The following is a 54,785-nucleotide window of genomic DNA, read 5'->3' on the forward strand; positions in this document are numbered from 1 at the left end:
TGTAATGCGGTAACCAACCCGCGGATATCAGCGTGATCCACCGTCGAGACTTACTGCTACGTCGCMCTCCAGGAAATTGGGGAACAACATGCAACTGTGAAACTGAATCAAACCAATCTCGATTGACACGGGGGAGTCATATCAGCTAGCGGGCTAGAGCGCTAGAGCGTGGGCCCGTACCTGTATCAGCGCCTGGCCTTGCGCGGCCCAGCCTTGGGCGGGTTGCCCGCGCCGCCGTCTTCCGGCGCGTCGTGCAAGTGCTCGATGATGGCCGCCACGCGGTCGCCGAGGTATTTATTGGCCGACCGTTCCATGGCCCGCATCATCTCCGCTTCCACCGCCACCATGGCCAGCGGGCGGATGCGCCAGAGGATATCCACCAGCCGCGGCACGTCCTGCGGCGGTGGCAGCTTGCCTTCGCCGAAGCGGTCCAGTTCGCGCACCACCATGGCCACGATCCGGTCCGATACGGCTTCAAAGTGCCCGCGTGCGTGCTCGACGATGGACAGCACATCTTCCAGCGGAAATCCCGCGCGCGCGATCTCGGCGCCGGCGGCCAGCGTGCGCGGGCTGCGCGCGAGGTAGCCCATGCCGTCCGCCTCCAGCAGGCCGAGCGCGATGGCCTTGGCCAGCGMCGGGCGCGATATCGCGCGGCCGAACAGCTTGRCCAGCGCCAGGTAGGAATAGTGGCGCGGCACTTCGTCGGTCCACGGGCTGCCGATGGCGGATTCCAGCCCGAGGATGGAGCGCAGGTCATGCCCTTGCACGATGGCCTTGAGCAGTTCCTGGATATTGTTCAGCGTGTAGCCGCGCGCCAGCAGGTGGTTGATCAGCCGTAGCAGGCCCAGGTGCGTCTGGGTGTAGATGCCCACCCGGCCGCGCCGCTCGGGCGGATCGATCAGGCCGCGGTCCTGGTAGGAGCGCACGTTGCGCACCGTGGTGCCGGCCGCCCGCGCGAGTTCGTCGATGGTGTATTCCGGCGGCGTGCCGTTGCCGGCGCCGGCGGCATCGTGGGCGGCGGACGCGGATGACGAGGAGGAGGTGGGCGCAGCGCTGCGCTTGAAGAAGGCCATGGCAAAAATTCTACCCGAGTCGTGCGGCTGCCGTGTGTCGTATGCCGGGCGCTGCGCGCCGGGGCACGCACCGCTACAGCTACAATATTCGCAGCGCCGCTCTTCGCGACGGCGGCATTTGCCCGGATCGTCCCCATTCAACTTCTGCGCGCGCCCTGGCGCGAGTCCTTATGCATATCCGCTGGCTGGAGGATTTTGTGTGCCTGGCCCAGGCCGGCAGCCTGGCGCGCGCGGCGGAGCTGCGCAATGTCACGCCGCCCGCGTTCGGGCGCCGCATGCAGGCGCTGGAAGTCTGGGCGGGCGCGCCGCTGATCGATCGCAGCGTGTTCCCGGTGCGCCTCACCGATGAGGGGCGGCAGTTCCTGGAGGCCGCGCAGAGCGCGCTGCGCACGCTGGACGATACGCGCATGTCGCTGCGCGCGGCGCATCGGGCCGATGCCAGCACCGTGGTGATCGTCACCGGCAAGACGCTGGCGCGCTCGATGGTGCCGGCGTGGCTGGCCGGCCTGCGCCATGCGCTGCGCAACGACAAGGCGGCTGCGGGCTTTCGCACGCGGCTTTCCACCTTTCCCACGCACGACGCGCTGGCGATCTTCACCGAAGGCGACGCGGATTTCCTGCTTTGCTACAACTCGCCGGAGCAGCCGGTGACGCTGGACAGCGCGCGCTACCAGTACCACTTCGTGGGGGAGGAACGCCTCGTTTGCGTGAGCGCGGCGGCGGATGGCGGCGGCCCACAGTACAAGTTGCTCGCACGCGGGCAGCGCGCCCCGGTGCCGATGATTGCCTACGCGCCGACGCTGACCCTGGGCCGCATGGTCAACGGCGAGATCGCCCGGCGCGGGCTGGCCAGCCGGCTCGACGTGATCGCGGTCAGCGACTTCGCCGAATCCGTGCATGAAATGGTGCGCCAGCGCATGGGCCTGGCGTGGCTGCCCGCGCGGCTGATCGCCGATGACCTGCACGCCGGTCGCCTGGTGCGCGCCGGGCTGGAGGTGGGCGGCGAAACGGACCTCGTGATGCAGATCCTGCTGTATCGCCCGCGCGCACCCATGCGGGCGCTGGGCGAGGCCTTCTGGCATGCGGCGGTGGCGGGCTAGCTGTTCGGCGCCACGCGCCGGGCCCGCCTTGGTGCGGGCAGCGGCCTGATCCCGGTCCCCGATCCCCCACCCTTGCCAAAACGGCAAGCGCCATTGCCAAAGCCGCACGTTGCTGCGGCCGCACGCTCTCTAAGATCGCCGCATGCCTGCATACCTTGCCTGTCTGCATACGGCGCAAATCTAAAAACGGAGAGACCTGCCATGAACAAACTGCTGCGTGCGGCTGCTGCCGCATCCTTCTGCCTGCTTGCCGGCGGCGCCAGCGCCTCGGGCTGGCCGACCAAGCCGATTTCCCTGGTGGTGGGCTATACCGCGGGCGGCAGCGTCGACCTGGTGGCGCGCACCATCGCGCCGGAACTGGGCAAGCGCCTGGGCCAGAGCGTGGTGATCGAGAACCTGGGCGGCGCGGGCGGCACCATCGGCGCGTCCAAGGTGGTCAAGGCCGACGCCGACGGCTACACGCTGCTGATGGGCTCGGGCAGCGAGGTCTCGATCGCGCGCCTGACCAACCCCGCCGTGCGCTACGACGGCGAGCGCGACCTGGCGCCGATCACCTTCGTCGGCACCCAGCCGATGGTGCTGGTGGGCAAGTCGGCGCTGCCGGCCAAGAACGCCGACGAGCTGATCGCGCTGGCCAAGGCGCAGCCGGGCAAGCTGGCCTATGCGTCATCCGGCGTGGGCACGCCGCTGAACCTGGCCGGCGAGCTGATCAAGCAGCAAGGCAAGGTCAACATCACCCATGTGCCCTATAAGGGTGCGTCCGCCATGTCCACCGACCTGCTCGGCGGCCAGATCGACCTCGCCGTGATGGTGCTGTCGTCGGCGCTGCCGCATATCCAGGCTGGCCGGGTCAAGGCCTACGGCGTGACCGAAGGGCACCGCGCCCAAGTGGCGCCCAACGTGCCCGCGCTGGCGGAAAGCAGCGCGCTCAAGGGCGTGGACATGGGTGTGTGGTTTGGCCTGATGGCGCCGGCCAATACGCCGCGCGCCGTGGTCGATCGCCTGAACACCGAGATGCAGGCTGTGCTGGCCATGCCTGACGTGAAGAAGAAGCTGGCCGAGGCCGGCGTGGAAGTGGCGCCGGGCGGCCCGGGCCAGTTTGCCAGCTTTATCAAGCGCGAGACGGTGAAGTACAAGAGCATCGTCCAGACTGCTGGCATTCACGAATAAGGGGACGGCGGCAGGCGTACCATTTGCTTGTCGCAAGTGGCGGTGCCGGCGGTTGCCGCCCGCCTCCCCTCGCTTCCCTAGCTTCCTTCGCTACTTTCCCTGTTCAGTCGCTATCACTGGCAATCTTGCTGACCTGAAAACATGACGATCACTGCCCCCAGCTTCGACGCTTACCCGGTTGAAGTCGCATTCCCCGATATCTCCGCCTACGCCGCCGGCAACGCCGGCGTGCCCTACGTCCACACCTTCGACAGCGGCGTGCCCGGCCCGCACGTGATGGTCAACGCGCTCACCCACGGCAACGAGGTGTGCGGCGCCATCACCGTCAAGGCGCTGCTGGACCTGGGCCTGCGCCCGCGCCGCGGCCGCCTGACGCTGGCCTTTGCCAACGTCGACGCGTACCACAGCTTCGATGCCGCCCGCCCGGATGCGTCGCGCTATGTCGACCAGGATTTCAACCGCGTATGGACGGCGGCCGTGCTGGACGACACCACCCGTGACTCGTCCGAGCTGCGCCGCGCGCGCGCCATGCGCCCGGTCATCGATACCGTGGACCTGCTGCTCGACCTGCACTCCATGCACGAGAAGAGCCTGCCGCTGATCGTGTCCGGCCCGCTCGACAAGGGCATCGCCCTGTCGCGCGCCGTGCGCGCGCCCGCCAATGTGATCGTGGACGAAGGCCATCCGGAAGGACGGCGCATGCGCGACTACGAAGGCTTTGGCGATCCCGCCAGCGCCAGGAACGCGCTGCTGATCGAATGCGGCCAGCACTGGGAAACCGCCGCCGTGGGCGTGGCCCAGGACAGCACCGCGCGCTTCCTGCTCCATGCCGGCGTGATCGACGCGGGCGACGTGCCTGCAGGCTGGCTCCTGCCCGTGGCGCCGCAGCGGGTGGTACGCGTGACCGAGCCCGTGGTCGCCAGCAGCATGGATTTCCGCTTTGCCGGCCCATACACCGGGCTGGAAACCTTCGCCGAAGCCGGCACCGTGATCGGCTGGCGCGACGGCGAGCCGGTGGTCACGCCGTATCCGGATTGCGTGCTGGTGATGCCGTCGCTGCGGCAACTGCGCCCGGGCGTGACCGTGGTGCGGCTGGGGCAACTGGTAGGCTGACCGGCTGATCGAAGGGCGCGTTTGCGCACCTAGAAAGAGACTGGTGCAGCACTTATCGCTGTAATGGGTACGCCGTCGTCAAGCCGGCGGCGTTGTTCAGGCCGGTGTAGCTGGCGATTGCGGCGCGGCCGGCGCACCTGGCGTGCCGGCCGTGGACGGCTTTGGCCGCATGCCGGGCAGCAATTGCTCGAACAGCTCGTCGATCTTCATCTCGGGCGGGACCAGGTTGCTCAGGTTGATGCCGCCGGCGCTGCGCAGGGCGTCGTAGTTCGCCTTGCCGGCGCGCTCACCATTGATATAGACGATGATCTCCGCCGTACTCAGGAAATCGCGCCAGTAGGTCTGGCGTTGCATGTAGACCGTGGCGGTATAGGGGCACGACGCCACCGACGAGCCGGGCGACAGCATCTTGAACTCAAAGCCGCGCTGCTGCACCGAGTCGCGGATGAATTCCGCATAGGCATTGCCGCCGCTGCCCGGGTTGGCGATCACGCAAAACAGCGTGCCGTCGGCAGGCTGCATGGAGGCGATACGGTCGCCGCGGTCGACCGGGACGACGGCCTGGTACGTGGCGCAGCCGGTGACCAGCAAGCCTAGGCTGGCGGCTAGCAATGCTTTTTTCATGATGTTCCTGGAATCGCTGGTGCAAGAGTGCCGAACCGGGTTGTCGGCAAGCGCGCCCGCCAACTTTAGGCCATTGCGGCGGCGGCAATCGTTGGAACAGAGCGGGTAAACCGGTCCTGTGCCGCTCCTGTGCCGGTCCAGCGCCGGTTCTGCTGCTCGCCCGAGGTTAGCCTCAGAGCACAACGGCCTGGCGGCAGCGTAGCGCCATCACCTGCGCCTCGAAGGCGCGGGCGGCGCGCTGCGTGAGCTGGTCGCGGCAGCCGCGCGGGCGGCCACGATCCACGGCGAGGTGACCGAGCCCGGCCACCTGCCACTCGCGGCGCGTGATGGCGAGGATGTTGGCGAGAGCCTGGGCTTGCGGGGCAGGCAACGTGCCCCGGGAGAGATCTTCCATCATGATATTCAGCGTGGCTTTCGCTCCAGGGGAGCTTCGGGCCATGTCCCGTCGTTGACGTTTATTCGTATCGTGATGGAACGATATGCAACGCCGGAACGCGCCACTATCGATAGCGCACCGATCCTGTTGTGGGATGTGTCCTACAGGCCGCCGGTGTGGCGATTGGCACGCAGCCTTGGCCCGACCGGCGGCCTCAAGCCTTTGCCGCCCCCCCGCTGGCCATCGTGCCCACCACCATCAGGCAGATCGCGGCAAGGAACACCCCCACCAGCAGGATCTGCAGGCGCCCCACCGGGCGGCCCTTCAGGAAGGCGTTGCTAATGAACGGTGGCGAGACCAGGCCCACCACGGTGACGATCAGGATGGTCAGGGCGAGTACGGAAAGCAGGGTTTGCATGCTGGATATTGATCTGGGTAAATCTGGGTAAATCCGGGTAAGTCAGTGCTCGCGCTCAGTTGGCGCCGCCACGCACAAGGCAATCCTCAAGGACAGGCGAGCCTTCCACCTGGCCCGCGCCGGTGCATTCCACGGCCACCTTCTGTCCGCGCCGGACCATGGTGCCGCGCGCTTCCACCTCGCACGTGCGCCCGGCGGGGCCGCAGATCTGGATCGGCAGGAGCTTGGCGCGCACCACCAGGGTCGGGCTATTGGAGCGGATATCCAGGAAGACCGTGTCGTTTCCCTCGCGCCGCACACCGCTGGCCACGCCCTCCACGATGAAATACTTGCCCAGGTAGCGGTCGTTGGCCGCGCCCGCGTTCTCCTGGTAATCGTCGACCAGGGTGTCCGCCTGGTATTGCGGCAGGATGTCGGTGGAGCGGTTCGGGTCGATGCTGATCGGGTCCAGCGTGCCGTTCTTGGGCACCCCGCGCGCGCCGGCGTTGGGCTCCGGCACCGCCGCGGACGCTGCCGTGACCGGCTCGGGGGCCGGCTCTTCCTGCTGCGCTTCATGGTTGCCGGTGAGCCACAACATGCCAAGGACGGCAAGGGCGACAACGCCGATAAGGATTTGCTGGGTACGGTTCAACATCCGGGTTTTCCTGCAATAGAAATGGGCCATTGCGCCGGCAGGCACCGGCCGCGCGCATCGAGCGCGCGCGCTGCGTGCCGGCACGCTCGGCTCGGCTGCCAGCCCGCCTGTGGCAAGGCCTGGCGGTGCCAGGCCGGGCGCTCGGGCGGGGCTTGCCAAAAAAGTTGCCCACAGCTTTGCCCACAGGGTTGTTCGGTCTTCTCCACAGACTTGTCCACAGCCTGGGCGGGGTGCCGTGTGGGGATCCGGGCGGGCATGCGCATGGACTTCATGGCGGCGGTGTGACGTAAGGCTGGCTTGCTACGGGGCTGCCGGAGCTGCGCCGCATCAAGCCCCAACCGGCAAGCCGCGATCAGTGAAGGTTCCGCAGCCCGGTTTCGTCGTCGTCTTCGTCCTCGTCTTCCCAGTCTTCATGCTCGACCGGGGTGTCCGGCGCCATGTCGAACACCATCGAGTGGTGCTGCACGGTGAACCAGTCACGGAACTGCTGCAGCGTCAGCGTTTGCGGCCACAGGCTTTCGTCGAACCACYCCCCCAGCATGAATTCGAACAGGGCGCGCCAGCGCTGTTCCACCCACTGCAGCGCTTCCGCCATGGTCGAGACATCGTCCGGCACCAGGAACACACTCTGGTCCTCGCGCACATGCTCAAGGGTCAGCGTGGCTACCGGGTCGATATCCACGGCCATGATCCATTCGAAGAAAGGCTGCTGCGGCACCAATACGACGAGCGAGCGATTGAGGGTAAAGCGGGGATGATCGGTCATGGCAGGGGCTCGTTCGCTGAAACGGCCCATTGTAGCGGTTGGCCGTGCCCGCATGCGATTCATCGGTGGGCAAGCGGCCCGGCATTGCCAGGCCGCCGCCCGCCGCGGATCAGCACGCCTAGATGATGGGCCGTCCGCGCCTGGCGGGCTCGGTGCCAAATGTGTCCCGCGCTGGCAAGGCAGCGGATGGCGGGGGCGGCGCTGGTGTGGGAACCCGGTTGGGGAACAGCATGTCCTTGAGCCCCAGGAAGCGCTTTTCGATCAGGTGCCAGCTCAGCAAGGCCGCCGCGATGGAGGCGCACAGGCACGCCGCCGAAAAGCCCAGCTGCCACGGGATCTGGCTGCCGAACAGCAGGCGCGGCTCGCCGAACGCCTTGACCGCCACCACGCGGATGATCGGGTGGAACACGTACAGCGCGTAGCTGTACTTGCCCAGGAACACCAGGCACCGGTTGCTGAACACGGCGTGCCGGTCCGTGGCGCAGGCCGCGTAGATCAGGCCCACCGCCACCATGGCAACCACCGAGAAACCCACGGTGTAGATCACCGGGCTGGATTCCAGCCGGGAACCCATGGCCGCGAGCCCGCCCGCCAGCACCAGCAGCGCCAACGGCGCCGCCTTCACCAGCCAGGGCTTGAAGCGCAATCCGCGCCGGACCGCCATCGCCAGCAACGCGCCCGCCACCAGGCCATCCAGCCGGGCCGGCGTGAACACCGAAATGGCGTCCGCGCTGAAGCCTTGCAAGACCATGCCGACGCGCACCGCCAGCGTTCCCGCCAGCAGCACCAGGCAGAGCCGGCGCATGGCGGCCAACGGCAGCAACAACACCAGCAAGGGCCACACCGCGTAGAACTGCTCCTCGATGGCAAGCGACCACAAATGCCCCGCGCCCGCGCCGAAGAACGTGCCGGTCAGCGCCTGCTTGAGGTTGGACAGATACAGCGCGAACCACGGCCAGCTGGCCTGCACCGCCCCCAGCTTGGCCTGCTCGTTGTCGCCAATCCGGTGCGAGATCAGCGGGAACAGCAGCAGAAACAGCACGGCCAGGTAGAAGTAGTACAGCGGAAAGATGCGCAGCACGCGGCGCCCGTAAAACGCGCGCAGGTAGTTGGGCGCGCCCTTGGTGCGCAGCAGGATGCCCGTGATCAGGAATCCCGACAGCGCAAAGAAGATATCCACGCCAATCCACCCCGTCATCGACAACCGGTAGAACAGGCGGTCGAGCGGCAGGTCCGACACCAGGCCCACGTGGGCAAAGTGATAGAGCATGACGATCAGGACCGCCAGGCCCCGCACACCGTCGAGCGCGGAAACGTGTGTACCGTCACGGTTCATGTTCACTCCCTGCCTGGGATGGCCACGCCCGGCGCGGGCGGGCCTTCCGGGCTGCCGTGGTGCAATGTCAAAAGGTACCGCGCGGCCTGGCCCGCGTTGGTGTGGCAGCCAACACAGGCCAACCCAGGCCAACCCCCAGGCCAGCAGCAACGCCCGCTTACAAGGCCTGCTGCGGCAAGTCCTGGAGCGGTTCGGCCTCGACGCCGGGCGCAGGCGCGCCGCCCTCCTCGCTCCCCGCCGCCAGGGCTGCTGCCCGCCCTCGCTTGCCAAGCCAGCTCCTGAGCCGCAGGAAAGGCGCTTCGACCAGCACGTAGCTCAGCGCAGCGGCTGCCAGTGCCTCCAGGATGCAAAAGGGGAAGCGCAGCGCCAGCGGCGACGCCGTGCTGGTAAACAGCTGCTGCCAGACGTACAAGCTGAACGAGATCGTGCCCACGAACACAAAGGCCTTGCTCCGGAGCAGGCGCGATATCCACAACTCGGGCCGCTCCACCACGGCGAGGATCAGCAGGCCCACCGCCGCTGCCAGCGCCACCGGGCCATAGGTCGCCGTCCAGATACCGCCGGCCACGGTGCCGATGACCGGCAGGCCAAGCAGCAGTACCAGGATCAGCGCCGGCAGCGCGAACGCGCCGGCGAAGCGTGCGTTCAGTTGCGCCGTCAGCCGCTCGCGGTCCAGGGCGATGTAGCAACCCATCAGCACCGGGTCCACGCCCGTGTGCAGCATCAACCCCAATTGCCCGCGCAACGAAGGCGTCGTGAAATAACAGAGCACCCTCACCAGCGGCATCAGCAAGATCACCAGCATCAGCCAGCGCGGGTCCTTGCCGCGCAGCAGCAGCAACAGCGCTGGCGGCCACAGCCAGTAAAACTGCTCGTCCAGCGCCAGCGTCCAGAAATGGCCGAGCAGCCACGCGCCGGTGGGATGCGCCATGTTGACGTTGCCCAGCCCGAGCATCTCGGAGTAATTCCAGAGGTGCGCGGCCGCAAACAGGAGCTGCCGCGCATCCACATCGATCAGCCCGACGATGCCGAACAGGCCCAGCGCGATCAGGTAGACGTAGAAAGCCGGCCAGATGCGCAGCGCGCGGCGGCCATAGAAACGCATCAGCCTGATGGAGCCGCAGGCGCGCCACTCAGCCTGCAGCAGCTCCGTAATCAGGAAGCCGCTCAGCACGAACGAGATGAACACGCCGACGCCGCCATTCGCGAGATATCGCAATGGCGCAAGCAATCCCGTGTACCCCCCCTTGGCCATGTGCTCCGCATGGCTGATGACCACCAGCATGACCGCGACGCTGCGAAGCCCGGTCAGCTCTAGAACGCGACGGCTCATTTTTTTCCTACCCCTCAAGGTATCGGGGGGCGCGGTACTCTGCCATGCCTCCCTAGCTTGCCGCCGCGCCACAACGCGCTGCGGCGCGGCGGGCCGCGCGCGGCGCGCGCAACCGGTGGGCATGCGGGATGAATCTAGCTTGCCCCGCCGGCACGCTCTGTGCGCCGGCATACCAAGTGCGTGCTAACGTGGAGACATGACAAACGACAAACGCGCGGCTACCGGTTCGGCGGCAAGGAGGCAGGCGCCATGGGATTCAAGGTCGGCATGATGCTGGCGGCGGAGGGCCTGCTCTTTGCGGCCTTGCTGTTTGGCGCGGCGGGCACGCTGGCCTGGCCCGCCGCCTGGGCTTATCTCATTGTGTTTTTTGGCGGCGGCTATTGGCTCACGCAACGCCTGGCGCGGCACGATCCGGCGCTGCTCGCCGAGCGCATGAAGGTGCCGCTGCAACGCGGCCAGCCGTTCTGGGACAAGATCCTGCTGCCGATCGTGCTCGTGGCGTGGATCGCATGGATGGTGCTGATGGGCCTGGATGCGGGGCGCTTTCACTGGTCCGCGATGCCGCTGTGGCTCCAGTGCCTGGGCGCAGTGCTGCTGGTGCTGTCATATCTCGTGATCGACCGCGTGTTTCACGAAAACACCTTCCTTGCGGCCGTGGTCAGGATCCAGGCCGAGCGCGGGCACCGGGTGGTGTCGAGCGGCCCCTACGCCGTGGTTCGCCACCCGCTCTATGCCACCATGCTGGTGTTCCTGCCGGCCAATGCGCTGATGCTCGGCTCCTGGTACGGCGTGGCCGCATCGCTGGTGCTCATCGGCGCCATCGTGTTTCGCACGGCAATGGAAGACCGCGAGCTGCAGCGCGGCCTCAAGGGTTACGCGGCCTATGCGGCCCGGGTGCGATACCGGCTGGTCCCGTTCGTCTGGTAGTTCGTCAGGCGTCAGGCAGGCAGCCGGTCTTTGCTACTTATCGCAGGGGATTGCCGACGATCAGCGYATCGCAGCCTCAATGAATCTGCATCCCGCGCATGGCGTGGATGCGATCGTGATGCCACTGGATGCCCTCGTACTGGCGCTGCACCACCGCGCGGATCTCGGGCGGCATGTCCTTCATCAGCGCCGACTGGTACTCGCGTTTCGCCGTTTCCTCATCGCGCTCGCAGAGTTGCAGCACCGCATCGTCGTTGTGCGGCGCGATCACGTGCAACACTTCCATCCAGCCGCGATGCAGCGTGCCGCCCATGCTGCCGCGATCCCGGGGTTCCGCGCCCAGCGATGTCACCAGTGCCTGCAACTCCATCACCGAGGCGCGGCACGATTCCGCCGTGCCCGCGAGAATCGCGCGTATCTCGGGGTTATGCACCTCGCGGGCGCCGGTCGTGCAGCTGAGCTCGCCGTCCTTGCCGACCTCGATCAGGTGGTTCAGGGTGCCGACGATTTGTCCTTGCGCGTTGGTCATGATGATCTCCTTGCCGGTCTTGCATGGACAGGAGCCCGTGCGACTTCTCGTGTGAACCCCTGCGTACATCCGCGCCGCATGCTACACGCCTGGCGTCGATGCCCGTGCGGGATTCAGGCCCCTGCTTCCTGTGCTTGCTTTGCCTGGTTGGCTTGCCGCGCGGCACTTCTGCTATTGGCTCGCGCGCTGGCAGCCGCGTTGACCAGCGGCGGGCGAGATGGGGGTGGGATTTCAGTATAGGAGGGTGTGCGGAATCGTTGTGGCGAGGGCGGACCAGTCTGTGCGCTGCGGCTTGCCGTAATCGACCCACAACCGACCCGCATGCGCTTATCCGCACTTCGCGCTAGCCAAGCCACAAAAAAACCGCAAAATCTGCAAACCGGCCGCCGGTAGATTGCACGCCATGGAGACCACATGAAACCCGAGACCCGAATCCAGTACGCCCAACGCATGGAGCCCGTCCTGCGGTGGCTGGCAAGCCACCCCGACGCCGACCCGGAGTTGTACCAACTGGCCGACCTGGCCTGCCTGTCGCCGTATCACTTTCATCGCGTCTATCGCGCCATGATCGGAGAAACGGTGAACGCCACGGTACAACGCCTGCGCATGCACCGTGCGGCAATCGCGCTGGCGGGTACCGAAGTTTCATTGCGTGATGTGGCGCTGCGGGCCGGCTACGAGTCAGACGCGGCGTTCAACCGGGCATTTGGCGCGGCCTTCGGCATACCGCCGGGGCGGTATCGCGCAGCCCGCTCCGGTCCCTTCAACCCTCAGGAGCTAGGCATGTATCCCATCAAGATCGAAACCTTTCCCGGCACCGTTCTGGCCGCGCTGCCCCATCATGGCAGCTATCAGGAAATCGGCCCGGTGTTCACCCGCGTCTTCATGCTGGCGGCCAGCCGGGGCCTTGCCAGCCCGGACGCCATCGGTTTTGGCGTGTACTTCAGTGATCCCGAACAGGTGCCGGCAGAGCAATTGCGCTCGCTGGCCGGCATGCCGGTTGCGCCGGATGCCGACCTGGGCGACGAGCTGGAGCGATTCGAAATCCCGGCGGGCCGCTGCGCGATACTGACTTACACAGGCCCCTACAACGAGATGGGCAAGGCCTACAACTGGATGTTCTCGGAATGGCTGCCGACCAGCGGGGTCGTGCCGGCGGACTTTCCCATGTTCGAGCAGTACGTGAACGATCCGCGCACCATGCCGCCCGCGCAGTTGCAGACGCGGATCTGCATGCCGGTGAAGCAGGGCTGAAGCCGGCCCGAAGCCGGCTTACTTGTTTCCACGTAGTCGGCCGCGTCCACCAGATGCAGCACCAGGTCGGCGCGGCCCACGGCTTCCCAGGAGCGCATTGAGATGGTTCCAGTTCGCCTTCGGCATCGTTCCACCATTGATTCCCACGCTACCTATTTCGTCAGATCGATACAGACGATTCCATGCAAAAAAGCAGAAAATTCCCAATGCCAATGAGTGCGATTCACATTTATTGTTTGGTCGGCGAGAATATTATTTAGTCTTGTTGGCTATTTGGGGAAGTCCCTTGGAAAAACTGAAAAAAGTCATTGGATCCCTGATTTGTTTCATATTTGAGGTTTGCGTGGGAATGATAGCTGGATATCTTCCCGCTATCATAATAGGCCTTTCTTTTTATATCGTGGGGATGTGGGCAAAGGAATGGATAGATGTAATATTATCGAGGTCATGAGCAGGTTGAGTGGGCAGTTTATCCAAGCATGGGAAATCGTACCTACTGCAAAGCTTGATTCGTGGGCATGTGGGAAGCCCGAGGGCAGGAGCAATAGAATGCCAATTTGAGAGGGCCTCTACTCCCACTCGGCAGACTGCCAGAGCGCTCGACCAGTTGACTATCCAGGTGCGTCCCTAAGTAACMCTGTCTGAAAAACAGGCGGCCCTGGTAGACCGCCGTAATCTGCATCCGTTCGTGGCCCAGTTCACGGTTGATTGGATTTTTCTTGCTTCCGTTCTGGAACTCAAGTTACTTCAATACAGAGGCTAACGAGATGCTGCAAGTGCTTGATGGAAATGGGGATTGATGCGGGTTGTGGCGGTTTGTGTACTTACCTGTGTACTTAAAAGTTAAGATACCCAGACTTATCCACAGCCTGCAATTTGCACTAGGCGTGCCCTCGGGCGCCCAGGTGCTCAATGCTAGGGAAAGGCTTGCATTGKAGATTGCAGCCAATCCGCCCGCGCCACCTAGTTGTTAGATCGTCACATCAGCCTTTGGGCCGCATGACTGCATGACTGCATGGGTGGGTTTTCGATGAGCCGTGGCCAAAATCAAGGGTCTTGCGAGGGCGCGACTAGCCATCCGCCCCTCTCTGCCTTTCGTGCCAAGCTATCTCGAAGGCGATCAAAGGGCCTCTTGGATTCAAAGTCGGGCGAAACAACAACCAAAGCGTGGGCCGCGTTCCCCTGAATCGGGTCGGGTAGTACGTCCACCTGATGTTGGCCTATCACTTGCCCTCGTGCATCGGTCTTTATTACGTCCGCAATGCTTCGCACTTCAACCGTAACGAGGCCAACTACGCCTTGACTTGGCTTAGTCTTGGCGCGCTCAGGGTTATTCTCTATCAGAGCCGCACGGTCAACGGATGGCTTCTGGCCCTTATCGTTGAACGCTGACGAACTCAGCCGCAAGTTGCCGGCCTCCATCTTGAAAAAAGAGGGATCGTTTGGGACTCTGCGGTATAGGAGCTCATCATCACCTACAACGTCTGCCGTCATCGCCTGCGCTCAATTGCGAAGCCATGCCCAGAGGTCGGCGAAGTCCCCATCTTCGAGAGTGCCGTCATCCATTTCATTCTCAATGTTTTCGCMCCAGGTTCGCAGGTATTCGATCCTGTCTGCCCTAACAAAGAGAGTGAGCTTCCTGGTACCCTCCCACCATTCGAGCGTTATTTCGCCATTCTCATTGGCCGCGACGTGTGGGAGCTCCCACCCTCCGAGCATTTCTGCGTCCGTGAAGAGGGCAGGAAGAGTGCTAAGAGTGCGATTTATTGCGTCGGCTTGTGGCTTCTCGCTGCCAAAACCATCCCAGTCTGCATCCAACTGCCTCAATGCATCAAGACGTCGCTTGGTCGGGTGTAACGCCAAGACGCTGGGGTCGTGTTTCGTCTGATCCCATACGATGCGCAGTTGCGCCATGGCAGATGCGGCTGGTTGCGAGCTACCGCTTCCTCGGCGAACGAAAGACCCCAAATCGGGGTTCAGGACCGCAACGCTGCTCATTGAAAAAGCCCCCTAGTAGTGTCAGTAATGCAGGCTTCGAATAGTTCGTTTTTCCTCGCACGAAGCCGGCCGAGAATATCTAAGATTGGGCCCGCGTCAGGAATCAACCGAACCTCTCTGAAGACATCAAAATCCAGCAGGAAGGAAAGGCCGCTAGGTGAAGGATTCGGCTCCGCAGCGAAGTTCAGAATCGCAGCCGTTCTATCGCCAATATCTTCTTGCGGCATTACCAACTGCATGAAGCATCCCGTGACGCCTTGGGGTACGCCTGGCGGTATCGTGGGATATACCTTGAAATAATCCGCAAACTCAATCTTGCCCGTCGGAATCACGATGCGATTAATGTATCGAACCGCAATGCGAGTGACGCTCTGAGGCCGAAGCGCAGCCACAAACTCGACCCACAAGGCCATCGCTTCCCGACTGAACACTTCCCAACAAGTATATGGAGCCAGTCTGCTGTAAGTGAAGCCCTTCTGTTGAATCTGAAGAACGCGGTCGTTAGTTGGTGAGGAAGCACGAATTCCCACCACAGTCTGCCCCGTTCGAAACTTAAAATGTGACTCATTATCCGCTTCCTTCTCGGCGCCCATTTCCAAGAAGTGGATGGGCAAAGTGGAGGGAAGCTCCGCCCTGACCCTATCGGCAAAGGACTCAAACGCTGCCTGAGGCGGCATTGAGCCGAATTCCACTTGGAGGTCAATGACAGCCTCGGTGATCGGCGGGCGAGGGTAACGCATGGAGCGTTCTGTCCCAAAATGTTGATGGAGATCATTAACATTCTACACGGAGGTTTGGCAGGGGTTGTGCTCGGTGATTACCCCGGGGCTATTCTGCTTCTGCGAACAAAGGCACATTGGCAGGCTAGCTCCAGACGTACGACCCTCCGGGGCGGACCCATACCTGACTTGCGATTAGGCGTCGCCTGGCGCGCAGGGAACCCATTTTCTCTGGTATCCGGCGTCATCCTTGTGGCCCCAGCACCACCCGTTCTCTTTGGCCACTGCTCCTAGCTTGTCCCGTTCGTCGCAGGCCTTCTGCCCGACAGTGTCGTCTCCAGCGCTGCCGCGGCAGAGATCATTCAGCGCGTCCACCTTGTCGGTGAGATCTTTCACTTCGAGTGGCATCTTCGGCTCAGACAGGGCCGCGGTATCAACCGCCATTGCTCGATCGATCTGGGCCTGGGCATCTGACATGGCTTGCTTCATCGCCTCCTGAGCGACGAAAGCCAGTGCTGCAGGCGAGACTTCATACATTACTTTGTCTCCGTCTGCGACGATGGCCATTGGCACGTCGTGGGATACGCCTTTCATCATCACCTTAGCCATTCCCTGGTACTTGTTTCCAGTTTCGTGAATGACGTCCAGTTGTGTGACTGTGAGCCCATAGTCTTTGAGCTCGGCTTGAGCACTGAGTTTTTGCTGGAACAGCTCCCTGACCTGTTTCGCGATCGTATCGTTGCTGGGTGTGCAGCCGAGCAATGCTATCGCAGTAACGATCGAGCCAATCAAATACTTCAGGCTGCGCATAGGGGCTTTCCTTTGGATGTGCGATCGGCATTGCACCATACCAATGTGCTCTCCCCTGCCATACCCCCAAGAGGGGGGTGGGTGCAGTCCACTTGGACACGGTTGCATAGCATTGAGGGGCAGGGGTCGGCCAGAGGCAGGATCCTAGGCATCTCCTGGCGCGTATTTCGACCGTCCCCGTAACATCCAAGACGGTCATCGGGAAACTCGGCAACCGGCGCGCTCGATTCCCCGCCCCTCCCGCTGTTCGGCAATGCTATCCCGTGCGATTGCTTCGGCCGCCCCGAACACTACGCATTGCCTGGAATTGAGCTCTCCAAGTAGATGACGGCGCAGGCCATCGGGAACCGCGTAGCCTTTGAGATCTCGTGTGCCTTGGGCGCCCTGCCTGCATAGTGGACAAAGCGCGCGAGGCCAGCGTGGATCTCCCATCTCCGCTCCGGGGCGAACCCAGGCTTCCTTGATTACCGCCTCAGCCCTTTCGCGTCTCCATTCGTGCAGCTTGTCGAAATCATCCACGCGAAAATACCCGCTTAGCAGATTTTGCGGGTCCATCAGATACAACAGATTGTGCCGAGTAACGAATAGCTCGTTCTGGAGGTCGCGGATTTTCCCCTGGAGCTCCCCAATTTGCGGCGGGGCTCGGTACGCTGGCGCGGTTGGTGACTTAGCTTTCGGCGGCATGATGGCAACATCCGGACAGATGCGGCGCCAAGCGATAGCGCCGCTGGCCATGTTACAGCGGCCAGGTGTCACCAGGAACTATCGTTGACTCCCAACTGTGGATTCAACCGTGGAACCGATGAATCCTCACTATGCCGTCCCAGAACACGGGGGCGTCGAGGAGCCGACCAGCCCAGCTTCTCACCTAAACGCGCTTACGCCTGCCAACGGTCTCTCCCTGATGGGATTCCGTCCGGGCGATCACTTCCTTAGCCTTCCATCTGGGGTGTGCTGTTGCCTTGCTACCGGCGGCGACCGGCAACCGGATAGGCGCCGGGAAACCGGGCAGACAGACAATTCGCTCGCGAACCACTTGGGGCGGCCGCTGCAGGTAGGCGGCAATCGTCTCTGTGCTCCACACCTGCACGGAGAACGGCACCGCCGGCTGCACGCGCTTTGCTATGGCCTCAGCTAGGCGATCGATAAGTTCGCCTTCATTCATCGGTCGACCCGCTGGATTTGAATCTTGCACGCTCAGGCTCCTCGGTTAGATCCGGTAGGTCTCAGCTAAGCATGGAGCGCGCCCATCGGGGCAGATCCGCCTGCGCGGTGCATACAGAACTCGTGATCGGCAATCAAACAGAGCTTGGGCTCGAGGGAGTCTCGTGGACTATGTTTGATTTACGGGCTAGTCAAAAAACGTTCCGTTAAATGAGTGCCCTGCAAGGTATGGGCGGGTATTCAGGTCGGCCTTCTCCAAGCCCATGCACGCTTGCTGCAATGCAAGAAAAAAGAATAGCAGCGATCCCCTCTCGCCCTCCCACATAAACGTCCGCGCACGCGGGTCGATATGGCTGCCGTAAGAGGGTGTATTGCATAGGAAGTGCGCCCCAGATCCCAAGACAGCGATACCGTCGAGACAATGCCCTGCCGTCTTGAGTCGCTGCTCCGGCGTCCATGTATCCGCGGGTAACTCTAGAGCGGCTCTTGCATTTCTTTCCCAGCCCACGACGGTTTTCATGTTCGCTGGACCTGAATATGCAACGACGAAGGACAATGGCTTTGGCGGGATCCAACCAAATTCCGCGCTCCTGCTATATTGTGGCTCGAGTTGCTTCAACCTTGAGGCCGCTGTTGCCGCCTGATCGACGGCCGATTGATCGAGGACTGACTTGACCTCGATAGTGGCGACCACCGACTCAACGAGAAACMCATTAACGCCACCAAAATCCAATTTGGGGTAGTTGTTCCGGTAAATGACAATATCAAATTGATTTCGCGGATCCCGAGGCTTCGACCGATGATCGATTACTTCTCCAGATCCGATGGCGACATTTGCACTCAGGTGGGATGTCAGGAAATTGACAATCAGATTCTCGCGTGGCGTGCCGCGATGCAAAGTGTGGCCCGCATTTGCTGGAATTTGCGCTGTCTGCAGGAGCGAATTCTCGACAGCGTTCATGTGGGCTTCTAGCATTCCTATCGTCATGGGATCTATCTGGGCAGGTTATGGTTGGGTTCGGCAGAGCGCAGGGTTATCTGCTCCTGCACACATTAAACCCTAAGTCTGTCCCCGACCGATGGAAACGCTCATCGCGTCGGAGTTCGCCAGGTCATACTGAAGATTGATTGCCGCCCGTCGCGGGTTGGCCCGGCCTGAGCCAGGAGAGGCCCCGCTTACATTTCGTCGGCAAGATGCGGGTGTTTCTGCCCACCGCCCGCTGGGGCTGGCTGTCATGTATTGCGCTGCTTGTCGTGGTCGGAGAATGGGTGCGCCAAGAGGTGCAACAGGTCTAGTCGCACCGTCGCTCCTTCGTCCGCGTCCAGCGGTTCCAGTTCGTCCCGGCAAGCCTTGATCACGTCCCAAGGATCAAGTTCGAAGCCAAAGCCAGCAGCAACGCCATCGGACCTGAGTTCCCCCGCGCTGCGTATCAGATCTGGGATCCGCAACTGAAATTGCCCCCAATGGCCATCGTCCCGCAGGGGGGACGTGACAGCTTCCCATCCGATGCATGTCGCGGCCAGGCGCGCCCTTTCGTTCATTGCCACAGGAGACCAGTCGAACCGTTGAGTCCAATCCAGTGCTCTCAGTCGCCTCAGGATCTCGTCGGTGGGCAGAGTCACCTGGGCGTCGGAACTGTGACCCTCGCCGGCCGCGTTGTTACCTTGCGCTGTTTGGGTAACGGATTTGTTACCCTGTTTTGTTACCTTGGCCGCTTGGGTAACAGTTTGGGTAACGACTTTCGTCGGCGCTTTTTGCACGGGCGAGCCACCGCGGCGAAGGCGGCGCATGCGCTCTTCGGTTGCGTCGACATCAACCAAGTTCCCTTGCAGCACAAGCCTTCCCTCGGCTTTCCACTTCGTAACCGTCTTGCGCGAGACGTCGCACATGAGCGCGAATTCAGCTTGCTTCACGAGCGTCATAGATTTTCCMTATTGTTACCTTTCTGGAGTTTGTTACCCAAGTTTGGACGTTCATAGCTGGGCGCTTTCTGCGCGTCGTCGCTCCCGCACTACAGGGAGGGCTAGGGAGGGACCCGGGCAACCATGGGTGTCACTCCGGTCATCTCTTGGCCGCCAGGAACGCCAGCTCGTGGCTGAGGATCTTCGGGTACTTCTCACGGATCTTCGCCATGATTGCCTTCTCGACAGTGTCATTGGCCAGCGACTGAGGGATAGACGGCCCGAGCAGCTCCTTGATTGGCAGGTTGACCCGGACAGTCTTGCCCCCGATGCGCTGCTTGGCTCCTTTCACACGAGCCAGGCCGGTGCGTTCGAACACGGCTCGATGGCCACTTCGGGTTGTCGCGATGAACGCGTGTCGCAGGATCTGACGGCCGTTCTTGACCTGCACGCTGACGCCGCTCTTCGTCTGCCTGGCGCCATAGCTGATGAGGCCGATACGCTCGCCAGTGGCGATAAGCTGTACCACCAGGTTGCCGTTCGTCGCCCGCTTGATGCGGAAGCTCTTGCGGATGGCGGATGCCTTGATGTTGTAGCCCTCCGCCCGAACGTTCTTCACTGCCTCTGTACGGGCCTGCTCGGCGGTCTTGTTCAGCGCCCGGGCTATAGCCTTCGTCTGGTCGGCGACGAAGCGGTCAAGGGAAGCCGTGATGCCCTTGGTATCGAACCTAACGTCCAGTTCAATCATGCCCATCTCCTCATTGGAACGTGCATTGTGGGGGAGTCCACTCGAACACATTGACGGTCGGCGGATCGCCGGGCTCGCCGGCAAGCAGTTCGTCAACAAGCGAGCCGATGGCGTCGCCCGGGGTCTCTCGCAGATGCGCAAACAACCCGAACCACATGCCGATCAAACCGCTCGGCCGCTTCAGCAGGACGATTGCGGACCGGGACATATCCCCGGCCTTATCGGTCAGGACGCACTCGACTACATGCGGCGTCGTACCGTCATCGGTGACGCCTGAGGCTACAAAGTCGGCCTCATCGCCGGTAACGCCCAGGCTTCTCAGCGCCGCCTGCGCGGTTGCGAAGTCGCACACGTAGATTGCTGGGTAGTACTGTGGTTCGATCATTGTGTTTGCGCCGGCGTAGTCAGTTCAGGGAATAGCTTCTGGATCAGGATCGGCTCGGGCAAGAATGCTTCCGGGGGCATCAGTACAAGGTCCGCGTGCGTCCCAGCTTCACTGAGGTGGAACGTCACAGCCGAGATGAGCATTTGCTCGTTCTCAATCTTCAATGACGGGATCGAGATGCAAATCAGACTATTGGGCTGCCAGAGCTGGCCATTCACGTCTGTCCAGTTATCGACTGCGACCTGTACAACCCTCGACTTGCCGGCGCGGCGTGCAACCTCCCATTGCACCCTCTGGCCAGCGACCTCCCAGCCGARCTGCCCGGCCTCGGAAATGATGATGCGGCGACGGTGGCGCGTAACGTTGGGGTCTCTAGCGGTGAACACGGGCATCTCTGTGGCGTTCAAATCCCCGAAATTCTGGGTGGACATCATGACCGCCATCAATTCGGAGTACCGCTCGTGCATCGAAAAGCTGACCGAGGCCGCTTCCATATTGATGCCTTCCTCAATACCACTCTCCATCGTTTTCGTGCCGGCCCGGGACAACTGCAGGTTTCCGTTCTCGTCCTCGTAACAGAGGACCGCGCTAAACCTGGCGATCCGCTCGATGATTTCGAATGGGCTTTCTCCCAGGTTCAAATTGAACTGCGGGATGGTCGGCAGCTTTGCTTTATCAATCGAGGAACTGACGGCGATGCCGTAGACATCAGCCAGGCGTGTGGCAATCTCCAGCACCGTGCTATTTGGGATTTGCCCGCCTGGCCACTGCGCCGAACAATCAACCAGGTCTGCGCATTTTCCGCGACCCACGACCCGGATGCTGTGACCACTGGGGGAGATGCTGGGCGCGACCACATCCACGTAGCCAGTCAAAACAGGCTTGCCCGCGAGGAGCAGGATGCAGGAGTCGCCCGGCTTCACCAGCATTTCATTCGGGTTAGCAGCGAGCTCCGTCATCTCCAGCTCGAAGTCCCGCGGCATGCGCTCGATGCCGGCCGTGACTCGCAGGCTGGTCCAGCCAGAAAGGGCGAGTGGCTCCGTTTGCGAGTGGTGTACGACACCGGATGTCGGCGAATGCTGCCGTTCCGTGTAACTGCCAATCAGTAGGGTGGCGTCGTTGACGAGGTTCATTCCATTGCGCTCCGGTTATTCAACTGTCAGCGGTGCGTCGAGAAGCCGCTGAGCAAGGAAAGGGAGATTCTTCGACATGTCACTTCACCCCCGATACGTCAGTAGTTGTGACATCCGCGTTCGGCAGTTGGAGCACAAAGGGCTCGGGCTGGAACGCGTCCGGCGCCATTAGAACGAGGTCAGCATGAGTTCCGCTCTCATCCAGGCGGTATGTCACCTCGCCAATCATCAATGTAGCGTCCTCCATCTTCACCGTCGGCAACTTAACCTGAACGAGAGTGTTCGGCTCCCACAGATCACCTGCGGAATCCCGCCATGAGTCGGTAGTGATGTGGATTACCGCGCTGCGGGCAGATCTGCGGTTCATCTCCCAGATAGTGCGACGGAACGTCACGTCGATGCCGACCGAACTGACGTTCTCCGCAACAATCGCGCGTTGGCGGCGTCGTCGTACGTGGGCGTCACCGATCCGTATGATGGTGTTGAGGCTGCCGCCGGACATATCCCCGAACGTGTCTAGGGACTGTTGCACGGCTAGATACTCCGAGAAACGGTCAAGCGCGGAGAAGGAGCTCTTCACGGTCTCCACATTCACACCCTCCTCGAAGCCGCCAGCCGCTACGCGATCGCTCCCCCGCGTGATGACCAAATTGCCTTCTGGGTTATCGTAGACGAGCACCGCGCTATACCGAGAGACACGCTCCAGAATCGAAAACGGCGTCTCTCCAAACAAAATGTTCAGCTGCGCCACTATGGGCAAATCCGTGGCATCACATACGACGCTCAAGCCCTTGTACGGCACAGCAAGCTGCTCGGCGATCCTCTGGATATTGCTGTTGACGATCTGCATGCCCGGCCATTCCGCGGAACAATCCACCAGGTCGGAACACTTGCTACGACCTGCCACGGCGACTGTATGGGACTGCGCATCCAATTGCGCCGTCACCGTGTCCACATAGCCAGTCATCACCACTTGACCGCCAAGCATCAGTTGGAATGGGTCCTGTGGGTTGACAGCTACCACGTCGCCATCAATGAACCGCTCGGTCATACTGATGCTGAAGTCCGAAGGCAGGCGTTCAATGCCGCGGGTAATGCGGATCTGCTTCCAGCCTTTCAACGCCAGAGACCGATCAGGAATGACGAGCAATGCCTCGTCTGGGAACTCGTCGTCAACCATGTTCTCTCCCGGTGAGTTAGTGGTCGGCCGAATCTGCGGCGGCCATCATGGCGCGTCCAATATCCATTTCGGCGGCCTGGCGCTGCGCTTCCTTCCATGTCCGAATGCCGCTTGAGTCGCCCTTGATGGTGTACGGCTCTTTCAACGCTTCCTCCATGGTCTTGCGCGGAGCGGGCGGCTCCTCCACTTCTAGCGGCCGCTCGGTTCGCCCACCTGGGCCATCCCATGCGCCTTTTCGGACATAGGGCTTCGGCCGCTTCGCTAGCGGCACATAGGCCCGATGCGCACGGAGAGCGTTCAATGCGACATTGACCGGCGCCATTACCTCCGTGATAGGGTTGGGCACGTTCGATACGCCGTTCAGCAGGTTGACGCCTACATTACTGGAAGCGGCGCCGATGCCGCGGAGTCCCAGGATGAATCCTTCCGGGTCGGGCAAGTAGGCGGCCGAAAAGTAGTCGTTGAACAGAGAGCCCATCGCTCGTGCCTTTTCCATGATGGGCAGCAACGGCTTTACCGCCTCCCGCAATTCTTCGCTGATACGAGCCCTGAAGATTTCCCCCTGCATGCCGACTTCGAGATTGAGCATGTAGCCCGCTTGATCGACTGCTGCGTCGAGTTCTGGCGCGCGAGCCTCCAGAGCGTCAAGCCGTGCCCTGGCGCGACGCAACTCCGTTTCCTTGGCGATTAGTTCATCGGACAGTTTCTTAATGGCCCCCTCCGCTGCCGGCACCTCGGTGTCAGCGCACCAGACGATGTCCGCCTCCCGGCTCGCAATTTCGCCGCGCRGGCGGTTGGCTTCCTGCTCGAGCTCCGCGATTTGTGCCGGGGCCGCATTCGTGGCTTCGTCCAGCGTCTTGCGGCGCGCCAACGAGTCGTGGACAGCCTTGATCGTGGCCTGCAGTTCGGAGGAGAGCACGTACGGCGCCGGATCGGCCGCCTTCGCGGCTCTGGGCACTTCGGTCTTGCGATTCGTCATATGAACCTCTGGTGGTAAGGGGTTGCGTCGATTGATCCTTCGCTGCAGGCTCGCTGAAGAGCCGCCACTTCGGAAGTGCTGAGCCGGCCAAGGTAAGAGTACGGATCTCTTCCAGGCCGTAAGGCAGGTGCCCTAGCAGATTGCCTCGTACTGGGTGGCGTAGTTGCCTTCCGCGCGACTTGTTGAGTCGTGGGCGGCCGGGATTTTTTTTCGGCGACTGCTCCGCGAGTCCGCGAAATTTCAGCAGGGGCGTCTTTCTCCTTGCGCCTGTCCCACTTGGGGGCGGACAGGCCTAGGAGGTGGGCGAAGCGGAGTTTCCAACTCACGATGTTTTTGCCCCCAGCGCGCGGCGAAGCGCCCCGACGTTGAATCGTGGGGTGCGTCCGAACCGCTTCGGCTCCGGGAGATCTCCCGCCTGGACGCGACGTGCGATCGTCGCGCGCGACATGTCGAGCAATGCCCCGACCGTCGAGGTGTCTACGTACGCTTCGTCTGGAAGGGAGCCAAACTGTGCGAGCGTCCGCGGGATGCCGCTTGGGGTGGGGCAGCGAGCCATGGGTTAGCCTCCATACGAAGAGCTGACGCAGGCTGCAACAGAAGGGGCGTCAGGGCTTCACACAATTCAAATAGTTGCGTATGAAGCAGCCTGAGCACAGCTTAGACATTTGGCGCGAAATTAAGGCGCGCAGCGGGGACAAACCCCTAACGAGAAATTCAGCCGTTGTCCCCGCTGCGACTCCAGATTTTCGAGAGCGTATTTCGATGGACAGGATGATCCGGACAGTTCACTGCGGCGATGAATGACAGGGCGGCATGCTGCGGTGTGTCGAGGAAACGATTGAGGTTGGCAACTTCGCGCCGGTAGACTTTCTGGGCCAGATCTGGAGAGGCATAGTGCGCAGTCTCGACCTTCGCAGTCGGGTCTATCAGCTCGAGCACCCGATCAAGTGCACTGAGGCCCGTCTGCAGCTCGCGAACTTGCTTGGCGAGATCCCGGTACGCCTGAACCGCCTCTAGGCCGGAGGCGKCCGCATCAGCCGCATACCTCTGCAAGGCTTCATAGCTGAGTGAAGGCCGCAATTCCGCAATACGCTTGCGGCTGGCTTTGTTGCGGCGCCTTTCCTCCCCCGCGTCAACGTTTCGACGACCCAGGATTCCGGGATATGGTTCAGCGCGCGGCGCATCTGGAATACTCGAGAACAGGCTGACTAGTGCGTCGTCGCTGAGCGCCGCTCGCTCAATCTTCGACCAGGCGCGCTCAAGTTCCCCGACGCCCGCTGAATCCCTCATCCAGTAGTCGATGAAGCGTTGCGCGCGATCATGGCGTGCACCGCGGCGCTGAAATTCGTCGAGCCACGAGACAACGGCGGCCGGCAGCGCGCCAGGTGGCGCTAGGGATTTGCGTTTAGTCATTCTCGACCTCTGGTCCAATCTGGCACTGCGCCGCTCGATGCAGCGGGGGTGGGCTGGGGCCACTGAACTTCTCGCGCTCCCTTGCTGCGTAATGGGCCCACCCGGCGGGACGGCCCGCCGTGAGCGACGCCCAGATGCGTACAGCGCGTCCCCGCTCGTTAGCTACAAAGTCGTTCGCATTCTTTCTGCTAGCCTTTCGACCCCTGCAGGAGCGCCTCGATGCTCTCTGCCGTGATGCCGCTCGAGCGTGGGCCGATCTTTACGAGGCGAAGTGTGCCAGCGGCCACCATGCGGTAGACGGTCGCCTTGGAGATGCTGAGCATGTCCATAACCTCACGGACGCGGTAAAGGAGTTGTCTCTTGGGCGCCACTGCCGGTGCCGTGCCTGCCTTCTGTTCAATGCTGGTGACGCTGTTCATTTTTCGCTCCAATTCGCCAAGCTTGGCTGGGTCAATTCGATGATTCGTTGTGCTGCTTCGGTGATGCTAGGACTCACTAGAGAGGTAGCAATGGCTGAATACCCTGCCAATGTGTTCGCGAGACACATTTAGCGCGCGCCGCCCGCTGTGCCGGCCAGCTCGGCCAGGAGTCGCCGCCGCACCTCAGTGGCCCGTGTCTGGGAACAGCCGAGAAACTTCCGGATCCCAGCAACGGTGGGCCGCAGCTCCCCGCGGCGTACGGCATCAGCCAAGGCGTTGGGTTCATGCGCCGGCGGCGCCACGGTGGGCGTGTCTGGTGTCTCCGGTACCGGTACTATCGATGCCTCCGGTACCGTGACTGGGGCGTTACTGTAGGCGGTGACTGCTCGGTACCGCCACCACAGCAGGCCCCCAACGAGTTCCAACGTGGCTGCACTGAGCCCGGCAAGGGCGAGTGCGATGGCGTCCGGGGTCAGCCCGACCAGCGCCGCTACCCGGCTGGCGACGGGATCAACTGCCGCGGTGCTCTCTGCCGCCCGTTGCAGAACTGTTGCGGCAACGGTCTCGGACTGGAGCGCTATGCGGCGCCTGGCTTCGTCCTCCTCCGTCTTCAGCGCAGCCGCTTGACCCTCCAAACCCAGCAGGCGGGCTCGCTGTGCCAGGCAGTCAGGACATCGCGTGACCACCACCCGCAGGCGCTCGGCGTCCGCCGTCACCCGGGCACGATCGGCTGCCACCTGCGTCAACGGGCGCGCAACGATGCCTGCCGTACGGTCGAAGGTCGACACTGGTGGCAGATCGGCAACCCGCAATGCCCCAGCATGGCGCTCGGCCGCGGTGAAGAATGCCAAGTGCCCCGAACACACGGAGATCAGGCAGGCGCCCCATAGCACCCAGCCAGCCCGAACTGCCCCGCCCGACCCACCCCGGCACAGAGCCGGCAGCACGTGGGCAGACACGGTAAGCAACACGGCAATGGCGGCGAACAGGGCTCGCTCGAGCGGAAGGCCGGCACGCTGCCAGGCACCGGCTACGGACAAACCCACTGCCACAATCGTGCAAGAGCTCGCGAGGATCAAGATCAACTGCCCCATCATGCCCTCCTTCATTCGAGGTCCCACGCTGGATCTCCGTTATATCGGCGATACTCCGCCGGCAAAGCACGCACACATGCTGAAAGCTCTGCGTCATCCAGGCTGATGGGGACGTACCCGCTGCCCCATCGGTGGATAACTTCGCAGAGAGCGGAAGAGTTATCCACGACCCCGCCAGACGAAAGGGTGCAATTTGGCGCATGAATTTGGGGCCGCCGCCTAACCCCACCTTTACTGGTACCTTCTCATGCTCTGGATTGCACCCTTTGTCGATCGACACGGGGCGCCAAACCCGTAGCCGCGAAACTGCTGGCCTCCAAGCGGAGAGCAAATTACGAGGAAGGGTGTGGCGTCGAGATGGGAGGCGAACCGGCGCATGAAACGGGTAGCGAACGGCTGCTTGGTGGAAGTGTGGCTGCGGGCCGAAATGAGAGTGGCGCGGGAAACTGGGGGAAGTGCTGGCTGGGAATGGCTGAAGCAATACGGACTCGATAGCGGAGCTACCACGCGCGCATTGAAGGCGAGACGTATCACGTCTGCGCAGCCCGGCCCTATAGCAGGGCGGGAATTTCTAGGGATGGCTGCCTAACTTCACAGCGATGTCGATGCCTCTTCGAGGCGAAATGTGATGTTGATGATAAGCGCCAGCTTTATGGATTGCAAGCGCCTCAGGCGGCCGTATGGTGACGATCAATCTGCGCGCGCCCCCTTGAAACTGCATCACTTTGCGAAATGGCCCGCAACCCGTTTGGTGTGCACCGTTGATCAGTGGCGTCACTCTGTACAAACCCAGCGGGTACCGCGTATCTCCACACGCGTCAGGCCGCCTGTCCAAAGTTGCCAACGACGATTTTTCGGCCTTCCTCAATCTGTGTCTCCACGAAATCAGCCCAGAGCTGAAGGATGCGTTTGCGCTCGCCGGCATACTCAGCCCGGTTATACACACCCTTGATGCCCTTGATTTCATGCGCAAGCGCCTTCTCGATGGCGTCGGAAGGTAGCCCCATTTCATGCAGGTGGGTGGATGCCGTGCGCCGGAAGTCGTGCAAAACAAAGTGCTCCATCTCGAGTCCCAAGGACTTCACGGCGGTATTGAGCGTGGGCTTCGCTATCGGGGCTTCCAAGCGTCCGCGTGACGATGGGAACACGTAGACGCTTCCGCCGATCGTGCGCAGCTCTCGCAGGATCTCCACTGCCTGCCTGGACAGATAGACCCAATGTTCCTTTCCCATCTTCATGGAGCCGCCGGGGATGCGCCATACCGGACCCTCCAAATCGAATTGTTCCCACTTCGCTTCAATCAACTCGGACTTGCGTACCATCGTCAGCACCAGGAGGTGCAGCGCCAGCTTTAGCGGCCGGCGGATGTCTGAGGCGTAGACGGCACGCAACATCGTCCCGATCTCAGCAGGCGACAGCACACGCGTGCGGCTTTCCTGGGTCGCGATGAAACGAGCTGCCAGCGAGAGCGCTGGATTGGTCGTGGCCATCTGCYGCGCAATGGCGTACTCGTACAGGCGCTTGACGGCATTTCTGGTGGTGAGTGCCATCTTAGGCGCCCCACGGCCCTTGATGCGGTCGCAGATGGCAAGCACGTCGCCCGGCGTCACGTCCGCCAGGCGCTTGTTGCCTATCGCGGGAAGCACATCCTTTTCCATGGCGCGACGGGTCGTGCGACGGTAGCTCTCAGACTTGGTGTCTATCTCTGCCGCGAGCCAGATCTCGGAGAACTCGCTGAGCGTATCCACCACTTTGACGGCACCCCGGTCTTGCCTTGCATCGGCGACGGGGGAAACGCCCTGCGCCACGATCTCCACATACTTGCGCGCACGCTCCCGCGCGGCCATGAGGCCCACCGCCGGGTAATCGCCGATGGTCAGCAAAGGTTGCTGCTTCCCATGCAAGGAGTAACGAAAGCGCCATATCTTGGACCCCGACGGCATGATTTCAAGCACGAGGCCACCCCCGTCAGAAACGAAGCGGCGCGCGGAGGCGGGCTTGAGCGCTTTGATGCGTGTGTCGTTAAGGGGTGTGGCGGTGCGCGGCATTTTTAGTACACAAGGTTTGAGGGGGTGTCGGATGTGTACTTTAGTGTGTACTAAAAACTTGTGGCAGTCGATGGGCGTGCTTGGGCATCCGTGGGCGATTCTTCATTGATTTTACTGGCCTCTAGGGGAGTCGGTGGGCAACCTTGGGAAACCATGGGCAAAGGCCTACTTGCCAATACAAAACCGCGTAAAAATCGTCCCCAGCAGATCGTCACTGCTGAACTCGCCGGTGATGCTGTTGAGATGGTCCTGCGCCAGGCGCAGTTCTTCGGCGAACAGGTCCAGCGCCTGCGCCTCTTGCGCCGCGCGCTCTTCKGCCAGGTCCAGGTGCGATTGCGCGTTGCGCAGCGCGGTGAGGTGCCGCTCGCGCGCGAGGAAGGTGCCTTCGTTGCCCGATTGCCAACCCACCAGCCGCAACAACTGGCTGCGCAGCAGGTCGATGCCGGCGCCGGTGCGCGCGGAGATCCATACCTCGGCCGGGTTCGGGCCGATGGCGGCCACCACGTGCGGGCGATCCGCGCCGAAGTGGTGCTCGCCTACCTTGGGCGCCAGGTCGATCTTGTTGACCACGCGCAGGATCGGCGAGCCCGGCGGCAGGTGGCCGGAGAGGCGGTCGTCGATGGCGTCGTCGATCTCCGACAAGCCGTGTTCCACGTAGTCGGCCGCGTCCACCAGGTGCAACACCAGGTCGGCGCGGCCCACGGCGTCCCAGGTGCGCTCGATGCCGATGCGCTCGACTTCGTCGGTGGCGTCTTCGCGCAGGCCGGCGGTGTCGATGATATGCAGCGGGATGCCTTCGATCTGGATGGTCTCGCGCACGCGGTCGCGCGTGGTGCCGGGAATCGGCGTGACGATGGCGAGTTCCGCGCCGGCCAGCGCGTTGAGCAGCGACGATTTGCCCACATTGGGCTGGCCCGCCAGCACCACCGACAAGCCTTCGCGCAGCAGCGAGCCTTGCTTGGCCTGCGCCAGCACGCCGGCCAGCGCATCACGGATATCGGCCAGCTGGCCGCGCGCGTTGGAGGCTTCGAGGAAGTCGATCTCTTCCTCGGGGAAATCCAGCGTGGCTTCCACCAGCATGCGCAGGTGGATCACCTGTTCCACCAGCGCGCGGATGGCGTCGGAGAACACACCTTCCATGGAGCGCGCGGCCGAGCGCGCGGCGGCTTCGGTGCTGGCCTCGATCAGGTCGGCCACGGCTTCCGCCTGGGCCAGGTCGAGCTTGTCATTCAGAAAGGCGCGGCGCGTGAACTCGCCGGGCTCGGCCAGGCGCAGGCCCATCTCGCGGCCGGCGTCCAGGCAGCGCGCCAGCAGCATCTGCATCACCACCGGGCCGCCGTGGCCCTGCAGCTCCAGCACTTCCTCGCCGGTGTACGAGTGCGGCGCGGGGAAGTACAGCGCCAGGCCGTGGTCGATCGCCTTGCCGTGCGCATCCAGGAACGGCAGGTAGGTGGCGTGGCGGGCTTTCAGCGCCTGGCCACACACGGCCTGCGCAATCGCGCTCACGTCGGGGCCGGACACGCGCACCACGCCGATGCCGCCGCGCCCGGGTGCGGTAGCAATGGCGGCGATGGGCGTGGTGCGAGCGGAACGAGGCTGGAGGGAGTGGGTTGCGGTCATGGCAGTCGTGGCAGTCATGGCGATATTGTCGCAGATCGATCCGGCGCAACCGTGGCACCCGGCGCATGCGCCGCATCCGCCGCGGGCATGTTCAGGCACTCCATCATCAGGCGGCGTGCCACCACGCCGTCGATCAGGTCACCCAGGCTGCCTTGGCGCTTCACCAGCTTGCGGTGCAGGCGCTTGGCATAGCGCTTGGCCAGTACCGGCTTCAGGGCCTCGATCACATAGCGCAGCCGCTTGCTGCCAATGCGAAAGCGATGCACGCGCGCCAGGTCTTGCGAGCGCGCTGCGTGCGCCAGCGACTTCACGCGCTTGCACGCGCGGCGCACCCGCCGGCGCGCGAACGCCGCCAGCCGGTCCTGCGCGGCGGCGCCCGCCCGTTGCGCGCCGCCATCGCCCAGGTGCGTGAGGTCGCGGTGCAGCACGGGCAGTGGCCAGTGCTGGTGTTCGGTGAGTTGCGCCAGCATGGTGGCGCGTGCGTAGTGGCGGCGCGTGATCGCGGTGTCATGTACCGCCAGCAGCACCGGATCCTCAGGCTGCAAGTCCAGCGCGGGGCTCAAGGTCTGGCTGATGAACACGTCCCAGTCGCGCACATCGCTGGCGGCCTGCGCCAGCTTGCGCAGGCAATCATCCCAGCGCGCGCGGATGGCCTTGGGCAAGGCCGGGGCAAATGCCCAGCACACGGCGCGCAGATGCCGCACCGCCACACGCAACGCATGCACATCGTCGGGATGGTCGCGCCGGTGCAGGGCATCCAGCTGATCGGCAACCGCCACCAGGCCCGCATCGCCGAGCACGATGAAGGCATCGATGGCGCGCATGCGAGGATGCAACTGCAGGGGAAGATTGGCGGCGCGCATGGCGTATCGGCGTAGGCGTATCTACCGGAACAGCCTGATCTTGCGGAGGCCAGCTTCAGGGCACGTTTCGCGGCACGTTTCAGGGCACGTCTAATCAGTGTAGGCCAGTGTAGGCGATTGTGCCGGTTGCGCCGCACTCCATTGACAGCCTGCGCGCTTCGGGTTGCAATGCGTGCTGGCAACGCCAGCCGGCCTGCCATCACAAGGCCGTACCCGATCACCACCCGTGCGAGGAGCAGCGCCATGTCCACCGAACAAGAGCGGCTTTTGCTGCGCGACACCATCGAGGCCGGCTTTCGCCAGGCTGCCTTTGTCGCGGACGTAGGCATCCGGCTGGTGGATTGCGGGCCGGGCTGGTGCGAGAGCGAACTGCTGGTCACGCCCCGCCACCTGCAGCATGGCGGCATCGTGCATGCCGGCGTGCAAGCTACCATCGCCGACCACACCGCCGGTGCCGCCGCCAGCACCATGCTCGACGCCGGGCGCCATGTGGTCACCGCCGAATTCAAGATCAACCTGCTGCGCGCCGCCCGCAGCGATCGCCTGACCTGCCGCGCCGACGTATTGAAATCCGGCCGCACGATCATCGTGGTGGAGGCCGATGTCTTCGCCAGCGTGCACGGCGAGGCGGTGCTGGTCAGCCGCTTCAACGCCACCATGAGCGTGCTCGACCTGGCCTGAGACGGCGTCCGGTCGCAACCTCGAGGCGGCTCAGAACAACAGCGTCAGCAGATCGAACAACTCCCGGTCCGCCGGGGCGGCGGAACGGGCGCGTCGCCGGATCACTGCCCGCAGGCCATCCACGAAGCACTGCGCGGCCGCGCCACGCATCGCGCTGCGGCGCGCGATGATGCCGAGCTGGCTCGATTCGAAGCGCTCGGCCACCGGCACCGCCTGCACCCAGCCGCGCAGCGCATCGGTGAACATCAGCGGCCGCGGGCAATAGGTGATCATGCCCGCATGCCGCACCATTTCCAGCAGCAACGAGGTGGAATGGGCGCGATGCAGATGGCGCGGTTCGATGTCGGCGCCGTGTTGCCAGAACAGGTTCTGCATCATCGCGGGATAAGTGGCGGGCGTGTAGTTCACTACCCAGTCCTGGTCCAGCAGCTGATGCAGCGAGGTCTTGCCAGCGCAGGGGTGGCCGCGCCTGGCCACCACGCGGGAGTCGTAGGCGAGCAGGAGCTCGCAGTCGAACTCCTGGCCCGACATGGTTGGCGTGAACGGGCCCACCACAAAATCGAGCAGGCCCTCGCGCAGGCGCGGCAGCGCCACCGCCGTCAGGCCCTCGAACACCTCAAGCTGCACCCCCGGCATGCGCTCCCGGAAATGCAGTATCGCCTCGGACAGGAACGTCAGCATGACCCAGGGCGTGACGCCGATCGACAGCCGCCCGCCCACCTCGCCGCGTAGCTCCGCCAGTTCCGCGTTGGCGCGGTCAAGCTGGCCCACCACCAGGCGGGCGTGGCCCAGCAGCCGGTGCCCCGTCTCCGTGAAGCCAACGCCGCCCGCGGTGCGCAGCAGCAGTGCCAGGCGCTGCTCCGCTTCCAGTTCGCGCAGCGCCTTGGTCACCGCCGCCTGGGAGTGGCCCAGCAGGCGCGCGGCGGCACGGATGCTGCCGGCGTCGGCAACGGCAACCAAGGCCTGCAATTGATGGAGTTTCATGGATCGCGCGAAGTAGGCGGCGGCGTGGGTCGGCCAAAGAGACAACCAATGGTTGTCAGGATAACAAGATTGCGGCTTCCCGCGGCAGTTGGACGCTGCCTATGATCGGCTCCTGTTCCAAGGGGGCGCCGCCGGCATGGCTTGCGCCACCCGGCACCCACAAGGAGACCGTCATGCTGCAGACCACCCAATCGACCCAATCCCCTGTATTGCCAGGCATCCGGGTCATCGAAGCCGAGATGGTGGCCTTGCGCCACCGCATCCATTCGCATCCGGAGCTCGGCTTCGAGGAGTTCGTCACCAGCGACCTCGTGGCGGAGTGCCTGCAGGCCTGGGGCTACGCGGTGCACCGCGGCCTGGGCGGCACCGGCGTGGTCGGCACGCTGCGCAACGGCGAGGGCCGCGCGCTGGGCCTGCGCGCCGACATGGATGCGCTGCCGATCCAGGAAGCCACCGGCCTGCCCTACGCCAGCAAGCTCGACGGCAAGATGCACGCCTGCGGGCACGACGGCCATACCGCCACCCTGCTCACCGCCGCCAGGTACCTGGCCGAGCACAAGCCCTTCAAAGGCACGCTGCACCTGATCTTCCAGCCCGCCGAGGAAGGCATGGGCGGCGCCCGCGAAATGATGAACGACGGCCTGTTCACGCTGTTCCCCTGCGACGCCGTGTTCGCCTTGCACAACATGCCCGGCCATCCGGTCGGCAAGTTCGGTTTCCTGTCCGGGCCCTTCATGGCCTCGTCCGACACCGTCACCATCCGCGTGAGCGGGCGCGGTGGCCACGGCGCGATGCCACACAAGGCGATCGATCCGGTGGTGGTGTGCGCCTCCATGGTGATGGCGCTGCAAAGCGTGGTGGCCCGCAACGTCAACCCGCTCGACATGGCCATCGTCACGGTTGGCGCCATCCAGGCCGGCAATGCACCCAACGTGATTCCCGACACCGCCGAGATGCGGCTGTCCGTGCGCGCGCTCAAGGCCGAGGTGCGCGACCTGCTCCAGACCCGCATCACCGCGCTGGCGCACGCGCAGGCAGAGAGCTTCGGCGCGCGCGCCGAGGTCGATTACAACCGCCGCTATCCGGTGCTGGTCAACCATCCCGCCGAAACGGAACTGGCCCGTGAAGTGGCGCGCCAATGGCTGGGCGACGAAAGCCTGATCGACAACATGGTGCCGCTCACCGGCAGCGAGGACTTCGCCTTCCTGCTGGAGCGGCGCCCCGGCTGCTACCTGATCATCGGCAACGGCGATGGCGAAGGCGGCTGCATGGTGCACAACCCCGGCTACGACTTCAACGACGCCTGCCTGCCGCTGGGCGCCACCTACTGGGTCAAGCTGGCCGAGCGCTACCTGGCCTGAGCCGCGCCGCCCACGGGCATGACCGGGCGGATGCCCGGCAATAAGCAAAAACAAGCAAAAACGATTAGCGATTCAAGGAGACCGGACCATGTCCACCACCGCACCGGCGCAGGCGCTTGCCGCCGCGCCCGCCCTGCCCGCGCCCACGCGCCGCGCAATCGCCGCCATCACCATCGGCAACGGGCTCGAGTTTTACGACTTCACCGTCTACAGCTTCTTTGCCGTGATGATCGGCCGGCTGTACTTCCCGGTGCAGGGTGCGCTCGGGCAGCTGATGCTGTCGCTGGCGACGTTTGGCGTGGGCTTTGTGGCGCGGCCGCTGGGTGGCGTGCTGATCGGCCTGTACGCCGACCGCGTTGGCCGCAAGCCGGCCATGACGCTGACGCTGTGGATGATGGGGCTGGGCTCCGCGCTGTTCGTGGTGGCGCCCACCTATGCCCAGGCGGGCCTGTTCGCGCCGGCGCTGATCGTGCTGGCGCGGCTGGTGCAGGGTTTTGCCATCGGTGGCGAGATGGGCGCATCCACCGCGCTGCTGATGGAGTACGCCGATGACAACTCGCGCGGCTACTTCGGCAGCTGGCAATTGTTCAGCCAGGGCGTGAGCGTGCTGCTCGGCTCGCTGGTCGGCCTGGTGCTGACCAATGCGCTGCCACCCGCCGCGCTGGAGAGCTGGGGCTGGCGCCTGCCCTTCGTGCTCGGCATCCTGGTGATACCGGTTGGCCTCTATATCCGGCGGCATCTGGATGAGACCGGCGAGTCCGCCACGGCGGGCGCACACGGCGCCACCAGCGAGCGCGCGGGCCTGTCGGAGGTGTTCGTCGGCCACGGCCGCGCGGTGGTGGCCGGCGTGCTGATCACCATCGGCGGTACTTCCGCCAACTACATCGTGCTGCACTACATGGCCAGCTACGCCGCAACGGTGCTCAAGCTGCCGCTGTCGGTCGGCATGGGCGCCGGTTGCCTCGCCGCGCTGGTGCAGGTGGCGTTGTGCGCCTATGCTGGCCGCCTGTCGGACCGCGTCGGGCGCAAGCCTGCCATCCTGTGGTCGCGCGTGGCGATGTTGCTGCTGATCTACCCGGCCTTCCTGCTGATCAACGCGCACCCCACGCTCGAGGTGCTGCTGGCCGCGGTGGCCGTGCTGGCGCTGATGCTGGTCTTTAACTCGGTGCCGTCGGTGGTGCTGCTGACGGAGCTCTTTCCCCGCCGGATTCGCGCCACGGGACTGTCGGTGGTCTACTGCATCGGCGTGCTGGTGTTCGGCGGGTTTGCGCAGTTCCTGGCGACCTGGCTGATCGATTTCACCGGCAACCGCAACGCGCCGGCCTTGTATGTGATCGGCTGCGGGATAGCGTCGCTGGCGGGACTGGCAATGGTGCGGGAGACAGCGGGCAAGCGGCTGGATTGAGGAGACGGTCCGATGGGGTCGCGACGGTGGCCTACCGCCTTGCGCCTGGCCGTGCCTGCGCAAGCGTTATCGGGAAACCTCGTCGCTGTCACGCAGCCAGGCGGGGATGTCTCGCATGCCATGCAGGACGCGCCAGACATCAATGTGGTTGTCGCGCTCAACGTAGAACACGATGTGCGGGTAGCGCGCCAGTGGCCAGGTGCGTAGGCCCGGAAGATCAAGCTCGTGTGCGTAGCGGGGCGAGCCGGCGGCTGGATACTTGCCAATGTGCACGTAGGCCTGCTCCAGCGCGTCAATGAATCCAAGTGCTGCCTGCTCAGCGTCTTCGTTCAGATAGTAGTTGACCGATTCCTCGATATCACGCCTGGCAAGCGCTCTCGGGACGACAGGCTTGGCCCTCATCCCCGAGCGTTGCGCACCCGCGCTCGCAGGGCGTCGAAGTAGTCGCTATCCACCGGCGCAGTCGGCGCCGAATCGGCACCCGCCAATAGCAGGCCGCGAAGGTGCTGGCGATCCTGATCCTTGCGGATCAGCTCGCGCACGTACTCGCTGCTGGTGCCGTAGCCGCGTTGGTTGACCTGCTCATCGACAAAGGCCTTGAGCGTGTCAGGCAGAGAGATATTCATTGTGCTCATGCGTTCATGCTAGCGAGTTTGGCAAAATTTGGCAAACCTTCTGCATGGTGTCTTGCTGCCACGGCAACGCCACCTGGCGAAGCACGCTCCGGAAAAGCAAAATCCCCCGCAAGCCGAAACTTGCGGGGGATTTCAGTGAGGCCGCCATTGACGCCTTGAGCGACCTCTTTGATGCATGTGCCGGGCCGGCGCGGGTTTGCCACCCGCCGGCCCGGTCTCAACGTCAGCCCTTGGCCACCGCGGCGGTCTTCGCCTTGCTCTTGCCAAGCATCCGGTTGATCTGCCATTGCTGCGCGATCGACAAGACGTTGTTGGTGACCCAGTACATCACCAGGCCAGCCGGGAAGAAGAAGAACATGAACGAGAACACCAGCGGCATGATCATCATGACCTTGGCCTGCACGGGGTCCGGCGGGGTCGGGTTCAGCTTGGTCTGCACGAACATCGACACGGCCATCAGCACCGGCAGGATGTAGAACGGATCCGGCACCGACAGGTCATGGATCCAGCCCAGCCAAGGCGCACCGCGCATTTCCACCGACGACAGCAGCACCCAGTACAGCGCAATGAACACCGGGATCTGGATCACGATGGGCAGGCAGCCGCCCAGCGGGTTGACCTTCTCKGTGCGGTACAGCGCCATCATCTCCTGGTTCATCTTCTGCGGATCGCCCTTGTGGCGCTCGCGCATCGCGGTCATGCGGGGCTGCAGGTCCTTCATCTTGCCCATGGACTTGTAGCTAGCCGCCGACAGCGGGAAGAACACCAGCTTGATCAGCACGGTCAGCCCGATGATCGACCAGCCCCAGTTGCCCAGGAAGCCGTGGATCTTTTCCAGCAGCCAGAACAGCGGCTTGGCCAGGATGGTCAGCCATCCGTAGTCCTTCACCAGTTCCAGGCCCGGGGTGATCTTCTCGAGCATGCGCTCTTCCTGCGGGCCGGCGAACAGGCGCGCATCGGTGCTCACCGTGGCGCCCGGGGCGATGGCGCCCAGCGGCTGCTGCACGCCCACGCGGAACAGGTTGTTGTCGATCTTCTCGACGTAGAAGCTGTGCTCCTTGCCCGATTGCGGAATCCACGCCGAGGCAAAGTAATGCTGCACCATCGCCACCCAGCCGCTGGACCCGGCCGCGGGGACCGAAGCCTTGCCCTTGCCGATGTCGTCGAAGGTGATCTTGTGGTACTTGTCGGCGTCGGTGTAGATGGCCGGGCCGGTAAAGGTGCTATAGAACTGCGACTGCTCGACCTTGCTGCCGTCGCGCGTCAGTTCCATGTACAGCGTCGGCGAGATCGGCTTGCCGCTGTCGTTGGTCACGGCAAATTTCGTGTCGACAACGTAGCTGCCCTTGTGGAAGGTATAGGTCTTGTCCAGCTTGACCCCGTCCTTCTCCGCCGTCAGCGTCAACGACACCTTGTCCGACCCAGCCAGGTCGCGCGGGCCMGCCGAAGCGGTAAACACCGTGGTGTGGTTGGGCAGGTCGCCACCGATCAGGCCGGAGCGGGCCATGTAGGTGCGGGTCTGGTCACGCTCGAACAGCACGACCGGCTTGCCGTCATGCTCCTTGTGGTTCAGCAGTTCCAGGCGCGTCAGGATACCGCCGGCGGTATCGATCTGGGCACGCATCACGTCGGTGCTGACCACGATCTTCTCGCCGCTCGGCTGGGCCGCGGCTGCCGGGACGGACGCCGGAGCGCCTGCGGCGGCGCCGGCCGTTGCATTGGCCTTGGGCACGTCGCCTTGCGGGGCCGAAGCGCCGCCTGCGGTTGCCGGAGCCTGCTGCGTCGCGCTCGGGAAGAACATCGACTGGTGACCGTTGGCGCGCTGCCAGTTGTCGTAGAGCAGCACGAGGGCCATCGAGAAGATGACCCAGAGTATGGTGCGTTTGATATCCATGTCTCGCTGTGGTCGGGGGAAATCAGGGGCGGGGTAGCCGGATCGTGACTGGACGGCCAGTCGCGGGGCGAGCCCGGTCTTGCTTGGTTGCCGATGCCGGTGGCACCGGATCATACCCGCCATCCGTGAACGGATGGCAACGGCATAGCCGGCGAGCGGCCAGCCAGCTGCCGCGCCCTGCGCCGTRGCACAGGATCGCTTCGCGGGCGTAATCGGAACAGGTGGGCAGGAAGCGGCACTGCGAGCCGAAAAACGGGCTCAGGGCGATCTTGTAGATGCGCAGCAGGGCAAGCAGGATTCGCTTCATGGCAGCGGGCCGGTCAGGCAGGAGCGCCCGAGGGCGGGACTTCAGTGGGCGCAGCCTCGGCGGACTTTGGCGGCGACACCCCGGAAGGGGCGGCAGGGCGCGGGGCAAGCGGCTTCACCGCTACCTCGAACAAGCTGGTCAGCTCGGCCAGGCACACCCGGCGTATCGCGGTGCGGCTGGCAAACTCCGCGCGCGGAAACTTGGCCTGCAGGCGCAGCAGCACATCGCGGCCCGCGAGTTTGTCCTGCCGTTGGCGGAACAGTTCCCGCACCATGCGCTTCACCAGGTTGCGCTCGGCGGCACGCGCTGCGAACTTCTTGCCAACCACGACACCCAGGCGGGCTTGCGGCAGGCCGTTCTCGCCCACATACAGCACGAAATGCTGGCTGCGTCGGCGCGGACGCAATGCAAAAACGGATGAAAACTCATCCGTTTTTGTGAGCCTCGCGGCTTTAGGGTAGGCAAAGGTAGTCACGCTAGGCAAAGCGAGCGGAAAAGCTGTGCTTGGCTGCTGGCTACCGGCCGTCCAAAAGGCGAGGCGAGTGGCCAAGGCGGCGCAAGCTGCTGCACCGCCGTGGCCGGTCGCCAGGCCCTTAGACTGCCAGGCGCTTGCGGCCCTTGGCGCGACGCGCGTTGATGACGGCACGGCCGCCGCGGGTCTTCATGCGCACGCGGAAACCATGGGTACGCTTGCGGCGGGTAACGGAAGGTTGGTATGTACGTTTCATGTTGCACTCTCTGGTTGATCTGGGCTCGCCCGGCTTCCGGCGTTAAGCCGGGCGCCGCCGCGTATGGTTCGCATGGGGCTGCCGCGGTTTGCGGTGTTGCCGACTGCTGTGGTGATCTTGCTGCCGACCGTGTATCTCGCGAATCGATGGCACCGACGAATCGGACATCGACGCCGCGCGAAGCAGTTGTGGGAGGGAATCTTGCCGGAGCGGAAGCGTAAAACCAACCCATCCGTTCCAACCCCATCAGCCTGCCCGGCCCGCTGCCTGTTCCGGCCAATCCAGCTGTTTCCGGCGCGCTTCAGCTTAGTAAAAAACCAAGGATACGCACCGGTTTTGCACGGAACAGGTCAGACCCGGCGATGCGCATACGTGATCCCCTGCGGCATCGCAGAACCCGCCATTTAACTGAGTTTCGCGCGACGTGTCAAGACTGCAGATGGATTAGAGCCTTGTGAGGCACCCTTGCCTTAAAAATACGCAACAGGCTGTTGTATTTCATTGTCCACAATCGCCAGTGGGTAAGTTTTTTTTCTTCGGGGGTGCCACCCGGGGTCGCTTGAGGTGAGCGAAGTCTCTGTTTCGCATAGGTTTTCCCGCGTTTTGGCTACCCGGAAACCCGCGCCAGAACTGGGGTTGTGCACAACAATCCACTGCTTTTTCACAACTTATCCACAGACTTATCCTTTGTGGATAACTTGGGGCGGGGGGTACAATCCGGGTCCAAACACCACACGGGCTGCGTGGCGCAAGCGCAACCCGGGCAACACCCCTGGCATGCCGGACAACGGACGCGCAACGGGCAAGCGGCGATTTCGCCGCCTCGCCCGTCAGCGGCTCCCGCTTGTCGCGTCGATCACCATGGGGGCCCGGGCTGCGGGGTCATTTGCGGATCGCTTAGCGATCGCGTTCAGGTTGCATGAACCAACGGCAGGGATGCCTCACCGATCCTTGCCTGTCGTCCATTCGGCCGGGCCGTCCATGCACCGTGGCGAACACCGAACAACAAAACAATGCAAGATTTCTGGCAGGCAGCAGCCGCGCAGCTCGAGCGCGAACTGACGCCGCAACAGTTCAAGACCTGGATCAAGCCGTTGGCGCCCGTGGGCTTCGACGAGCAAGCGCATGCGCTGCGCATCGCCGCGCCCAACCGCTTCAAGCTCGATTGGGTAAAAAGCCAGTTTTCCGGCCGCATCACCGCGCTCGCCTGCGAATACTGGGAAGCCAACGTTAGCGTTCACTTTGTCCTGGACCCCGCCGCCTCGGGCCGGGCTGCCGCCGGCTATCCGCAGCAGTCCGGCCAGCCGGGCCAGCCCGGCATGGCGCCGCAGCACGCCGGCCCCGGCTATCCGTCCGGCCAGCCGCTGTCGCAGAACTTCGGCCAGCCTGGCATGCAGCCGGGCCAGGGCGGCCAGGGTGGCCAAGGTTATGGCCCCATGAACCAGGCCGGCGGCCAGCGCGGCGGGCAAGCGCCCTACCCGGGCAATGGCGGTAATGGCGGCAATGGCGGCAACTATCCCGGCAGCGCCAACCAAGGCAGCATGGGCGGCATGGGTGGCGAGATCGTCGATATCGACGTGCCGCAGCTGGACCCGGCCGAAGCCAGCGCCCGTTCCTACCGCGTGCAGCCGTCGCAGCAACCCATGCAGGGCGGCCACCCCGGTAACCAGGGCGGTCATCCGGGCCATCAGGGTCACCAAGGGCATCCGGGCCAACAAAACCACCAAGGCCACCCCGGCAACCAGCTCGGCGGCCAGCAGCAGAACGACTCGGTGCACGAGCGCTCGCGCCTGAACCACATCCTCACCTTCGACAACTTCGTCACCGGTAAGGCCAACCAGCTCGCGCGCGCCGCCGCCATCCAGGTGGCCAACAACCCCGGCAAGTCCTACAACCCGCTCTATCTATATGGCGGCGTAGGCCTGGGCAAGACCCACTTGATCCACGCCATCGGCAACTTCATGTTGCTGGAGAACCCGCGCGCCCGCATCCGCTACATCCACGCCGAGCAATACGTCTCCGACGTGGTCAAGGCCTACCAGCGCAAGGCGTTCGACGAGTTCAAGCGCTACTACCACTCGCTCGACCTGCTACTGATCGACGATATTCAATTCTTCTCCGGCAAGAACCGCACGCAGGAAGAGTTCTTCTATGCCTTCGAAGCCCTGATCGCCAACCGGGCGCAGGTGATCATCACCAGCGATACCTACCCCAAGGAAATCAGCGGCATCGACGATCGCCTGATCTCGCGCTTCGACTCCGGCCTCACGGTGGCCATCGAGCCGCCCGAGCTGGAGATGCGCGTAGCCATCCTGATGAAGAAAGCCGCCGCCGAGAACGTGAGCGTGCCCGAGGAAGTCGCCTTCTTCGTCGCCAAGCACCTGCGATCCAACGTGCGCGAGCTGGAAGGCGCGCTGCGCAAGATCCTCGCCTTCTCCAACTTCCACGGCAAGGACATCACCATCGATGTCACCCGTGAAGCGCTGAAGGACCTGCTGACGGTGCAGAACCGCCAGATCTCGGTTGAGAACATCCAGAAGACCTGCGCGGATTTCTACAACATCAAGGTCGCGGACATGTACAGCAAGAAGCGGCCCGCCAATATCGCGCGGCCCCGCCAGATTGCCATGTACCTGGCCAAGGAACTCACGCAGAAAAGCCTGCCGGAAATCGGCGAGCTGTTCGGCGGACGCGATCACACCACCGTGCTGCACGCGGTGCGCAAGATCGCCGACGAACGCAGCAAGGACGCGCAGCTCAACCACGAGCTGCACGTGCTGGAACAGACGCTCAAGGGCTGAGCCCGAGCGTGCAATCACAATGAAGCAGCAATGAAGCAGCAGTGAAGCAGCATTTGCCCGGCCCCGTCACGCGGGGCTGGCATACTGTAGGGTACGCGCCGGGCAGGATCCGGCGCATGAATCAATCGGAAAGCAACACCGGGGCATTGCGGAACATTGCCATGAAAACGGCCTGGGCTAAGGCTTTGCGGTGAGTCGGGACGAGCGGGCGGAGGGGGCGGCCAGCGACAACAGTCGCCAGCCACCGAAGAAGTCTGAATTTGTGTCGCTTTGCGCACAATTTTCACCCTCTGATCGCGCTTCTCCCGCTTCACCGCAGCGGCTTATCCTTGGTACAATGGCGAATTAACTTGTTGATTCCAAAGCGTTTTGGAAGCGGTATTGGAAACCGCGCAGCAAGTTAGTGCCAGTCAGTGCGCACCCGCGGTCGCTTACTACAAACGACGAAGGATAAATTCAATGCAATTGGTCAAAACCTCGCGAGACAATCTGCTGCGTCCGCTGCAAATCGTGAGCGGCATCGTGGAGCGCCGCCACACACTCCCGATCCTGGCCAACCTGCTGATTCGCAAGTCCGGGTCCAACGTATCCTTCCTCTCGACCGACATCGAGATCCAGATCACCACGCACGCCGAATGCGGCGTGGGCAGCGACACCGTGGCCACCACGGTTGCCGCCCGCAAGCTGCTCGACATCCTGCGCGCCATGCCCGACGGCGAAGTCGCCCTGTCGCTCAACGACAAGCGCATGACCGTGCAGTCCGGCAAGAGCCGCTTCGCGCTGCAGACCCTGGCTGCAGAGGAATTCCCCACGGTAGCCGAAGCCAGCGAGTTCGGCGCATCGGTCAGCCTGCCGCAAAAGACCTTCAAGCACCTGCTCGCCATGGTTCACTTCGCCATGGCCCAGCAAGACATCCGCTACTACCTCAACGGCATGCTGCTGGTGGTGGACGGCAAAAAGGTCATGGCAGTCGCCACCGACGGCCACCGCCTGGCCTACTGCGGCGTGGAACTGGACACCGAAGCCACCAGCGGCGAAGGCGCACCGTCGCGCCAGGAAGTGATCATCCCGCGCAAGACCATCCTTGAGCTGCAACGCCTGCTGGAAGACAACGACGATCCCGTGCAAGTGCAACTGGCCGCCAACCAGGTCAAGTTCACCTTCGCCAATATCGAGCTGATCTCCAAGCTGGTCGAAGGCAAGTTCCCGGACTTCCAGCGCGTGATCCCCAAGGGCTACAAGAACGCCTTCGCCATCGACCGCGTCAAGCTGCAGCAAGCCCTGCAACGCACCGCCATCCTGACCACCGACAAGTTCAAGGGCGTGCGCTGCATCCTGGATACGCACGTACTCAAGATCAGCTCCACCAACGCCGACCAGGAAGAAGCGCAGGAAGAGCTCGAACTCGATTACTCGGGCGATGCGCTCGACATCGGGTTCAACGTTACCTATTTGCTGGACGTGCTCGCCAACCTCAAGAGCGAGCAAGTCCAGGTCAGCCTCGGCGACTCCAATTCGAGCGCGCTGATCACCGTGCCGGAAGACGACAACTTCAAGTACGTCGTCATGCCGATGCGCATTTGATGAGCCGGTAACAAGGACCACAAGATACGCAAAACCGGAGCATCTAACGGCACACCACGGCTTGCGCAGCAGCCCCAGGGGCCCCGCGCAAGACCCGCCGCACCAGGGGCAGKATCGTCGAGATCCGCCCCTTTTGCCGTTTTTATGTAACCCGCTATGCGGCCCGATCCGGGCGCGCCCATCCGGGCGTGACGAGAGATCGCCGCATTCGCCGTGAGTAAGAGAACATGACCGAAGAGCAACAACCGCAATCGCAACCGCAACAGCAAGACAGCTACGGCGCAGGCTCGATCCAGATCCTGGAAGGCCTGGAGGCGGTGCGCAAGCGTCCGGGCATGTACATCGGCGACACGTCCGACGGCACCGGCCTGCACCACCTCGTATTTGAAGTGCTGGACAACTCCATCGACGAAGCCCTGGCCGGCTGGTGCACGGAAATCACCGTTACCATCCACAGCGACAACTCGATCTCCATCACCGACAACGGCCGCGGCATTCCCCCGCTCGTCAAGTTCGACGACAAGCACGAACCCAAGCGCAGCGCGGCAGAAATCGCCATGACCGAGCTGCACGCCGGCGGCAAGTTCAACCAGAACAGCTACAAGGTTTCCGGCGGCCTGCACGGCGTGGGTGTGTCCTGCGTCAATGCGCTCTCCAAGTGGCTGCGCCTGACCGTGCGCCGCGACGGCCAGGCCCACCTGCTCGAGTTCGCCCAAGGCGCCGTGCAGAACCGCGTCGTGGAAACCGTGCCCGGCCCCGACGGCGTGCCCGTGGAAGTCTCGCCGATGAAGATCCTCGGCCCCACCGACAAGCGCGGCACCGAAGTCCACTTCCTCGCCGACGAAGAAATCTTCACCAACGTCGAGTTCCACTACGAGATCCTGGCCAAGCGCATCCGCGAGCTCTCGTTTCTGAACAACGGCGTGCACATCCGCCTGGCCGACCAGCGCACCGGCAAGGAAGAAGACTTCGCCTTCTCCGGCGGCGTCAAAGGCTTCGTTGAGTACATCAACCGCGGCAAAAGCACCCTGCACCCCAACATCTTCTACGCCAACACCGAAAAAGACGGTATCGCCGTAGAAGTGTCCATGCAGTGGAACGACGGCTACAACGAACAAGTACTCTGCTTCACCAACAACATCCCGCAGCGTGACGGCGGCACCCACTTGACCGGGTTGCGCGCCGCCATGACGCGTGTGATGAACAAGTACATCGAAGAAAACGAGATCGCCAAAAAGGCCAAGGTAGAAACCACCGGCGACGACATGCGCGAAGGCCTCGCCTGCGTGCTCTCCGTCAAGGTGCCCGAGCCCAAGTTCAGCTCGCAGACCAAGGACAAGCTCGTCTCCTCCGAAGTGCGCCTGCCCGTGGAAGAACTCGTCGCCAAGGCCTTGGGTGATTTCCTGCTGGAGACCCCGGTAGACGCCAAGATCATCTGCGGCAAGATCGTCGACGCCGCCCGCGCCCGCGAAGCCGCCCGCAAGGCCCGCGAAATGACCCGCCGCAAAGGCGTGCTCGACGGCATGGGCCTGCCCGGCAAGCTGGCGGACTGCCAGGAGAAAGACCCCGCCCAGTCCGAACTCTTCCTGGTGGAGGGTGACTCCGCAGGCGGCTCCGCCAAGCAAGGCCGCGACCGTAAGTTCCAGGCCATCCTGCCGCTCAAGGGCAAGATCCTGAACGTGGAACGCGCCCGCTTCGACAAAATGCTCTCCAGCCAGGAAGTGCTCACGCTGATTACCGCGCTGGGCACCGGCATCGGCAAGGACGACTACAACCTCGACAAGCTGCGCTACCACCGCATCATCATCATGACCGACGCGGACGTGGACGGCTCCCACATCCGCACGCTGCTGCTCACGTTCTTCTACCGCCAGATGCCCGACATCATCGAGCGCGGCCACGTGTATATCGCCCAACCGCCGCTGTACAAGATCAAGCACGGCAAGGAAGAGCGCTATATCAAGGACGACAACGAGCTCAACGCCTACCTGCTGCGCCTGGCCATGGAAAAGGCCGCCCTGGTCAACCCCGACGGCAGCGAAGTCGCCGGCGACGCCCTGACGGAGCTGGCCCGCCAGTACCAACTGGCCGAAGCCGTGATCGGCCGCCTGGCCCGCATCGTGGACAGCGACGCCCTGCGCGCCATTGCCGACGGCATCGAGCTGGACCTGGACAGCGCCGCCGCCGCCGAAGCCTCAGCCACCGCGCTCAAGGCCAAGCTGTCGGAAATGCACGCCAAGACCCTGCTGGGCGCCGCCGTGAATGACGACGGCACGGCAGATGTCTATGCGCAATTTGACGAGAAGACGGACAAGCACCGCCTGATGATCGCCCGCCGGCATCATGGCAATGTGCGGTTGTCTCACCTGGATGCGGACTTTGTGCACGGTGCTGATTACGCAGCGCTGTCGCTGGCCGCCAAGACCTTCCAGGGCCTGATTGCGGAAGGCACCAAGGTGCGCCGTGGTGAAGGCGAGAAGATGCGCGACCAGACGGTGAATGACTTCCATGCTGCTATGCAGTGGTTGCTGTCYGAGGCTGAGCGCGGGGTGTCTCGTCAGCGGTATAAGGGGCTGGGGGAGATGAATCCTGAGCAGCTTTTTGAGACTACCTTGGACGTTACCCAGCGCCGACTGCTGAAGGTGCAGATTGAGGATGCTATTGCGGCGGATCAGATTTTTACTACGCTGATGGGGGATGAGGTTGAGCCGCGTAGGAATTTTATTGAGAGTAATGCGTTGGTGGCGCGGAATATTGATGTTTGATGTTTCGTGTAGTGTAGGGAACCGGAATTAGCTGGACTAGGTGCGCTTTTGCTGGACTAGAAATCCGGAAATAGCTGGAATATTGTGCACTGGCAAGATCTGCGGGCTCATATCCGTTCATCAGGGCACCATTGAAATCAAGGGGTTACAGCGTTCTGCGCTGTAACCCCTTGTCCGTTTTGGTCTCCATGTAACCGAGGTGTAAGCAGCTTTCGTCAACGGCCGGCCTCGGCCARCGCGACCGCGTTGTGACGCTGGCCTGGCTATTGGGCAGGGCGCGCTTATGATGCGCCTTCCGGCGCGCCGCTTTGGCAAAACAACTCGGCTACTGGACCGATAGCACCGGAACAGCGGCGTGCGGCACTAGGCAGCGCCCGGCATTATGGCCATAGCAGTGACGAACCCGATGCGTCCCAGTCCTCGAGCGATCAGCTAGACCGGTCATCCCAGGCAGATGGTAGAGGGACTCATAATTCGTGGTGCCGCGTTCGACTCACGGAAGGCCCACCAATATTGGAGCGGATTTGCGGGCGATTCGTCGTTGTCAGCAAGCCCGCACTTTTTTCTAGGGTTACGCCGCGGTTACGGCTAGAGGATCTGCCCGGCCGGTGCGCGGTTAATACTTCGGTGACCTTCGAATTGACCGTTGAGAGTCCATCCTCTAGCATCACCGGTTACCTTGGATTTGGGCATGGCGCACAGGAGAGATGATGGCAGAAGGCAACGCTGGCAAGAAAACKACACTTGAAGACATCCTGTCCTACTACCGGGGCGCAGCCCAGAGCAACAGGGACTTGGGTGACAGCTTCGAGCGCTTAGTCGCCAGATACCTGCTCATCGATCCCCAATACGCCGACCGCCTGAGCGACGTATGGCTGTGGTCAGAATGGCCAGACCGCTGGAACGTGGATGTTGGCATTGACTTGGTTGCGCGGGAGCGCAGTACAGGTGAGTACTGGGCAATCCAGTGCAAGTTCTTCGACCCGGGGACCTATTTGCAGAAGGCCGACATCGATTCGTTCTTTACGGCCTCGGGCAAGAAATTTGGAACCAAGGAYGGTGCGCGACATTTCAGCCATCGCTTGATCGTTTCCACCACCGACAAGTGGAGCAAGCACGCGGAGGACGCGCTCGCTAACCAAGTCATGCCGGTCAGCAGGCTGTGGTTTAAGGAACTCGCCAACAGTMCAGTGGATTGGAGCGCGCTGGATCTAACGCATCCCGGTGAACTGAAACTCCAGAGAAGGAAGACGCCGCGCGAGCACCAGATCGAGGCAATCACGCTTTCCGAGGAAGGTTTCAACGGCGCGGACCGAGGCAAGCTGATCATGGCTTGTGGCACGGGCAAAACGTTCACCTCGTTGCGGCTCGCCGAAAAAATAACCCCGAAGAGCGGGCGCATTCTGTTCTTGGCGCCTTCGATCTCGCTGGTGTCACAGACCCTTCGTGAGTGGACCGCGCAGTCCGAAGATCCGATCCACGCCTTTGTAGTCTGCTCCGATTCKAAGGTCGGTAAAGACACTGAAGAGGACATCAAGACCCACGATCTGGCATACCCTGCAACGACCGATCCGAAGGCACTTGCTACTGTCTCCAAGCTCTTAAGCAAGGATCGGCGGACGGTGGTCTTCTCGACCTATCAGTCGATTCAGGTGATCTCCGACGCTCAGAAGCTCGGGCTTGGGGAGTTCGATTTCATTGTGTGTGATGAGGCCCATCGCACGACCGGTTTGGTACTGCCGAACGAGGATCCTTCGGAGTTTGTGAAGGTTCACCAGAATCATTTGGTCGCGGGCAAAAAGCGGCTGTACATGACTGCCACGCCCAGGATCTACGGGGATCCGTCGAAGAAGAAGGCTGGCGAGCGAGAGGCCGCGCTGTACTCGATGGACGACGAGTCGACCTATGGAGCGGAGTTCTACAGACTCAGCTTTGGCAAGGCAGTGGATCTCGATCTTCTATCCGAGTACAAGGTGCTGATCGTGGCAGTAGAAGAGGAGGCGATGGGCAGTCTCGCCAATTCCTACAACAACGCCTACAAACTTGACGAAAAGAAGGCGGTGGACATCCGGTTCGCGACCAAGATCATCGGTGCGTGGAAGGGCCTCTCCAAGCAAGGTCTTGTCGAGATCGACGGCGACGAGCAGGTGCCACTGAAGGAGGACACTAACCCCATGCGCAGGGCCGTGGCGTTCTCTAGGTCGATCAAAGACTCCAAGCAGACGACGGAGGTTTTTGGGCAACTGGTAGATTTGTATTACAAGCGGCACATTGGCGAGGAAATGCCGATGGTGCAATGCGATCTGGACCACGTCGACGGCGGCATGAACGCCTTGGTACGCCAGAATAAGCTCGAGTGGCTAAAGGCCGACATAGCAGAAGGCGCTTGCCGGGTCCTGTCGAACGCTAGGTGCCTTTCAGAAGGCATCGATGTGCCTGCACTGGATGCTGTGGCCTTCTTCGACACACGAGAGTCGATAGTTGACATCGTCCAGTCGGTCGGCCGCGTTATGCGTAAGGCCGAAGGCAAGCGCTACGGCTATATCATCCTGCCCGTCTGCATTCCCTCGACCAAAGTTGCCAACTATAACGATTACATTGACAGCGATCCTCAATTCAAGGGCATCTGGCGTGTTATCAAAGCACTGCGAGCACATGATGAGTCGCTCGTAGATGAAGCAGAGTTCCGTCGTAAGATCTCGGTGATCGGCGGAGGTAAGGGTGGCGGGGGCAGTGGCAGTGGCGGCGGCGGCGGCGATAACCTGCCCCTCGACTTCCCCGAGATACCGGTCGACGATGTAACCAACGCTGTCTATGCGGCGATCCCCAAGAAATTAGGTGACCGGGAGTACTGGAGCCAATGGGCGAAGGATGTTGCTGTCATAGCGGAGCGTCTGATTACGCGGATCAATGCGTTGCTAGAAAAGCCGAAGCCGCGTAAGGCTTTTGACTCGTTCCTGAAAGGGCTCAGGGAGAACCTGAACCCAACGGTGAGCGAGGAAGAAGGCATCGAGATGCTGGCCCAGCACATCCTTACGAGACCAGTATTTGAGGCGCTATTTGACACTTATTCGTTTACGAAGAGCAACCCTGTATCGAGCTCGATGCAGCAAATCGTTGACCTGCTGGACGCGCACGCGATCGACAGCGAGACCGAGAGCTTGGAAAAATTCTACGCCAATGTTCGAGACCGCGTGAGCCTTGCCAAGAGCGAAAAGTCTCGCCAGGACATCATCAGGAACCTTTACGACACCTTTTTTGCAAGTGCCTTCCCGCGCGTTAGGGAGCGCCTGGGGATCGTCTACACACCTGTGGAGGTGGTGGATTTCATTATCCACAGCATTGAAGCAGCTTTGAAGCGCCACTTCAACGCCAGCATCTCGGACACAGGGGTTCAGATGCTGGATCCGTTCACGGGGACGGGCACCTTCCCGGTTCGCCTGCTCCAGCTCGGGCTGATCAAGCCTGAGGCGCTGCAGAAAAAGTACTTGCATGAGCTCCATGCCAACGAAATCGTGCTACTGGCGTACTACATCGCCACGATCAATATCGAAAGCGCGTACTTTGGAATGACCGGGCAACATCTACCCTTCGAAGGCATTGTACTGACTGACACGTTCCAATTGAATGAAGCGTCGCAGAGGGATGTCGAGAGCGGGTTCTCGTTCGAGAACAGCGAGCGTGCGAGTAAGCAGAAGAAACAACCGATCAGGGTAGTGTTCAGCAACCCACCTTATTCAGCGCAACAGGAGAGCGAGAACCATAACAATAAGAATCTCGACTATCCACAGCTGGATGAGCGAATCGGCGCAACTTACGTAGCCAAGTCGAAGGCGACGCTTCTGAAGAACAACTATGACTCCTACGTGCGAGCGATCAGGTGGGCTTCTGATCGGATTGCGGACAAGGGGGTCGTTGCGTTCGTCACCAACGGATCCTTCTTGAAGGCACCGAACCTAGACGGCGTTCGGAAAGGTTTGGTGGGGGACTTCAGTCACCTTTATATATTTGACTTGAGAGGCGACCAACGTACAGCTGGCGAAACGTCTAAGCGGGAGGGTGGAAAGATCTTTGGATCAGGCTCGCGCGCAAGCGTCGCCATCTCGATCATGGTCAAGGACCCAGCTCACGAAGGGCCTTGTGAACTGAACTATTGCGACATTGGGGACTACTTAACAAAGGAGCAGAAGCTCGAGATCATCGAATCGCTACACAGTATCGAGTCTGTCGAGTGGAGGAAGCTGCAGCCTAACGAAGAAGGCGACTGGGCTGAGCAGCGCGATCCGAGATTCACTTCGTTCGTTGCGCTTGGAACGAAGGACAAGGCAGACAAAGAGGCGATTTTCTCGGTGTATTCGCTGGGCCTCATCACGAACCGTGATCCTTGGGTAACCAGCAGCTCGCCGAAGGCGCTATCTCACAATGTGCATCGGCTGATCGAGCAGTACAGCGCTGATCTGAACCGATACAGCACTGTTGTGAAGGACACGCCGAAGACCACTTGGCCGGAGGTGGACGACTACATCACCACGGATCCCAAGAAGATCAGTTGGACAAGATCGCTGAAGGCAAGTCTGAAGCGATTGAAGAAGATCGATTTTGACCAGCACGCTATCGTTAAGACAGCCTATAGGCCATTCGCCCCGCAGTGGCTCTACTTCAGCCGCACTCTGAACGAGATGGTCAACCAAGTACCAAAGCTGTTCCCGACGCCGCAGCATTCCAACGTGGTCATCTCAAGCACTGGTGTAGCGGATCGGAAGGGCTATTCGGCGCTCGTGACTGACTGCGCGCCAAACATGCACCTGACTGACACCGGTCAGTGCTTCCCAATGTACTGGTATGAGAAGGTAGAAGGAGAGGAAGAGGGTCTCAAGCAGGACACACTGTTCTCGTCGCGGGAAGAACCGGACKAGCATGGATACATCCGCCACGAGAGCGTCACGGATTGGGCGCTTGAGGCGTTCAGGAACGTCTACAAGGATGTCAAGATTAGCAAGGAAGACATTTTTTGGTATGTGTATGGCATACTCCACTCGCCTGAATATCGGCAAAGGTTCGCGGTCGACCTCAAGAAGTCTCTGCCACGGATGCCATTCGCTGGCGATTTCTGGGCATTCAGCAAAGCTGGCCGAGAACTCGGAAAGTGGCATTTGACGTATGAGGCTATCGAGCCATTTGGCATCCAGGAAGAGAACCGCAGGCTGGTGATGGAGCCCGGTGACTACAACGTCAGTAAAATGGTGTTCGGTAAGAAGGAAGGAAAGCCTGATAAGTCGGTCATCGCCTACAACGAGAACGTGACTCTCCGGGGCATTCCGCTGAGAGCATACGACTACGTGGTCAACGGCAAGCCTGCAATCGAGTGGATCATGGAGAGGTATCAGATCACCGTCGATAAAGACAGTGGAATTAAGAACGATCCCAATGTTTGGTCAAAGGACCACCGCTATATCATCGATCTGCTAAAGCGAGTAGTGCGCGTGAGCCTGGAAAGCGTGAAGATCATCGAAGGGCTGCCGGCACTAATTGAGCAATCTTGATGTGGGCTATGTGGATATGTCCGGGTCTTTTTCGAGGGCGGCGAGCGCCACGTTCCGATCGCCTCGCAGTCAGCGGCCCTCGGCCAATCCGAAAGGGTTGTCTCCTCTGTCGCTCTGGGCGACGCCCGGGCGCGAAGGGCCTGGCTGTGCTGGCAGGCCTACGCCCTTCCCCCCTCGAGGGGCGGCCGGCCTCACGTCGGCCAAAATTGATCTTCTTCCGCACCAGGTCGTGTTCACGCACCGCGTGACGACGACATCCCCAAGGCGCTTCCTCGTCGCCGACGAGGTGGATCTGGGCAGGATCATCGAGACCGTGCTCATCCTCCGGGAACTCAATGAGGTCTACCGCCTGCTCCCTCAGATTCAGATGTGGACCTGACGTGCGCTATTCTCAAGAACCCGCCGATTACGATTGATCGTCGATAGGGACGCTCCGAAGAGCGTCCCTTCTTCGACTGACCTGCAGCTCAGACTGCGAAGGCGTAGCCGTTGGCTCTAGTCAGAACGTAGTTCCTAATCACTGAGTAAATGTACAATCCCTCGTCACCGAGCTGGTTGACCTCGTCTACGAATTGTTCTCGGACATACTTGCGGAGCTGTCGATCTTGCATCATGTCACGAACTGTCCAAGCCGTCCGATCAGCATAAGCGATCGGGAATGGCAAGCTAGCGATCTCTAACTCGCTAGTTCGGTTCTGACGGGACAGTTCGATGAGCACATGGCCTAGTTGTTCTTTCAAGTAGCCCCCAGGGTTGCGCACGATTTCCACCATGTGCACCGTGTTGATGCGCGATTCTTCACCCTGCCTGGCATTCACTCCGAACAGGAAGCGGTTGCTGTCATGATCGGCATAGACAGCATAGAGATCGCCTGACGGCAATTCATCGGAGAAAGCTCCAAGCAGATTCTTCCGGATCGATAGGACCGTCAGTTCGACATGAGGCAAGGCGGCTGCCACTGCTTCGAAATCCTCGAGCGCGTATCCATCGCGCAGGAACAACACCTTTCTAGGCTGACTCTCAGTGATCTGGCTGAGGGTCGACACAAGCTCGTCAACTCCGCGCTTCTCTTTGGCCGAGCGGTCAATCGTCTCTGCCATATAGATCGTCGCATTGCCGTCTCGATCGACGACGACCGGGAACGCTGGCACGTCAAGGCCAGCAAACCGTGATACGTCCAACCCAAGTGCTATGTCGAAGGGCGACTCTACCTCGCACTTGTCGTTTGGATGCAAGGCAAATTTCTCCTTCATTCCTTGTAGCAAGTGGCCGACTTTGTTTGCATTGCCTCTCTGCCCTTCATCCACTACATGCTGCACGGCGATGCCTCGGCGCATCAGTTCAAATTCAACCAACTTGTTGTTGACCAGAGTACCGTTGCTGCGCCTACGCCATGCCATCACGACGTTTGCCCCTGGCCCGACAGATTCTTCGACGCGCTCTGCAATTGTCCTAGGCAGCTCTATCGCAATCTGCTGCGAGTATGTGAGCTTGCTGAACTCGAACCCCAGATTTCGCGCCTGACAAGTCGGGCCGGTAAAAAAGCCCATGAAAATTCGCTCGCTGTCTGGCGTACCGCCATCCGTGGGGTAAAGGATCACATTGCGGCTGTTGAGTGCGGCTCGCTCGGCTCGGTCCGGCGCGACTACTTTAAGGCTGAACTTCTCGCGGCGACGGATACGGTGACTATGTTCATAGTCCAATGCATAGCAGTGCGCCTCACGAGACTGGACGCGGTCGAACCAAGTTCCAACGGCCTGCTCAAGCCCACCAAACACGCTCGCCTTGTCTTCCATCCCAGTTCGGATCGCTTTGAAACCGAGCGCGCACAGATCGCCGGCTTCCGCCAATTCGGTTGGCAACTGCTTCTGGCGTCGATCGTCGACGAAACCGTGCAGGGCTTCACTAGCAATGAGGGCAAGGTCGCGGGCGGGATAGGCATAAAGCTTGCCGCTGGTGCCACCATGACGGCACCAGGCGACAACCATTTCCGCTTCTGCTTTGTTACCGTTCAAGGCTGCATCGGTTCGCCGCGCATACTCCTCTTGATTGAGGCGTCCACGTTTGACAAGGAAGTCACCCCAACGATCACTCTGGCCCTGCCGGTTGTGAAACAGGGTGATCTGCTGGAATCCTGTGATAACACACTTGTTCCCCCGTATGGTGTCGACGGCCGGTAGGTAGATGTCGCGGCCACTCATCCGCAGGAGATCCGCCAACATGTCAGCGATCGGGAGATTCTGTGAGAATACGCCGCGATTCCGCACTGTGACATTGAAGAACACCCGATCACCGACAAGTCGATCGGCCTTCAGCGTAGCGTAACGCGTCGATTGAAAGGACCTGTGTTCGCCTGCAGCAAGATCGGTCAGCTGGCTCACACGGATACCGCGCTCAGCAATGTTCCAACCGATGCCTTCGGACAACGTTGTTGAAGCCAGGACCTGGTTCATGGCCAAGGTCATGTCTCGGTTATTGTTTTTGCTGCCGGTAACAAAGCAGTTGAGCAAATCTCGGACAGTCCGCGCCAACATCACCTTCTGCAGCATTGTTTCGTCCTCGATGAGCCCGCTATCGTAGAGAGCGTCGATAGCATCGGCCGCAGAGAGGCTTAGTAGTTGCTCAGACGGAGTGACCTGGAAGAGGTTCAACGCGATAGTGCTCATGCATCCACCTCGTTAATGTGCAGGAATTTATTGAAAGCGCAATGCACACCACTGCCACAGTGGCGGCACTGGTCTAGCGTTACCTCACCTGGGCCACCGCCGACAAGTGGCACCGCCTCAAACATGCCGGTGGGTCGTTCGGCGCTATTCAAGTATGTGGTCCGCAACTCTCTAATCTGGCCAACCGTCTCGGCGAACTGATCGCGATCGAACCGATCCGTGTACACGATCCTCGCGTGGTCTACGCCCGCGGTGATCTTGAAGTTCGACCCTTGACCTATATGCGGAAGTACATCGCAATGC

47 protein-coding genes are annotated in these 54,785 nt (G+C 62.2%); 13 read left to right on the forward strand and 34 right to left on the reverse strand.

All coding sequences use genetic code 11. The features are described 5' to 3' along the window. Nucleotides 1-185: 185 nt before the first annotated feature. Entirely contained in the window at nt 186-1,073 is an 888-nt protein-coding gene (locus AC1DS3_RS03000) for a MerR family transcriptional regulator (RefSeq protein WP_477126660.1), read from the reverse strand. A 170-nt stretch (nt 1,074-1,243) separates the two neighbouring features. Between AC1DS3_RS03000 and AC1DS3_RS03005 the strand changes: the two genes are divergently transcribed. The 3 genes from AC1DS3_RS03005 (at nt 1,244) to AC1DS3_RS03015 (ending at nt 4,456) form a co-directional block, all read left to right on the forward strand. After that, nucleotides 1,244-2,173, forward strand: a complete 930-nt coding sequence (locus AC1DS3_RS03005) for a LysR family transcriptional regulator (RefSeq protein WP_441639359.1) — start codon at nt 1,244-1,246, stop codon at nt 2,171-2,173. A 201-nt stretch (nt 2,174-2,374) separates the two neighbouring features. After that, nucleotides 2,375-3,343 (forward strand): Bug family tripartite tricarboxylate transporter substrate binding protein, encoded by a 969-nt coding sequence (locus AC1DS3_RS03010; RefSeq protein WP_441639357.1) that lies wholly within the window; start codon nt 2,375-2,377, stop codon nt 3,341-3,343. Between the two features lie 141 nt (nt 3,344-3,484). After that, on the forward strand, nt 3,485-4,456 hold the full coding sequence (locus AC1DS3_RS03015) for a M14 family metallopeptidase (protein ID WP_441639355.1): 972 nt from the start codon (nt 3,485-3,487) through the stop codon (nt 4,454-4,456). 96 nt (nt 4,457-4,552) lie between these two features. Here the strand turns inward: AC1DS3_RS03015 and AC1DS3_RS03020 are convergent, their stop codons facing one another. From AC1DS3_RS03020 to AC1DS3_RS03050, 7 genes are all read right to left on the reverse strand, one after another. After that, nucleotides 4,553-5,080, reverse strand: coding sequence for an Sbal_3080 family lipoprotein (locus AC1DS3_RS03020; protein WP_183035742.1), 528 nt, complete (start codon nt 5,078-5,080; stop codon nt 4,553-4,555). 172 nt (nt 5,081-5,252) lie between these two features. Next, nucleotides 5,253-5,477 carry a hypothetical protein gene (locus AC1DS3_RS03025; protein WP_441639353.1) on the reverse strand — a complete coding sequence of 75 codons (225 nt, stop codon included), beginning with the start codon at nt 5,475-5,477 and terminating at the stop codon, nt 5,253-5,255. A gap of 193 nt (nt 5,478-5,670) precedes the next feature. Continuing rightward, nucleotides 5,671-5,874 carry a hypothetical protein gene (locus AC1DS3_RS03030; protein ID WP_174424410.1) on the reverse strand — a complete coding sequence of 68 codons (204 nt, stop codon included), beginning with the start codon at nt 5,872-5,874 and terminating at the stop codon, nt 5,671-5,673. 55 nt (nt 5,875-5,929) lie between these two features. Continuing rightward, nucleotides 5,930-6,508 (reverse strand): OB-fold putative lipoprotein, encoded by a 579-nt coding sequence (locus tag AC1DS3_RS03035; protein WP_441639351.1) that lies wholly within the window; start codon nt 6,506-6,508, stop codon nt 5,930-5,932. Between the two features lie 352 nt (nt 6,509-6,860). Beyond that, a complete protein-coding gene (locus AC1DS3_RS03040; protein WP_477126661.1) occupies nt 6,861-7,274 on the reverse strand; it encodes a hypothetical protein in 414 nt (137 codons plus the stop codon). A 118-nt stretch (nt 7,275-7,392) separates the two neighbouring features. Then, entirely contained in the window at nt 7,393-8,610 is a 1,218-nt protein-coding gene (locus tag AC1DS3_RS03045) for an acyltransferase family protein (RefSeq protein ID WP_441639347.1), read from the reverse strand. Between the two features lie 157 nt (nt 8,611-8,767). Continuing rightward, nucleotides 8,768-9,943 carry an acyltransferase family protein gene (locus AC1DS3_RS03050; RefSeq protein ID WP_441639345.1) on the reverse strand — a complete coding sequence of 392 codons (1,176 nt, stop codon included), beginning with the start codon at nt 9,941-9,943 and terminating at the stop codon, nt 8,768-8,770. A gap of 249 nt (nt 9,944-10,192) precedes the next feature. On the opposite strand from AC1DS3_RS03050, the gene AC1DS3_RS03055 reads away from it, so the two are divergent. Continuing rightward, nucleotides 10,193-10,870, forward strand: a complete 678-nt coding sequence (locus AC1DS3_RS03055; RefSeq protein ID WP_441639343.1) for a methyltransferase family protein — start codon at nt 10,193-10,195, stop codon at nt 10,868-10,870. Between the two features lie 76 nt (nt 10,871-10,946). On the opposite strand, the gene AC1DS3_RS03060 is transcribed toward AC1DS3_RS03055, so the two are convergent. Next, the gene (locus tag AC1DS3_RS03060; protein WP_441639341.1) at nt 10,947-11,399 is read right to left on the reverse strand and encodes a PA2169 family four-helix-bundle protein; all 453 of its coding nucleotides are present in this window, start codon (nt 11,397-11,399) and stop codon (nt 10,947-10,949) included. A gap of 414 nt (nt 11,400-11,813) precedes the next feature. Between AC1DS3_RS03060 and AC1DS3_RS03065 the strand changes: the two genes are divergently transcribed. Beyond that, complete coding sequence (locus AC1DS3_RS03065; protein ID WP_441639339.1) at nt 11,814-12,653, forward strand: AraC family transcriptional regulator; 840 nt, start codon at nt 11,814-11,816, stop codon at nt 12,651-12,653. 1,503 nt (nt 12,654-14,156) lie between these two features. On the opposite strand, the gene AC1DS3_RS03070 is transcribed toward AC1DS3_RS03065, so the two are convergent. The 16 genes from AC1DS3_RS03070 to AC1DS3_RS03145 all read right to left on the reverse strand — a co-directional run bounded on the left by AC1DS3_RS03070 (nt 14,157) and on the right by AC1DS3_RS03145 (nt 31,128). After that, a complete protein-coding gene (locus tag AC1DS3_RS03070) occupies nt 14,157-14,567 on the reverse strand; it encodes a hypothetical protein (RefSeq protein WP_477126662.1) in 411 nt (136 codons plus the stop codon). A gap of 80 nt (nt 14,568-14,647) precedes the next feature. Further along, entirely contained in the window at nt 14,648-15,391 is a 744-nt protein-coding gene (locus AC1DS3_RS03075; protein ID WP_477126663.1) for a TIGR04255 family protein, read from the reverse strand. A 174-nt stretch (nt 15,392-15,565) separates the two neighbouring features. Then, nucleotides 15,566-16,180 (reverse strand): hypothetical protein, encoded by a 615-nt coding sequence (locus AC1DS3_RS03080; protein ID WP_477126664.1) that lies wholly within the window; start codon nt 16,178-16,180, stop codon nt 15,566-15,568. Nucleotides 16,181-17,531: 1,351 nt separating this feature from the next. Further along, entirely contained in the window at nt 17,532-18,305 is a 774-nt protein-coding gene (locus AC1DS3_RS03085; protein ID WP_477126665.1) for a DUF6602 domain-containing protein, read from the reverse strand. Nucleotides 18,306-18,577: 272 nt separating this feature from the next. Next, complete coding sequence (locus AC1DS3_RS03090) at nt 18,578-19,267, reverse strand: hypothetical protein (RefSeq protein ID WP_477126666.1); 690 nt, start codon at nt 19,265-19,267, stop codon at nt 18,578-18,580. Nucleotides 19,268-19,406: 139 nt separating this feature from the next. After that, on the reverse strand, nt 19,407-19,994 hold the full coding sequence (locus AC1DS3_RS03095; RefSeq protein WP_477126667.1) for a phage tail protein: 588 nt from the start codon (nt 19,992-19,994) through the stop codon (nt 19,407-19,409). Nucleotides 19,995-20,004: 10 nt separating this feature from the next. Further along, nucleotides 20,005-20,379 carry a hypothetical protein gene (locus AC1DS3_RS03100; protein WP_477126668.1) on the reverse strand — a complete coding sequence of 125 codons (375 nt, stop codon included), beginning with the start codon at nt 20,377-20,379 and terminating at the stop codon, nt 20,005-20,007. Further along, on the reverse strand, nt 20,376-21,512 hold the full coding sequence (locus tag AC1DS3_RS03105; RefSeq protein ID WP_477126669.1) for a phage baseplate assembly protein: 1,137 nt from the start codon (nt 21,510-21,512) through the stop codon (nt 20,376-20,378). The genes AC1DS3_RS03100 and AC1DS3_RS03105 overlap by 4 nt, the downstream gene beginning before the upstream one ends. Nucleotides 21,513-21,591: 79 nt before the next feature. After that, on the reverse strand, nt 21,592-22,692 hold the full coding sequence (locus AC1DS3_RS03110) for a phage baseplate assembly protein (RefSeq protein WP_477126670.1): 1,101 nt from the start codon (nt 22,690-22,692) through the stop codon (nt 21,592-21,594). A 16-nt stretch (nt 22,693-22,708) separates the two neighbouring features. Then, nucleotides 22,709-23,671 (reverse strand): hypothetical protein, encoded by a 963-nt coding sequence (locus AC1DS3_RS03115; RefSeq protein WP_477126671.1) that lies wholly within the window; start codon nt 23,669-23,671, stop codon nt 22,709-22,711. 714 nt (nt 23,672-24,385) lie between these two features. Next, nucleotides 24,386-25,084, reverse strand: a complete 699-nt coding sequence (locus tag AC1DS3_RS03120; RefSeq protein WP_477126672.1) for a hypothetical protein — start codon at nt 25,082-25,084, stop codon at nt 24,386-24,388. Nucleotides 25,085-25,272: 188 nt separating this feature from the next. Continuing rightward, on the reverse strand, nt 25,273-25,503 hold the full coding sequence (locus AC1DS3_RS03125) for a helix-turn-helix transcriptional regulator (protein WP_477126673.1): 231 nt from the start codon (nt 25,501-25,503) through the stop codon (nt 25,273-25,275). Between the two features lie 128 nt (nt 25,504-25,631). Next, nucleotides 25,632-26,612, reverse strand: coding sequence for a hypothetical protein (locus AC1DS3_RS03130; protein WP_477126674.1), 981 nt, complete (start codon nt 26,610-26,612; stop codon nt 25,632-25,634). Between the two features lie 803 nt (nt 26,613-27,415). Continuing rightward, nucleotides 27,416-28,645 carry a tyrosine-type recombinase/integrase gene (locus tag AC1DS3_RS03135; protein ID WP_477126675.1) on the reverse strand — a complete coding sequence of 410 codons (1,230 nt, stop codon included), beginning with the start codon at nt 28,643-28,645 and terminating at the stop codon, nt 27,416-27,418. 165 nt (nt 28,646-28,810) lie between these two features. Beyond that, nucleotides 28,811-30,265, reverse strand: a complete 1,455-nt coding sequence (mnmE, locus tag AC1DS3_RS03140; RefSeq protein ID WP_477109447.1) for a tRNA uridine-5-carboxymethylaminomethyl(34) synthesis GTPase MnmE — start codon at nt 30,263-30,265, stop codon at nt 28,811-28,813. 14 nt (nt 30,266-30,279) lie between these two features. Continuing rightward, nucleotides 30,280-31,128, reverse strand: a complete 849-nt coding sequence (locus AC1DS3_RS03145) for a CHAD domain-containing protein (RefSeq protein ID WP_477109445.1) — start codon at nt 31,126-31,128, stop codon at nt 30,280-30,282. A gap of 243 nt (nt 31,129-31,371) precedes the next feature. Here AC1DS3_RS03145 and AC1DS3_RS03150 point away from each other — a divergent pair, with 243 nt between their 5' ends. Beyond that, complete coding sequence (locus tag AC1DS3_RS03150) at nt 31,372-31,809, forward strand: PaaI family thioesterase (protein WP_441639335.1); 438 nt, start codon at nt 31,372-31,374, stop codon at nt 31,807-31,809. 30 nt (nt 31,810-31,839) lie between these two features. On the opposite strand, the gene AC1DS3_RS03155 is transcribed toward AC1DS3_RS03150, so the two are convergent. After that, nucleotides 31,840-32,793 carry a LysR family transcriptional regulator gene (locus tag AC1DS3_RS03155; RefSeq protein ID WP_441639333.1) on the reverse strand — a complete coding sequence of 318 codons (954 nt, stop codon included), beginning with the start codon at nt 32,791-32,793 and terminating at the stop codon, nt 31,840-31,842. A 239-nt stretch (nt 32,794-33,032) separates the two neighbouring features. Here AC1DS3_RS03155 and AC1DS3_RS03160 point away from each other — a divergent pair, with 239 nt between their 5' ends. Then, the gene (locus tag AC1DS3_RS03160) at nt 33,033-34,154 is read left to right on the forward strand and encodes a M20 aminoacylase family protein (RefSeq protein WP_441639383.1); all 1,122 of its coding nucleotides are present in this window, start codon (nt 33,033-33,035) and stop codon (nt 34,152-34,154) included. Between the two features lie 88 nt (nt 34,155-34,242). Then, nucleotides 34,243-35,559, forward strand: coding sequence for an MFS transporter (locus AC1DS3_RS03165; RefSeq protein ID WP_441639331.1), 1,317 nt, complete (start codon nt 34,243-34,245; stop codon nt 35,557-35,559). 66 nt (nt 35,560-35,625) lie between these two features. On the opposite strand, the gene AC1DS3_RS03170 is transcribed toward AC1DS3_RS03165, so the two are convergent. From AC1DS3_RS03170 to rpmH, 6 genes are all read right to left on the reverse strand, one after another. After that, a complete protein-coding gene (locus AC1DS3_RS03170; RefSeq protein WP_441639329.1) occupies nt 35,626-35,961 on the reverse strand; it encodes a type II toxin-antitoxin system RelE/ParE family toxin in 336 nt (111 codons plus the stop codon). Beyond that, entirely contained in the window at nt 35,958-36,194 is a 237-nt protein-coding gene (locus AC1DS3_RS03175; RefSeq protein WP_441639327.1) for a type II toxin-antitoxin system ParD family antitoxin, read from the reverse strand. The genes AC1DS3_RS03170 and AC1DS3_RS03175 overlap by 4 nt, the downstream gene beginning before the upstream one ends. Before the next feature lie 223 nt (nt 36,195-36,417). Continuing rightward, nucleotides 36,418-38,088: a membrane protein insertase YidC gene (gene yidC, locus AC1DS3_RS03180; RefSeq protein WP_441639325.1), complete on the reverse strand. Its 1,671-nt coding sequence runs from the start codon at nt 38,086-38,088 to the stop codon at nt 36,418-36,420. Nucleotides 38,089-38,110: 22 nt separating this feature from the next. Next, nucleotides 38,111-38,395, reverse strand: a complete 285-nt coding sequence (yidD, locus tag AC1DS3_RS03185) for a membrane protein insertion efficiency factor YidD (RefSeq protein WP_477126676.1) — start codon at nt 38,393-38,395, stop codon at nt 38,111-38,113. Between the two features lie 13 nt (nt 38,396-38,408). Further along, the gene (gene rnpA, locus AC1DS3_RS03190) at nt 38,409-38,870 is read right to left on the reverse strand and encodes a ribonuclease P protein component (RefSeq protein WP_441639321.1); all 462 of its coding nucleotides are present in this window, start codon (nt 38,868-38,870) and stop codon (nt 38,409-38,411) included. Between the two features lie 118 nt (nt 38,871-38,988). Next, nucleotides 38,989-39,123: a 50S ribosomal protein L34 gene (rpmH, locus tag AC1DS3_RS03195; protein ID WP_006578231.1), complete on the reverse strand. Its 135-nt coding sequence runs from the start codon at nt 39,121-39,123 to the stop codon at nt 38,989-38,991. Nucleotides 39,124-40,136: 1,013 nt separating this feature from the next. On the opposite strand from rpmH, the gene dnaA reads away from it, so the two are divergent. The 5 genes from dnaA (at nt 40,137) to AC1DS3_RS03220 (ending at nt 52,195) form a co-directional block, all read left to right on the forward strand. Continuing rightward, complete coding sequence (gene dnaA / locus AC1DS3_RS03200) at nt 40,137-41,924, forward strand: chromosomal replication initiator protein DnaA (protein WP_441639318.1); 1,788 nt, start codon at nt 40,137-40,139, stop codon at nt 41,922-41,924. A gap of 459 nt (nt 41,925-42,383) precedes the next feature. After that, the gene (gene dnaN, locus AC1DS3_RS03205) at nt 42,384-43,508 is read left to right on the forward strand and encodes a DNA polymerase III subunit beta (protein ID WP_174424425.1); all 1,125 of its coding nucleotides are present in this window, start codon (nt 42,384-42,386) and stop codon (nt 43,506-43,508) included. 227 nt (nt 43,509-43,735) lie between these two features. Then, nucleotides 43,736-46,273 carry a DNA topoisomerase (ATP-hydrolyzing) subunit B gene (gene gyrB / locus AC1DS3_RS03210; RefSeq protein ID WP_441639316.1) on the forward strand — a complete coding sequence of 846 codons (2,538 nt, stop codon included), beginning with the start codon at nt 43,736-43,738 and terminating at the stop codon, nt 46,271-46,273. 707 nt (nt 46,274-46,980) lie between these two features. Then, on the forward strand, nt 46,981-51,816 hold the full coding sequence (locus tag AC1DS3_RS03215; protein WP_477126677.1) for a DEAD/DEAH box helicase: 4,836 nt from the start codon (nt 46,981-46,983) through the stop codon (nt 51,814-51,816). A 229-nt stretch (nt 51,817-52,045) separates the two neighbouring features. Beyond that, nucleotides 52,046-52,195 (forward strand): hypothetical protein, encoded by a 150-nt coding sequence (locus AC1DS3_RS03220; RefSeq protein WP_441649874.1) that lies wholly within the window; start codon nt 52,046-52,048, stop codon nt 52,193-52,195. An 88-nt stretch (nt 52,196-52,283) separates the two neighbouring features. Here the strand turns inward: AC1DS3_RS03220 and AC1DS3_RS03225 are convergent, their stop codons facing one another. Both AC1DS3_RS03225 and AC1DS3_RS03230 read right to left on the reverse strand, forming a co-directional pair. Further along, entirely contained in the window at nt 52,284-54,482 is a 2,199-nt protein-coding gene (locus AC1DS3_RS03225; RefSeq protein WP_441649873.1) for a hypothetical protein, read from the reverse strand. After that, nucleotides 54,479-54,785, reverse strand: a 307-nt coding sequence (locus AC1DS3_RS03230; protein WP_477126678.1) for a hypothetical protein, incomplete at its 5' end; no start/stop codon positions are given. The genes AC1DS3_RS03225 and AC1DS3_RS03230, both read right to left, overlap by 4 nt.

This window comes from Cupriavidus sp. 01L46, assembly GCF_056399905.1.

Excerpts from the sequence above, each read along its gene's own strand:
- AC1DS3_RS03005 (WP_441639359.1), top strand. The coding sequence starts at position 1,244 with ATGCATATCCGCTGGCTGGAGGATTTTGTGTGCCTGGCCCAGGCCGGC.
- AC1DS3_RS03010 (WP_441639357.1), top strand. The coding sequence starts at position 2,375 with ATGAACAAACTGCTGCGTGCGGCTGCTGCCGCATCCTTCTGCCTGCTT.
- AC1DS3_RS03015 (WP_441639355.1), top strand. The coding sequence starts at position 3,485 with ATGACGATCACTGCCCCCAGCTTCGACGCTTACCCGGTTGAAGTCGCA.
- AC1DS3_RS03020 (WP_183035742.1), bottom strand. The coding sequence starts at position 5,080 with ATGAAAAAAGCATTGCTAGCCGCCAGCCTAGGCTTGCTGGTCACCGGC.
- AC1DS3_RS03025 (WP_441639353.1), bottom strand. The coding sequence starts at position 5,477 with ATGATGGAAGATCTCTCCCGGGGCACGTTGCCTGCCCCGCAAGCCCAG.
- AC1DS3_RS03030 (WP_174424410.1), bottom strand. The coding sequence starts at position 5,874 with ATGCAAACCCTGCTTTCCGTACTCGCCCTGACCATCCTGATCGTCACC.
- AC1DS3_RS03035 (WP_441639351.1), bottom strand. The coding sequence starts at position 6,508 with ATGTTGAACCGTACCCAGCAAATCCTTATCGGCGTTGTCGCCCTTGCC.
- AC1DS3_RS03045 (WP_441639347.1), bottom strand. The coding sequence starts at position 8,610 with ATGAACCGTGACGGTACACACGTTTCCGCGCTCGACGGTGTGCGGGGC.
- AC1DS3_RS03050 (WP_441639345.1), bottom strand. The coding sequence starts at position 9,943 with ATGAGCCGTCGCGTTCTAGAGCTGACCGGGCTTCGCAGCGTCGCGGTC.
- AC1DS3_RS03055 (WP_441639343.1), top strand. The coding sequence starts at position 10,193 with ATGGGATTCAAGGTCGGCATGATGCTGGCGGCGGAGGGCCTGCTCTTT.
- AC1DS3_RS03060 (WP_441639341.1), bottom strand. The coding sequence starts at position 11,399 with ATGACCAACGCGCAAGGACAAATCGTCGGCACCCTGAACCACCTGATC.
- AC1DS3_RS03065 (WP_441639339.1), top strand. The coding sequence starts at position 11,814 with ATGAAACCCGAGACCCGAATCCAGTACGCCCAACGCATGGAGCCCGTC.
- AC1DS3_RS03075 (WP_477126663.1), bottom strand. The coding sequence starts at position 15,391 with ATGCGTTACCCTCGCCCGCCGATCACCGAGGCTGTCATTGACCTCCAA.
- AC1DS3_RS03080 (WP_477126664.1), bottom strand. The coding sequence starts at position 16,180 with ATGCGCAGCCTGAAGTATTTGATTGGCTCGATCGTTACTGCGATAGCA.
- AC1DS3_RS03090 (WP_477126666.1), bottom strand. The coding sequence starts at position 19,267 with ATGACGCTCGTGAAGCAAGCTGAATTCGCGCTCATGTGCGACGTCTCG.
- AC1DS3_RS03095 (WP_477126667.1), bottom strand. The coding sequence starts at position 19,994 with ATGATTGAACTGGACGTTAGGTTCGATACCAAGGGCATCACGGCTTCC.
- AC1DS3_RS03100 (WP_477126668.1), bottom strand. The coding sequence starts at position 20,379 with ATGATCGAACCACAGTACTACCCAGCAATCTACGTGTGCGACTTCGCA.
- AC1DS3_RS03110 (WP_477126670.1), bottom strand. The coding sequence starts at position 22,692 with ATGGTTGACGACGAGTTCCCAGACGAGGCATTGCTCGTCATTCCTGAT.
- AC1DS3_RS03125 (WP_477126673.1), bottom strand. The coding sequence starts at position 25,503 with ATGAACAGCGTCACCAGCATTGAACAGAAGGCAGGCACGGCACCGGCA.
- AC1DS3_RS03130 (WP_477126674.1), bottom strand. The coding sequence starts at position 26,612 with ATGAAGGAGGGCATGATGGGGCAGTTGATCTTGATCCTCGCGAGCTCT.
- AC1DS3_RS03145 (WP_477109445.1), bottom strand. The coding sequence starts at position 31,128 with ATGCGCGCCGCCAATCTTCCCCTGCAGTTGCATCCTCGCATGCGCGCC.
- AC1DS3_RS03150 (WP_441639335.1), top strand. The coding sequence starts at position 31,372 with ATGTCCACCGAACAAGAGCGGCTTTTGCTGCGCGACACCATCGAGGCC.
- AC1DS3_RS03155 (WP_441639333.1), bottom strand. The coding sequence starts at position 32,793 with ATGAAACTCCATCAATTGCAGGCCTTGGTTGCCGTTGCCGACGCCGGC.
- AC1DS3_RS03160 (WP_441639383.1), top strand. The coding sequence starts at position 33,033 with ATGGTGGCCTTGCGCCACCGCATCCATTCGCATCCGGAGCTCGGCTTC.
- AC1DS3_RS03165 (WP_441639331.1), top strand. The coding sequence starts at position 34,243 with ATGTCCACCACCGCACCGGCGCAGGCGCTTGCCGCCGCGCCCGCCCTG.
- AC1DS3_RS03170 (WP_441639329.1), bottom strand. The coding sequence starts at position 35,961 with ATGAGGGCCAAGCCTGTCGTCCCGAGAGCGCTTGCCAGGCGTGATATC.
- AC1DS3_RS03175 (WP_441639327.1), bottom strand. The coding sequence starts at position 36,194 with ATGAGCACAATGAATATCTCTCTGCCTGACACGCTCAAGGCCTTTGTC.
- rpmH (WP_006578231.1), bottom strand. The coding sequence starts at position 39,123 with ATGAAACGTACATACCAACCTTCCGTTACCCGCCGCAAGCGTACCCAT.
- dnaA (WP_441639318.1), top strand. The coding sequence starts at position 40,137 with ATGCAAGATTTCTGGCAGGCAGCAGCCGCGCAGCTCGAGCGCGAACTG.
- dnaN (WP_174424425.1), top strand. The coding sequence starts at position 42,384 with ATGCAATTGGTCAAAACCTCGCGAGACAATCTGCTGCGTCCGCTGCAA.
- AC1DS3_RS03225 (WP_441649873.1), bottom strand. The coding sequence starts at position 54,482 with ATGAGCACTATCGCGTTGAACCTCTTCCAGGTCACTCCGTCTGAGCAA.